The 57,671-nt window shown below is 52.2% G+C and carries 42 protein-coding genes, 1 pseudogene and 1 riboswitch (2 of these 44 cut by a window edge); of the genes and pseudogenes, 37 read left to right on the forward strand and 6 right to left on the reverse strand.

Annotation, left to right across the window (positions count from 1 at the left end):
- The 5 genes in view from A7K91_RS07445 to A7K91_RS07465 are tightly spaced (at most 17 nt apart) and all read left to right on the forward strand, a layout consistent with a single transcriptional unit that may run on beyond the window.
- Positions 1-1,049 carry the 3' portion of a coiled-coil domain-containing protein gene (locus A7K91_RS07445; protein ID WP_156739392.1) on the forward strand. It extends 757 nt beyond the left edge of the window, so 1,049 of the gene's 1,806 nt are visible here — the last part of the coding sequence; the start codon falls outside the window, past its left edge; it ends in the stop codon at positions 1,047-1,049.
- 17 nt (positions 1,050-1,066) lie between these two features.
- Positions 1,067-2,056, forward strand: a complete 990-nt coding sequence (locus A7K91_RS07450) for an AAA family ATPase (protein ID WP_068681237.1) — start codon at positions 1,067-1,069, stop codon at positions 2,054-2,056.
- Positions 2,053-3,081, forward strand: coding sequence for a DUF58 domain-containing protein (locus A7K91_RS07455; protein ID WP_068681239.1), 1,029 nt, complete (start codon positions 2,053-2,055; stop codon positions 3,079-3,081). The genes A7K91_RS07450 and A7K91_RS07455 overlap by 4 nt, the downstream gene beginning before the upstream one ends.
- Positions 3,082-3,097: 16 nt before the next feature.
- Positions 3,098-5,098 carry a vWA domain-containing protein gene (locus A7K91_RS07460; protein WP_068681242.1) on the forward strand — a complete coding sequence of 667 codons (2,001 nt, stop codon included), beginning with the start codon at positions 3,098-3,100 and terminating at the stop codon, positions 5,096-5,098.
- Positions 5,082-7,964 (forward strand): VWA domain-containing protein, encoded by a 2,883-nt coding sequence (locus A7K91_RS07465; protein ID WP_068681244.1) that lies wholly within the window; start codon positions 5,082-5,084, stop codon positions 7,962-7,964. Before A7K91_RS07460 ends, A7K91_RS07465 begins: the two co-directional genes overlap by 17 nt.
- Positions 7,965-8,013: 49 nt before the next feature.
- Here A7K91_RS07465 and A7K91_RS07470 read toward each other — a convergent pair whose 3' ends face one another.
- Positions 8,014-10,683, reverse strand: a complete 2,670-nt coding sequence (locus tag A7K91_RS07470; RefSeq protein ID WP_068681246.1) for a glycoside hydrolase family 78 protein — start codon at positions 10,681-10,683, stop codon at positions 8,014-8,016.
- Between the two features lie 196 nt (positions 10,684-10,879).
- Here A7K91_RS07470 and A7K91_RS07475 point away from each other — a divergent pair, with 196 nt between their 5' ends.
- The 5 genes from A7K91_RS07475 to A7K91_RS07495 all read left to right on the forward strand — a co-directional run bounded on the left by A7K91_RS07475 (position 10,880) and on the right by A7K91_RS07495 (position 16,445).
- Positions 10,880-11,764: a helix-turn-helix domain-containing protein gene (locus A7K91_RS07475; RefSeq protein ID WP_068681247.1), complete on the forward strand. Its 885-nt coding sequence runs from the start codon at positions 10,880-10,882 to the stop codon at positions 11,762-11,764.
- A 111-nt stretch (positions 11,765-11,875) separates the two neighbouring features.
- A complete protein-coding gene (locus A7K91_RS07480) occupies positions 11,876-12,808 on the forward strand; it encodes a carbohydrate ABC transporter permease (protein ID WP_082967289.1) in 933 nt (310 codons plus the stop codon).
- Between the two features lie 10 nt (positions 12,809-12,818).
- On the forward strand, positions 12,819-13,703 hold the full coding sequence (locus A7K91_RS07485; RefSeq protein ID WP_068681249.1) for a carbohydrate ABC transporter permease: 885 nt from the start codon (positions 12,819-12,821) through the stop codon (positions 13,701-13,703).
- Between the two features lie 144 nt (positions 13,704-13,847).
- Positions 13,848-15,302 (forward strand): ABC transporter substrate-binding protein, encoded by a 1,455-nt coding sequence (locus tag A7K91_RS07490; RefSeq protein WP_068681252.1) that lies wholly within the window; start codon positions 13,848-13,850, stop codon positions 15,300-15,302.
- A 162-nt stretch (positions 15,303-15,464) separates the two neighbouring features.
- Positions 15,465-16,445: a cache domain-containing protein gene (locus A7K91_RS07495; protein ID WP_068681254.1), complete on the forward strand. Its 981-nt coding sequence runs from the start codon at positions 15,465-15,467 to the stop codon at positions 16,443-16,445.
- On the opposite strand, the gene A7K91_RS07500 is transcribed toward A7K91_RS07495, so the two are convergent.
- On the reverse strand, positions 16,433-18,211 hold the full coding sequence (locus tag A7K91_RS07500; protein WP_068681256.1) for a cache domain-containing sensor histidine kinase: 1,779 nt from the start codon (positions 18,209-18,211) through the stop codon (positions 16,433-16,435). The genes A7K91_RS07495 and A7K91_RS07500 overlap by 13 nt on opposite strands.
- A complete protein-coding gene (locus A7K91_RS07505) occupies positions 18,198-19,448 on the reverse strand; it encodes a response regulator transcription factor (RefSeq protein WP_068681257.1) in 1,251 nt (416 codons plus the stop codon). Before A7K91_RS07505 ends, A7K91_RS07500 begins: the two co-directional genes overlap by 14 nt.
- 181 nt (positions 19,449-19,629) lie before the next feature.
- Between A7K91_RS07505 and A7K91_RS07510 the strand changes: the two genes are divergently transcribed.
- The 5 genes from A7K91_RS07510 (at position 19,630) to A7K91_RS07530 (ending at position 29,186) form a co-directional block, all read left to right on the forward strand.
- Positions 19,630-22,272 (forward strand): glycoside hydrolase family 2 protein, encoded by a 2,643-nt coding sequence (locus A7K91_RS07510; RefSeq protein WP_068681259.1) that lies wholly within the window; start codon positions 19,630-19,632, stop codon positions 22,270-22,272.
- 32 nt (positions 22,273-22,304) lie between these two features.
- Complete coding sequence (locus tag A7K91_RS07515; protein WP_068681261.1) at positions 22,305-24,473, forward strand: beta-galactosidase; 2,169 nt, start codon at positions 22,305-22,307, stop codon at positions 24,471-24,473.
- Positions 24,473-26,686 (forward strand): GH92 family glycosyl hydrolase, encoded by a 2,214-nt coding sequence (locus A7K91_RS07520; protein WP_068681263.1) that lies wholly within the window; start codon positions 24,473-24,475, stop codon positions 26,684-26,686. The genes A7K91_RS07515 and A7K91_RS07520 overlap by 1 nt, the downstream gene beginning before the upstream one ends.
- Positions 26,679-28,709 carry a hypothetical protein gene (locus A7K91_RS07525; RefSeq protein ID WP_068681265.1) on the forward strand — a complete coding sequence of 677 codons (2,031 nt, stop codon included), beginning with the start codon at positions 26,679-26,681 and terminating at the stop codon, positions 28,707-28,709. The genes A7K91_RS07520 and A7K91_RS07525 overlap by 8 nt, the downstream gene beginning before the upstream one ends.
- Before the next feature lie 165 nt (positions 28,710-28,874).
- Positions 28,875-29,186 (forward strand): rhodanese-like domain-containing protein, encoded by a 312-nt coding sequence (locus tag A7K91_RS07530; RefSeq protein ID WP_068681267.1) that lies wholly within the window; start codon positions 28,875-28,877, stop codon positions 29,184-29,186.
- Positions 29,187-29,322: 136 nt separating this feature from the next.
- Here the strand turns inward: A7K91_RS07530 and A7K91_RS07535 are convergent, their stop codons facing one another.
- Complete coding sequence (locus tag A7K91_RS07535; protein ID WP_068681269.1) at positions 29,323-30,195, reverse strand: hypothetical protein; 873 nt, start codon at positions 30,193-30,195, stop codon at positions 29,323-29,325.
- Between the two features lie 173 nt (positions 30,196-30,368).
- Here A7K91_RS07535 and add point away from each other — a divergent pair, with 173 nt between their 5' ends.
- The gene (add, locus tag A7K91_RS07540) at positions 30,369-31,484 is read left to right on the forward strand and encodes an adenosine deaminase (protein WP_245697312.1); all 1,116 of its coding nucleotides are present in this window, start codon (positions 30,369-30,371) and stop codon (positions 31,482-31,484) included.
- Here add and A7K91_RS07545 read toward each other — a convergent pair.
- On the reverse strand, positions 31,465-33,117 hold the full coding sequence (locus A7K91_RS07545) for a PucR family transcriptional regulator (RefSeq protein WP_068681271.1): 1,653 nt from the start codon (positions 33,115-33,117) through the stop codon (positions 31,465-31,467). The genes add and A7K91_RS07545 overlap by 20 nt on opposite strands.
- A 231-nt stretch (positions 33,118-33,348) precedes the next feature.
- Between A7K91_RS07545 and A7K91_RS07550 the strand changes: the two genes are divergently transcribed.
- The 17 genes and pseudogenes from A7K91_RS07550 (at position 33,349) to A7K91_RS07625 (ending at position 52,098) form a co-directional block, all read left to right on the forward strand.
- Positions 33,349-34,500, forward strand: coding sequence for a pyridoxal-phosphate-dependent aminotransferase family protein (locus A7K91_RS07550; protein WP_068681272.1), 1,152 nt, complete (start codon positions 33,349-33,351; stop codon positions 34,498-34,500).
- 143 nt (positions 34,501-34,643) lie between these two features.
- Positions 34,644-35,171 carry a 2-oxo-4-hydroxy-4-carboxy-5-ureidoimidazoline decarboxylase gene (gene uraD, locus A7K91_RS07555; RefSeq protein WP_068681274.1) on the forward strand — a complete coding sequence of 176 codons (528 nt, stop codon included), beginning with the start codon at positions 34,644-34,646 and terminating at the stop codon, positions 35,169-35,171.
- Positions 35,168-35,527 carry a hydroxyisourate hydrolase gene (gene uraH, locus A7K91_RS07560; RefSeq protein ID WP_068681276.1) on the forward strand — a complete coding sequence of 120 codons (360 nt, stop codon included), beginning with the start codon at positions 35,168-35,170 and terminating at the stop codon, positions 35,525-35,527. Before uraD ends, uraH begins: the two co-directional genes overlap by 4 nt.
- Positions 35,528-35,691: 164 nt before the next feature.
- Positions 35,692-37,047: a 5'-deoxyadenosine deaminase gene (locus tag A7K91_RS07565; protein ID WP_068681278.1), complete on the forward strand. Its 1,356-nt coding sequence runs from the start codon at positions 35,692-35,694 to the stop codon at positions 37,045-37,047.
- 1,308 nt (positions 37,048-38,355) lie between these two features.
- Positions 38,356-39,471 carry an XdhC family protein gene (locus A7K91_RS07570; protein ID WP_068681281.1) on the forward strand — a complete coding sequence of 372 codons (1,116 nt, stop codon included), beginning with the start codon at positions 38,356-38,358 and terminating at the stop codon, positions 39,469-39,471.
- Positions 39,446-40,042, forward strand: coding sequence for a nucleotidyltransferase family protein (locus tag A7K91_RS07575; protein WP_068681283.1), 597 nt, complete (start codon positions 39,446-39,448; stop codon positions 40,040-40,042). The genes A7K91_RS07570 and A7K91_RS07575 overlap by 26 nt, the downstream gene beginning before the upstream one ends.
- A 262-nt stretch (positions 40,043-40,304) precedes the next feature.
- Positions 40,305-40,736: pseudogene (locus A7K91_RS26990) on the forward strand (ATP-binding cassette domain-containing protein); the annotation flags it as partial.
- Positions 40,737-40,799: 63 nt separating this feature from the next.
- Positions 40,800-41,882, forward strand: a complete 1,083-nt coding sequence (locus tag A7K91_RS07580; RefSeq protein ID WP_245697316.1) for an ABC transporter ATP-binding protein — start codon at positions 40,800-40,802, stop codon at positions 41,880-41,882.
- Positions 41,879-42,991, forward strand: a complete 1,113-nt coding sequence (locus A7K91_RS07585) for an ABC transporter permease (RefSeq protein ID WP_068681285.1) — start codon at positions 41,879-41,881, stop codon at positions 42,989-42,991. Before A7K91_RS07580 ends, A7K91_RS07585 begins: the two co-directional genes overlap by 4 nt.
- Positions 42,992-43,113: 122 nt before the next feature.
- Entirely contained in the window at positions 43,114-44,043 is a 930-nt protein-coding gene (locus A7K91_RS07590) for an ABC transporter permease (protein ID WP_068681287.1), read from the forward strand.
- Positions 44,044-44,062: 19 nt separating this feature from the next.
- Complete coding sequence (locus A7K91_RS07595; RefSeq protein WP_068681289.1) at positions 44,063-45,043, forward strand: FAD binding domain-containing protein; 981 nt, start codon at positions 44,063-44,065, stop codon at positions 45,041-45,043.
- Positions 45,044-45,137: 94 nt separating this feature from the next.
- Positions 45,138-47,465 (forward strand): xanthine dehydrogenase subunit D, encoded by a 2,328-nt coding sequence (gene pucD, locus A7K91_RS07600; RefSeq protein ID WP_068681291.1) that lies wholly within the window; start codon positions 45,138-45,140, stop codon positions 47,463-47,465.
- Positions 47,462-47,935: a (2Fe-2S)-binding protein gene (locus A7K91_RS07605; protein ID WP_068681293.1), complete on the forward strand. Its 474-nt coding sequence runs from the start codon at positions 47,462-47,464 to the stop codon at positions 47,933-47,935. Before pucD ends, A7K91_RS07605 begins: the two co-directional genes overlap by 4 nt.
- An 87-nt stretch (positions 47,936-48,022) precedes the next feature.
- Complete coding sequence (locus A7K91_RS07610) at positions 48,023-49,183, forward strand: BMP family ABC transporter substrate-binding protein (protein ID WP_068681295.1); 1,161 nt, start codon at positions 48,023-48,025, stop codon at positions 49,181-49,183.
- A gap of 24 nt (positions 49,184-49,207) precedes the next feature.
- The gene (locus A7K91_RS07615; protein WP_068681298.1) at positions 49,208-50,197 is read left to right on the forward strand and encodes an aromatic ring-hydroxylating oxygenase subunit alpha; all 990 of its coding nucleotides are present in this window, start codon (positions 49,208-49,210) and stop codon (positions 50,195-50,197) included.
- Between the two features lie 88 nt (positions 50,198-50,285).
- A complete protein-coding gene (locus tag A7K91_RS07620) occupies positions 50,286-51,605 on the forward strand; it encodes a deoxyguanosinetriphosphate triphosphohydrolase family protein (protein ID WP_068681334.1) in 1,320 nt (439 codons plus the stop codon).
- 10 nt (positions 51,606-51,615) lie between these two features.
- Positions 51,616-52,098, forward strand: coding sequence for a tetratricopeptide repeat protein (locus A7K91_RS07625; RefSeq protein ID WP_068681300.1), 483 nt, complete (start codon positions 51,616-51,618; stop codon positions 52,096-52,098).
- A gap of 270 nt (positions 52,099-52,368) precedes the next feature.
- Here the strand turns inward: A7K91_RS07625 and A7K91_RS07630 are convergent, their stop codons facing one another.
- On the reverse strand, positions 52,369-53,292 hold the full coding sequence (locus A7K91_RS07630) for a helix-turn-helix domain-containing protein (protein WP_068681302.1): 924 nt from the start codon (positions 53,290-53,292) through the stop codon (positions 52,369-52,371).
- Between the two features lie 478 nt (positions 53,293-53,770).
- A riboswitch (cobalamin riboswitch) is annotated at positions 53,771-53,968 on the forward strand.
- Between the two features lie 171 nt (positions 53,969-54,139).
- Here A7K91_RS07630 and A7K91_RS07635 point away from each other — a divergent pair.
- The 4 genes in view from A7K91_RS07635 to cobT are tightly spaced (at most 37 nt apart) and all read left to right on the forward strand, a layout consistent with a single transcriptional unit that may run on beyond the window.
- Positions 54,140-55,144: an ABC transporter substrate-binding protein gene (locus A7K91_RS07635; protein ID WP_068681304.1), complete on the forward strand. Its 1,005-nt coding sequence runs from the start codon at positions 54,140-54,142 to the stop codon at positions 55,142-55,144.
- Positions 55,145-55,181: 37 nt separating this feature from the next.
- Entirely contained in the window at positions 55,182-56,186 is a 1,005-nt protein-coding gene (locus tag A7K91_RS07640; protein WP_245697318.1) for a FecCD family ABC transporter permease, read from the forward strand.
- Entirely contained in the window at positions 56,183-56,962 is a 780-nt protein-coding gene (locus tag A7K91_RS07645; RefSeq protein ID WP_245697319.1) for an ABC transporter ATP-binding protein, read from the forward strand. Before A7K91_RS07640 ends, A7K91_RS07645 begins: the two co-directional genes overlap by 4 nt.
- A gap of 20 nt (positions 56,963-56,982) precedes the next feature.
- A protein-coding gene (gene cobT / locus A7K91_RS07650) for a nicotinate-nucleotide--dimethylbenzimidazole phosphoribosyltransferase (RefSeq protein WP_245697328.1) crosses the window boundary here: on the forward strand, positions 56,983-57,671 show its 5' portion. Its footprint extends 403 nt past the window's final position; 689 of the gene's 1,092 nt are visible here — the first part of the coding sequence; its start codon is at positions 56,983-56,985; its stop codon lies off the right edge, out of view.

Here is a 57,671-nt window from a genome sequence, read left to right on the forward strand (position 1 = left end):
AGCTGGGTGAAATGGCCGAGGAGACTAAACAAGCCATGCAGTCTCTGCAAGACATATCCAGAGAGATGAGCAAAACGCGAGGTTTGGAGGAACTCGGGCAGGCATTGGAGAAAATGGATGCTTCCGCAGTTGAGCAAGCGGTAGACAGGCTTCGCAATGAAATGAAAGAGCTGTCGGAGGAGGAAAGGGCTCAGCTTGCCGACTTGCTGGAGGAGCTGGCTTCGATGCAGGAATCCAAAGGGGCCGAGGATCTTCAAGAGGCATTGCAGGAGGCTGCCGAGCAAATGCGAAATGGTGAAGCGGCCGCTTCGGCTGGAGAAAGCGATGGATTAAGCACGTTGCAGGATGCGCTTGGCGAAGGATTGTCCAAGGCAGCCCTTGAGCAGCTGGCCCGTTCTATGGCTGATCGCATAAGCGAAGGGGGCTCCCGATTGGCGGAAGGATTATCGCAGCAGGGAGGCGAAGTTCCTTCAAGCTGGACCGAAGCAATTGGCAAATCCGGTACAAGCGGGTCGAATAGCGGATCGGGAGAAAATTCCGGCAGCCAAAGCGGCGCAAACGGCAATGACGGCTCGGGTCAACCTACTGGAGAGACACAAGGCAATGGAGGTCAAACCCCGGGCGGAAGTCAGGGGAATGGCGGTCAAAGTCCCGGTCAAGGCCAGGGAGGCGCTTCCGGCAGTGGTGGACAAGGAGCGGGTTCCGGTAACGGCGGACAGGGAACTGGAAACGGTTCAGGAACCGGTGGGCATGGAGCTGGCAGCGGAGGACAAGGAGCCGGGCTTGGCGCAGGCGACCGCAATCTGGTTACCACTCCGCGTAGCTTGGAAGGAGAAGGAAATGTGGAGGTTGACGGCGGCCCGGCAACTGGCGGTGAGACGCAAACCGGCGGGCAATCACCTGTTATTGACGGCACAACGCGACCATACGAGGATGTATACAACGAATATGCCGCCGAAGCCAAAAAGTCATTGGGACGTACTAAGCTGCCAGCCAGTCTTCAGGATAAGGTAAAACAATATTTCGACGAAATTCAGCCGGATCGCTAGAGGGGAGCAGAACAGCAATGATAGAAACCAAAGAGCAATTGGAGGCTGCGGCAAGCCGGATAACGGCAGTTAAGGCCGAAATCGGCCGGGTCATCGTAGGCCAAAACGAAGTGGTGGAGCAACTGCTCTGGTGCCTGCTAGCAGGCGGACACGCTCTGCTTGAGGGAATTCCCGGCTTGGGCAAAACGATGCTGGTTCGTACGATTGCGGATGTTGTTGCGTTAAAATTTTCACGGATTCAGTTTACCCCCGATCTGATGCCATCCGATATAACCGGAACCAATCTGATCGATTTTTCTACGCAGGGCGCAGCGGTTTCCCGTTTTCAACCCGGTCCGTTGTTCGGAAATCTGGTGCTTGCGGATGAGATCAACCGGGCAACGCCGAAGACGCAGAGCGCTTTGCTGGAAGCGATGCAGGAGGGAACGGTAACCGCAGGCGGAGAAACTCATATTTTGCCCAAGCCGTTTTTTGTACTGGCTACGCAAAATCCGATCGAGCAGGAAGGCACCTATCCGCTGCCCGAAGCTCAGCTTGACCGTTTTCTTCTTAAAATAGGGGTGCGGTACCCTACGCGCGAGGAACTGAAAGAAATTGTGGTGCGCACGACTTCTCCTGTTGCGGTGCAAGCTCAAACGGCATTAGACGGAGAAGAGCTGGTTGCCTTGCAGCTTGCAGCGAAGGAGCTGCTGGTTAGTGAGGAAATGCTGGATACGGCAGTGCGCATCGTTATGATGACGCATCCTGGGGAGGCTGACGCGCCGGAGGCGATTAAACGGCATGTGAGGTTTGGAGCCGGCCCGCGTGCACTACAGGCGCTAATTGCAATAAGCAAGGTGCGTGCGCTTTGTAGCGGCAGGCTGCATGTATCCTGGAACGATATCCGCGAGGCGGCTCCTCCCGTGCTGAGGCATCGGATTGTGCTGGGTTATGAAGCGCAGGCGATGGGTATTACAAGCGATGAGATGAGCGCCGCCATTTTAGGAGAAATAGAGGCAAGCCGATGAGCGATATCCGGCTTGATTCTGCACGCTCGCAAGCCGATAGCGACTACAGCCTGCTTTTTCCGGATAAAGGGCTGCTGCCCGGTTTGGAGAGACTGAGATTGGCTGCAGGCGGAAGAATCCGCGGAACGCTTGCCGGCAAGCGCCGTTCCTTTACATTAGGCGGCTCTCAAGAGTTTGCCGACTACAGGCCGTATGCTCCTGGCGATGACGTTCGGAGGATTGACTGGAATGTTTATGGCAGGACGGGCAAGGCATTTCTGCGCCAATACTGGGATGAGCAGGAGCTTCATGTGCAACTCTATCTGGATGTGTCTCGTTCCATGTTGGGGGCAACCCGCGTTGCCGAAGGCAAGCTGCTGTATATGCTGCGTCTTGCGGCGTGCGTCGGGTATGTGGCATTGTGCGGAGACGATAGGCTTGTTATTCGCCAATTCGATGAACAGGATGTCAAGAACGAGCTTGGTCCGTTGCGGGGACGCGTATCCGTATCCAAGCTGTTCCGTTATTTGGCGGAGAAGGCAAGGGAGAGCGAAAGTGAAGCCGGAAGGGATGCGGCGGCGGACAAAGTGCTGGCGACAGAAGGGAACCTGAGCCTGGCGCATGGCTCCTCCTCGCATCTGGATATGTCCATTCCTTTCCGAAAGCCGGGGGCGCTGCCTCGCCGTTCCGGGGTGTGCTGGATATTTACGGATGCGCTATACGAAAGCGGCATTCAGGAAACGCTGCTGTCGCTTGTTGCTGCCGGACAAAGCGTTGTGCTTGTGCAGGTATTCAATCCCGAAGAGCTAAACCCTGAATTAAGCGGAGAATTAAGGTTGATCGACAGTGAGCTTGGGACGGGCAAGGAAGTGGCCATATCTCCCCGTATATTGGCGCGTTACCGCGAGGAAGCCGCTGCTTATCAGCAAGAGCTGAAGGCCGTCTGTGGAGAAAAGGGCGCTGTTTTTGTTCCGCTGGACACAAGCATCCCGATCAAAACCGCGCTTCAGCGGCTTGCCGCTGTTCCTGGGGCCATTCAAGCTTGAGAAAGGAGGGGGCTGCTTGCAGTTTTTATCAGCTACATCGGCCTGGTTTGCACTAGCTTGCTTGGCTATTATTGGTATGTACATTTTGAAGAAGCAGTATCAAAATACAGAGGTGCCAAGTCATCTGCTATGGCGGCGCGTCCTTCAGGAGCAGGAAGCCAATTCGCCCTGGCAAAGGCTGCGGAGCAGGCTGCTTCTTTTTATGCAGCTGATGGCTGCTCTCCTGATTGTTTTGGCGTTGATGCAGCCGGTTTTGATGCGGTCAGTCACCCATAGCGGACATGCGGTGATCCTTATTGACCGTTCCGGCAGCATGGGTGCGAAGGCAGCGCCTGGCGGCACTAATGGAAAAGAGACGGGTGTTCAAGGGCAATCCGGCTCATCGGATACGAAGCTGAGCGTTGCGCTAAGCGCCGCAGAGCAATGGCTTGATGAGCAGTCGCATAAGCGGCAGGTATCCATTGTTGTTAACGGCTCGCAGCCCGAGGTGCTGGCATCGCGCGAAACCGATCATCAAGTACTCAAGGAAATTCTGCGGGGCATTAGTCCGGTTTATGGCTATTCGGATAATACGGCAGCGTTGTCGCTTGCGGATTCGATTCACCAGCAAGGCGATGATGGGGTCACCATTATTTTTACGGATGGAATCTGGCATGACTTCGCAGATAGCAACAGCCTTCCGTTGCAAACCCAAAGCGTCGTTTCGTTAATAGAAGGCGAAAGCGGAAATGTCGGCATTTTGAGCTTTGGAATGAAGGAGGATCTATTGCGGCCCGGCTTCAATCATGCGGTTGTAACGGTCCGCAATGATGGCACAACAGCACAGAAGCTGACCGTAAGTCTCTATGCGTACGGGAAGGATGGAGAGCGCGAAGCGGTTGCGGAGCTTGAGATCGCGGCCGAAGCGGAGGGCTGGAGCAGCGGAGAAGCCCGCGGATTGCCTCCTGCCGATTATTATAAAGCCGAGCTGAAAGCACTGGATGCGTGGACCGGAGATAATTTTGCATATGCATTCCCAGCTGTTCAGACAACGCCGAAGGTTTTGCTCGTTACCGAAGGCAATCTGTTTTTGGAGAAGGCACTGCTGCTTTCCGGCATCAAGCCGGTCAAAACGCTGCCGGCAACGGAGCCGCCTTCAGGAGCGCAGGCTGAAGAGATTTCATGGGTGTTGCTAGATGGCGCGCTGGATAAGATTGAAAGCAATGCGGCTTGGAAGAAGCTGCTTGAGGATAAGCCGCTGTGGATAATCGACCGCCCTGGAAGCGATGGAGGAGAAACAGCCCAGCCGGCCAGCATGGACGTTGATATCGCTCAGCATGAGGTAACCAATTACTTGTCGTTCCAGGATACACACATTTCCCGACTCGCCAAACCGGCTGCAGAGGAGGTAGCCTGGGGGCGTGCGGTGCTTGCCTATGGCGGAGTTCCGGCGATTTACGCCGGAAACTATAACGGCAAGCCTCAGCTAAGATTTACGTTCAGGCTTCAGGATAGCGATTTGCCGTTGCGCCCCGAATTCCCCGTGTTAATTATGCAAGCGGCTGGCTGGATGAACGGGGGACAAGGACAGCTGGGTTATGCAATTGCCGGGCAAGCGGTTGAGCTATCTCTACATCCCGAATCGGTGAAAGCCGATTGGGTTGCGGCAGAGCCGTGGAAAACCGGATTTTCTACAGATGATGAGGCGTTAAGGCAGCCCATGCGGTTAATGGAGCTGGGAGCGGGCATTTATGAAGCTCCAGCCATTCCGGGCTTGTACAAGCTGACCGAAAAGGATAATTCGGGCTTGCTGCTGCAGGAGCGTTACTTGGCTGTATCCGCTAGCCGCGAGGAGCTGACCCCGCTGGAGGATGGACGGCTGGAGCTTAAGCTGGCTGCTCGCGAGGATGGGCAAGAAGCTCCTCGGCAAGAGGAGGAACCTATGGCAAAGCTGCCCCTCACGGCGGCTATAATGGGCTTGCTGCTTATATTGCTGGTTGCGGAATGGGAGGTGTACCGGCGTGGGCATACAGGTTAACAACCCGTGGTTTCTGCTGCTTTTGCTTCCTTGGGGAGCCTATCTGTGGTGGATGGCCGCTGCCGTCCCAAGGTTAACGGGTTTACGCAAAATAGCGTCAATTGGCACGCGAAGCCTGATTTTGCTGCTTATTATTGCACTGATAGCAGGTATACAGCCATACCGAAAGCTTCAACACGTCAATATCGCCATCGTTGCGGATCGTTCAGCCAGCGTAAATCAGGAAGCTGCAATAGGAGAATGGATTGGCGAAGCGTGGAGTGGCAAAGAGAGCAACGATGCTGGAGGAATCATTTCGGTTGGCGCTAATCCCATCATCGACAAAGCGTTGTCGGCAGATGCTCTGCCCAACGATAGCGGCTATACGTTTCATACCGGACTCAACAACGGCTTCAGCGATTTGGCCAAAGGGATGCAGCTGGCAGGCGCCATGCTGCGGGATAACGGCGGGGGAAGAATCGTATTGTTGTCCGATGGCGAAGAAAATGCAGGCGACGCCAGAAGAAACGCAAGGCTTTTATCGGATGCGGGAATTCCGGTTGATGTTGTGCATGTGTCGTCTCCACAGACAAAGGATGTATCTGTAGAGGAGCTTCAAGTTCCTCAAAACCTGGGTCAAGGCGAAACCTTTGCGTTGGAGGTGGCGCTTCAAAGCACATTTACAGGAGAAGCAATGATCCGTTTGTATCAGGATAATGCGGAAATCGGCACATCAAAGGTACAGCTGGAACGGGGCAGCAACCGTTTTGTGATGCAAAGCTTGGCGCTGGAGGCAGGCTTTCACCGCTTCCGCGCGGAAGTGTTTGCGGATGGAGACGAACAGCCGCTTAACAATGAAGCGTATGCGTTCAGCCGGATAAGCGGCCCGCCAACGGTGCTGATCGTTGAAGGAACAGCGGGTTCGTCCGCCAATCTGGAGGCTGCTCTCAAGTCATCCGCTATCGCTTACAGGACGATTGCTCCGGAGCAGCTGTCGCTGGAGCTGGCGGAATATGCCGCATACGACAGCATTATTTTGAACAATGTACCCGCGACGCGTATCGCAGAGAAGCCGATGGAATGGCTCGGCAAAGCGACATCCCAGTATGGGGTCGGTCTGATTATGCTTGGCGGAGATCAAAGCTTCGGGCTGGGCGGCTATTTCCAAACGCCTATTGAACGCGCTCTTCCCGTCTATATGGAATTGAAGGGCAAAAAGCAAATGCCAAGTCTTGGCCTTGTGCTGGTCATAGACCGTTCAGGCAGTATGGATGGAGGGCCATTGGAGCTGGCTAAAGAGGCTGCAATGCGTACCATCGAGCTGCTGCGCGATCAGGACACGGTTGGCGTTGTGGCGTTTGATACCTCGCCGTGGTGGGTCGTTGAGCCAACTAAGCTGGATAAGCGCGAGGAGGTTATTGAAAAGATCAAGGGCATTCAGGCAGACGGCGGCACCGAAATTTATACCGCCCTGAATGAGGGATTCAATGCGCTCAGCAAAATGGATGCCCAGCGCAAGCACATGATTTTGTTAACGGATGGACAATCCGCAACGAATATGAGCTATAGCATCATTACGGACGCCATGAATGAACAATTGATGACTCTCTCCACCGTTGCGATAGGAGAAGGCTCTGACCAGGCATTGCTGGAGAGTCTGGCCCGGAGTGCCAACGGGCGTTATTACTACACTAACGATCAAAGCACGCTTCCGGCCATATTTAGCCGCGAAACGGTGCTTATGTCACGCACATACATCGTGGATGGCGTTTTTACGCCAAAGATCGGCGAAGCCGGAGATTGGTCCAGACTATGGCAAAATGGGGCTCCGCCCCTGCAGGCATATATTGCGACGACGGCAAAAGAGCTGGCCGAGGTTGCGTTATGGTCTCCAGACGGCGATCCCGTTCTGGCGCGCTGGACCTATGGATCTGGACGAAGTCTTGCCTGGACCAGCGATGCAGCCGGCAAGTGGTCCTCGGACTGGGTGCAATGGGACCGGTTTCCAAGTGTATTCGCAGAGTGGATCAAATGGACTTTTCCGCAGTTTGAAAGCCAGCCTTACCAAATTTCCCTTCAGCGCGAAGGCGGGACGGCTACCGTAGTGGTTGAAAGCGATGAGGCGACTGGGCTGACCAATGCTTCCTCGGACAAGCTTGCAGCCTTGCTTGAAAGCGGAGAAGGCGATTCAACCATAGTGGATTTACTGCCGGTTGCGCCCGGCCGGTATGAAGGAAAAACGGCATCGCCTCCACCCGGGGCTTATTTGGCGCAAATTGGAGCCCGGACAGGGAATGCCGACAGCTTGAGCGTGGCGGGAGGCGCCACGGTTGGTTTTGTGGTTCCTTACGCTCCAGAATACCGCATAGGCGGAGAAGACGGCCTTGAGCTGCTGAATCAGCTTGCAGACCTGACGGGCGGCCGGGTATTAACGATGGACAATGCCGCCGAAGCGTTTCGGACAGAGCCTATAAAGGCGAAGCTTCCATATGATTGGAGCAGGCTTTTGCTTCTAGCTGCGCTTTTCTTATGGCTCATGGATATCGCCTTGAGGAGATTATCCGTGCCTTGGAGCAAATGGCTGACCGCATTAAAGCTTGTTCGAGGCGCTTCTGTCCGAAAAGGCGCCGGAACTGCTACAGCTACCCCGGCAGAAAGTTCTCTTCTGAAGCTGCGTGAACGGGCGGAGCAGAAGCGCAAGTTTCTGGCGTCGGATGCGCAGCCACAAGAGACGGGAGGCAAGCAGCAGACAAAACCTCGGGCTGAGTTCATTTCTTCATCCCAGCCTCCCGCAGCAGAAAGAAAAGGGACTGAAGCAGAGCCTCCTACTCCTAAGTCCCAAACGATTAACCGCCTGCTTGCTGCGAAGCAAAAAAATAAACGTTAACCTTGTTAAGCCAGTATGCAAAATTATGGAAGGGAACGGGATGGTTAGTTTACCCGTTCCTTCCTTCAAGAGTAAAAGAATAGGTACCGGAACCCACTAGTAGCTTTTGGCCAACCGGGCTTTGTTCAATGCCCAATAACCCGGTCATCTGATCTAATGGCACTCCGTTTTCTTTGACAGACCGATAGTTTATGGCCGGTAGAATGATTTCTGCCGTTGTGTTGGCGGGTATGACGATATGCATAGACAAGGCTCCATCCTTCTCTTTTTTCCAGTTTACCCCAATCATGCCGTAGACGGAATGAAAGGATGCATCTACCCAGGTCAGATGTTCTCCGATTTGCGGCTGAATCCGTATTTTTTTGTAGCCTGGCTCCAGCAATTCAATGCCTGCTGCCGTGCGATACAGCCAATCTCCAATCGCTCCGTATGCATAATGATTGAAGGAGTTCATGTCATCGCTCCAAAATGAGCCGTCCTGCTTGATTCCATCCCAGTGCTCCCAAATCGTGGTTGCGCCTTGAAGGACTGAAAAGAGCCATGACGGGTATTCCTTCTGAAGCACCAGCTTATAAGCTAAGTCCGTATACCCGAACCGAGACAGAACCAGGCACAAATAAGGTGTGCCTACAAAGCCGGTTGTTAAATGTATTCCGTTTTCTTCAATGTGCTCGGCCAGCATGTTGGCTGTTCTAGACCTGTCCGCTTCCTCCAGCAAATCAAACATAAGCGCCAATACATATGCAGTTTGCGTCGGGGAGGCGACACGGCCGCTCGGCGTGACGAATTCCTTGCGGAATGCCTGAATAATCTGCTTATGCAGTGTGTCGTATGTTATGGCATCCTCGTTTTTTCCGATGACTTCAGCCGTTTTGGCGAGCAGCTCCGTGGAGTAAGCGTAAAAGGCGGTAGCTATCAAATCTTTAGGAGTTGCCCCCGTATAACTGTTCTCCTTGCTATCCAGACCAAGCCAATCCCCAAAGTGAAAGCCTGTATTCCACAAATATTCGTTTTCGCCCTGTGCTTTGATGAATTCTACCCATGCCTTCATGCTGGGATATTGCGTTTCCAAGACGCGAACGTCTCCGTAGCATTGATAGAGAACCCATGGACATATCACTGCAGCGTCGCCCCAGGCTGAAGAGCCGTAGCCCGCGGTAGGCACATCAGGAATAACATGAGGTACTTTTCCGTCCTCCTGCTGATCGGCAGCCAGATCCTTCAGCCACTTCTCAAAAAAGGGCGCTACATTCATGTTGTAGGCTGCCGTGCGGATAAAAACCTGGGCATCTCCCGTCCAGCCCAATCGTTCGTCGCGTTGAGGGCAGTCGGTCGGCACCTCCAGAAAATTGCCCTTTTGTCCCCAAAGAATGTTTTGCTGGAGCTGAGTCAGAAGCTCGTCCGAACAGCTGAAGCTGCCGGTTTGCTCCAGGTCTGTATGAAGGACACATGCCATAAATTGCTCCATTAATTGCTCTTCAGGCACTCCGGTGACTTTGACATAACGAAAGCCCTGAAAGGAAAACGTCGGCTCGTAGGTTTCTGGTTCATCGCCTTTGCAAATATAGGTTACGGTCTGCTTGGCCGAGCGCAAATTGCCAGTGTAGAAATTGCCTTCGCGGTCCAGCACCTCTGCATGTTCCAGAGAAACCACCGTTCCGGCTTCGGCCTGCACCGTAAATCTCACCCAACCCACCATGTTTTGTCCCATATCCAGCACAAGCTCCCCTTTGGGAGTATGGACGATACGAGCAGGCTTGAAGGTTTGGATTATTCGGGTTGGCTCGTTCTCCTGCGCCACCAAAGTCGACAAAGGAGCATGGAAAGAGGCAGCCTGTTCCCAATGGCCATCCTCGTAGCCGGAAAAAAACCATCCATCCAGTTCCAGCCTCGCATCATAAATTTCCCCATGATACAGCTCAGACATAAGAAGAGGTCCGGTTGACGTTCTCCAGCTTTCATCCGAAACGATGATTTGCTCCGAGCCGTCGCTATATGAAATATGGAGCTGTATAAGCACTGCACGCTTGCCGCCAAACAGCTCTTTTTCCCCTTGCCAACCCAGATACCCTTTATACCAGCCGTTTCCCGTCATGCAGCCAAGAGCGTTGTCTCCTTCAGCCAACAAGGAGGTTACGTCATAGGTCTGATATTGCAGCCGCTTGTTGTAGCTGGTCCAGCCCGGGTTGAATAATGTGTTGTCTGCCGGGATGCCGTTGACATACAGCTGGTAGACGCCCAGCGAGGTTGCGTAGATGCGAGCCGAAGCGATTTTACCGGTCACAGAAACCGGTTTGCGGAAATAATGACAAGGCTCGTCGCCGCCTTCATCATTTTGAAGAGGGGCTGTTATCCATTTGGCCTGCCACTCCCCGACGGATAAAAACGCCGTTTCCCAATAAGCAGGCTCGCTCCAATCCGATGCCTGGCCCTGCGAGCCCCACACCTTAACTCGAAAATAATACCTTTTGCGCGACGTCAAGCCAGGACCCATGTATTCGATGTGCACATTGCAATTCGACTCTTCTTTGCCAGAATCCCAGATGATATCCTCTAATGCAAAGCCGGGACTTGATGCCACCTGTACGCAAAAGGCGGCTTGTGTGAAGGCACGGGCCTCGGAGGAAATCTCCCAGCTTAGTCTTGGGCGGGGATCATCTATCCCCATTGGATTCCTTCTATAGTTTACTTTTAGATTCAAAACGTCTAGCTTAGCCATGTCTTCGCCTCCTGTGTATCATGTTTCGTCTGCTCTGCGAGCCTGCTGCTTATTTCAGTGGCTCTATCACTATTATACGGAGTGCTAGACGTTTAAAGTGGGGGGATTCTGACATTCTTATAGGTGTATATGGACATTTATACATCGGTTTTGTACGATAAAATCAAAGCTGAGAAACACGAGAGGAGTTGTTATTTTGACTGTTGGCCATCGCACGACTATTCTGACCAGGGACAGCTTCTTTGAGCCCGATGTGCTGATTTATGTGAACAGAGCCTATGAAACGTTTGAAATGAATGCCCACTCTCATGAATTTATTGAAATTTCTTATATCAGTGAAGGGGCAGGGATGCATTATATTAACGATGAAGCCATTCCTGTGGAACGCGGAACCATTTTTTTTATTCCCATAGGCTATAGTCATGTCTTTCGCCCCAAGACAACGGCTAAGGGCAGTCCTCTCATTGTTTACAACTGCTTGTTCCCGGTCGAGTATCTGATTCAGCTTCAAGCCGGCTTTCCTGCAGCGTCCGAAGCTTTATCTTCTTTTACAGCTGCGGATTTGCCTTGGTTTTCCATGAAGGATGTGGATGGAGCCTATCATTTCCTTTTTCGTGAGCTATATCGTGAGTTTTATGCCAAACCTCCGGGCTATATGGCTGTGCTCTCGGCTCTAGTTTTGCAAATCCTGATGGGCTTTTACCGAAATCTCCAGCAAGTGAATACCCCTGCAGGAGACAAGCCTCAATGGATGGCTATTGACGATGCAATCGCCAATATGCATTACCACTTTGCCAGCGAGCTCAAGCTAGGGGCTCTTGCCGCTGCGGCCAATCTCAGTGAGCGGCAATTCAGCCGCCTGTTCAGGAAACAGACGGGAATGAGCTTTATCCAATACCTGCAAAATATTCGTATGGAGGCTGCGTGCCGTTTATTGACCGAGGGGCGCAGCAGCATAGGTGAAATTGCTTCGGCGGTTGGTTATGCCGACATGAAATTTTTTTATCAGTTATTCAGGAAAAAAATCGGTATGACGCCTTGTGAGTACCGCAATACTGCCCGCCCCTCGCCGGATCTATAACGCCAGGTTAACAGGATCGCAAACGATTTCGCAGGTATGGCTCATTATCGCTTGCCAGGGAAAGCGTTAACATGGAGCTACTATATCTGAGAACAGGGGAAGGAAGCGGACATGAGTGTAAAAGCAGAGCTTCGAGCGCGTTCCGGGCAGATAAGGAAACGCAAACAATTCATACTATATTGGCTGAAAGAATGGTCTTCATGGCTGTTGATTGTACCAACGGTGCTGTTTTTCTTTTTCTTTTCCTGGCAGCCGCTGTTTCAGGGCGTCGTATTGTCTTTTTTTCGAACCGAGGGTTTTAAAGGCGTAGAATGGATCGGTCTGCAGAACTATATAGATGTTATGCAAAATACGGTGTTCCAGCAAACGCTTATCAATACGTTTATTTATGTGTTATGGTCGCTGGCGATTGGCTTTGTTGTCCCTATCGTCGTCGCCATTGCGATCAACGAAATGAGGCATTGGGGATCGTTGTTCCGTTTTTCGGTCTACTTCCCGAACATGGTGCCGGGCATTGCGGCCGCTATGATGTGGATGTTTCTGTTCAACCCCGGGGAAGGGGGATTGCTGAATATGCTAATGGGCTTGTTCGGCCTTCCTTCGCAAGAATGGCTGCAAAATCCCAACATGACGATCCTTTTAATCATTCTGACGATTACGTGGCGTAATTTCGGAGCTACAACTTTGCTATATCTCGCCAGCTTGCAGGGGATTAACAATGAGCTGTATGAAGCAGCTTCCATTGACGGCGCCGGCATTTGGCGAAAATTCCGCAGCATTACGCTGCCGCAAATTGCGCCGATGATCAGCTTGATGCTGATCCTGCAGGTAAGCGGCGTATTCCAGGTATTCAATGAACCGCTGGTGATGACAGAGGGCGGACCAAGCAATGCGTCGATGTCGATGATGCTGCAGAGCTATTTTTATGCGTTCCGCTATTTCGAGGCCGGCCACTCGCTTGCGCTTGGCGTGGTCACCTTCGTCATCCTCATGCTGCTGACCATCGTTTATTTCAAGCTTGAGAAGAAATGGGAAAGGGAGTAGTGAGACAGCTATGAACAAAAGCAAAGGCTCCGGTATAATCGGGGATTTGGAGTACAGACAACCAAGAGTCAAGCTGATCTATTGGCTCATATTTGCCGGCTTGATTATCGTTGCGGCAGTGTGCACTCTTCCTCCGCTATGGGTCATTTTATCCAGCTTTAAAGATATTAAGGAGTTTTATGCCATTCCGCCAACCTTGATACCTCGCACATTCCATATTGAGAAGGTGTGGAATACGTGGAATCAGTTCAACTTTATGAAATATTATGTCAATACAGGCTACCTGACGCTTGGCTCGCTTGTGTTCTGTCTATTGTTTAATGGTTTGGCGGGTTTTTTCTTTTCCAAGCTGAAGCCCAGAGGCAGCGGGTTTATATTTTTGCTCATATTATGGACGGTGCTTCTGCCCAATACGGTTGGCATGGTGCCGTTGTTCAGCAATATTGTTGATTTTCCTTTGCTTCATCTGAATTTGACAAACACTTATTGGCCCATGTGGTTTATGGCAGCGGTAAATCCGGTGACGATTCTTATATTCAAAAGCTTTTTTGATACGATTCCAGTTTCCCTGATCGAGGCAGCGCGAATCGACGGATCTTCGAAGCTGGGTATCTTTTTCCGCATTATGCTGCCTCTTAGTATGCCAGTCATCATTACGATAACGATATTAACGATTAATGGCGTATGGATGGACTTTTTTTGGCCATATATGGTGTTAAAGGATCAATCGCAATGGACCGTTATGGTGGCCATTTACAACTTGAAAGCAACCCTGCCCATGGATATCCAGTTTGTTGCATTAACATTTGCCATTGTTCCCCCGGTGCTGCTGTTCCTTATTTTTCAACGATACATTATGCAGGGTTATTCCATCAGCGGAGGCGTTAAGGGATAACGAATCACACAGATTGACAAACGGTTTCGCAGGTTTACCGTCTATTGGCTCTCTATAATGGCGTGGTAGGATAGAGATGCCGGCAAAAAGAAAGCGCTTTATAAAGAGTGGCAACAAACTACGACAAGAAGGTTGGGGGATCACATGAAGCTGGGAAAAAGAAATGGTTGGCAAGCGGTATTTGTTCTTCTGGTCAGTATCGCCCTGATAGCAGCTGGCTGCGGTAAAGGCAGCAACGGGGGGAGCGATTCGCCAAGCTCCGCACCCACTGACGGAAATTCTTCGGCTCCAAATGAAACGGATCAGCCGGTTACGATCAAAATCAGCAACTGGCCAAAGCCAAATGAAGAAGCGCTTGTCAAAATTTACGACGAGTATGTTGCTCAAATGAAAGAGAAATACCCCTTAATCACGCTGGAGAAGGATGAGTGGGGCTATGATGTCAGCTCCTTCCTGCCGAAGGCGGCCAGCGGCCAGCTTCCGACGATTTATGAGACCTATTTCACCGAAGCAGACAAAATCATTAAAGCCAGCTATTCGGGGGACATTACTGAGCTGCTGAACAAGAACAAATGGACGGAAGCATTAAATCCGGAATTGCTCGAGCTGGTTAAAAAGGACGGGAAATATTATGGCATTCCTAAGGATGGCTATGTCATTGGTTTGATGTATAACGTCAATTTGTTCAAAGAAGCAGGGCTGGTTGATGACAACGGAGTGCCTGTTTTCCCGAAAACCTATGAGGAATTGGCAGAAACAGCCAAAGCAATCAAGGACAAAACAGGCAAGGCGGGCTTTTTCTTCCCGACCAAAAATAATCAGGGCGGCTGGATGTTCATGAATATTGGCTGGGCCTATGGTGCGGAATTTGAAAAACAAGTGGACGGCAAATGGCAAGCGGTGTTCAACTCGCCGGAGGCGGTTGCCGCGCTTCAATACATTAAGGATTTGAAGTGGAAGTATGATGTGCTGCCAGCCAACAACCTGGTAGATATCAACAGCGATATGGCCCAAATGTTCGGGACAGATCAAGTAGCTATGAGCTTCGGCATGCCCGAATGGGGCAACGGGATCGTTCAGGGCTTGGGAATGTCCAAGGACAATCTGGCGATGTCGGCGCTGCCTGCGGGACCAAAAGGCAATGTAACCTTGCTTGGCGGCGGCTTGTATATGTTCTCGCCGCAAGCGACTCCGGACCAATTGCAGGCAACCTTTAAATGGCTGGAGGTTAAAGGCTTTTCTCCGCAGGCTACGCCGGAATCGCTGGCAGGGCTAGAGACACAATCAAAAACCTCTAATGAGCAGGGCCTGATTGTGGGGCCGCATGGCTTGCGTGTATGGATTAACGAAGACCGCATTGCCGCGGAGCAAGAAATTATTGAAAAATATACAAACGTCAACATGGCGATGTTCCAGGATTATATGGACAACGGCGGCAACGGACTTCGGCCAGAAGAGCCGGTCAACGCACAGGAGCTGTACAAAACGCTTGATGTTGTTATTCAAACGGTTCTGACAAACAAAAATGCCGATCCGCAATCGCTATTGGATAAAGCGGTAGCCGAGTTCCAAAAGGACTATCTCGACAAGGCGCAATAATGAGGAACGAGCGCTTCAAGGAATCGGCCTTGAGGCGCTTTGCATTATGCTCAAAAAGGAGAATGCGGAACCGAGGACAGGTAGAGGGTAGGCGTCAGATCAAGGGATTTATGCTATGATGGCTATACGATTGAAAGCCTTCTCAAGAATAGGGGTGAGCTCATGTTCAGTTCCCTGGACAAGCGGATGCAGATCATTTTGCAGGTCGTCATTGTCCTGTATGTGATAGTGTCGAGCGCGTTCGTGCTGAGGACGATCAAAAGCCAGAGTCTGGACATGCAGCATACACTTGCACTGCAATATACAGGACAACAGCATCAGAATGCACAGTTGTTTATGAAGTGGATGGAGGAGATGGCCGGCATTGTTGCAAGCGATAGAAACGTGCAGCATGCTATAGCCGGAGGGCCTTACGACAAGACAATTACGCCGCTGCTGGATGGCTTGGGGGCGTCCAATCTCTATATTCTTGATCTTGTGCTGTACGGAAGCGAAGATAGCATGTATGCCTCTAGTCGCGTTTCCGGCATTCGCTCGTACAATGAGGTGAGGACAATTCCGGAATATCGGGATTTTCTCGAATCGGAATTGTCCTCCCAATGGTTGATTATGGATCATGAATCTCTGGTGTATCGTCAGACGGATCCGCGTTACCGCCTTCTTTATCTGGAAAAGCTGACGTTACCGGACAGCACCGGAGACGGGCTGCTGGTTATGGATGTAGATTTGCGCAAGATGATCGGCTTTTATGCCTTTCCCGATCCAAAGTCTTATCCCGGTTCTCAGGCTGTTCTGTATACCCATGATCGGACTGTGGTCGATACGAGCGGTCGGCTCCACGAGCTGCCTGAGGATTTGAAATTCCGACTCTCCAATATGCCGCCGCAGGCAGATGTCCAGACACTCGAGCTTGATAACGGAACAATATATGTGTACCGCATGCTCCGATCCGGCGATTACGTGCTTCTGAATATCCCCAACGCTCCTGTATTCTCTGAGCTGGCGGGATTATGGAGCATTGTCGTTGCGGGTACAGTTGCAATCGTTATTATTTCCTTTATACTTATTCGCCGATTGTCGGCAAGCATTTTTGATCCGCTGCGGGAGCTTTACAGGAATATGCGTCGTCATTACAACAAATAACGGGTCAAATTAATCGTTATTAAAGCGGTTGTGCCCTCCCCGGGCACACTGCTTATTCTCAAGCTGGAGTCTTGACCATACTCCAGCTTAATGCGTTCATCCACATTTCGCAGACCGTATCCGCTTTGGAAAAACGGATTTTTGTTAATCGTATGCAAATCCTCCTTTTGAGCAAACCCCACGCCATCGTCCTTGACCTGTAAATACAAATAATGGTCTTCCTCCCAGCAGCTTACCTCTATCAAGCCTTTTCCTTCCTTTTCGCTAAGGCCATGCTTGATTGCATTTTCAACAAGCGGCTGCAGGATCAGCTTCAGAATACGCAAATTGCGCAGATGCTCCGGAATATCGTAAGTGACTTCAAACTTGTCCGGGAAGCGGAACTGCTCTACCGTTACGAAGCTTTGCACCAGCTTAATTTCGTCGGCTATCGGAATGTGCTTGTCTCCCTTGTGCAGACTGATCCGGAAAAAGGTAGATAATGCGCTGATCATCTGCTCGATTTCCGGCTGCTTCTTCAAACGGGCCGTCCATTTGATGGCATCCAGCGTATTATAGAGAAAATGGGGGTTAATTTGTGATTGTAAGGCCGTCAGCTCCATGACGCGCTGCTTTTCTTTTTCCTCGCTGTTTTCTTCAATCAGATGATTAATGCGTTCAATCATGGAGTAATAGCTCTGCTCCAGCTCGCTGATTTCATCGCGCGCCGGGTTGGCGTCAGGCGGCGGCTCCAAACCGTCGCGGCCAAAGCTGCGGATTTTCGAGGTCAGCTTGGCGATGGGGCGCGTTATCCGACCAGCGATATAGAACGAAAGTGCCAGTAACCCGATAAAAGTCGCCGCAGTGAAGATTAACGCATTAGTATTGCCCTGGCTGATGGCTTCAAACAGCTTGGGATAGGATATGACCGATACAATTCGCCAGTTGACGCCAAAGCCTTTCAGCCGGGCATCCAGCGGGTGAACGCTTAGTACATATTTCTCGTCGCGGTAGGTCATATCCATGTAGCCTTCCGATTGAAGCGGCTGAAAGGCGTCATGCTCCGAAAGCACATTGCCCAGGAGCGCTTTATCGGGATGAGAGATGATTTCGTTGGCGTCTGTCGCGATATAGGAATAGCCCAGGCCGTGGAAGGAGGCCTCGTACAGCTTGAATAGATAGCTTTCCTTCACATAGAGCAGCAGGACGCCTATATTCTGTCCGGTGTTGAAGTTGCGATATTGCTGGCCAAAAACGACGTAGGCGTCGCCGTTTTCGTCACGCTTCATATGTCCGGTAACGGGAATTTGCGATTTTTTCACCCGGGAAATCAACAGGTCATCGGGATCCTCAAAAATCAGGCTGTCTTCCCGAAACCGGTAACGTTTATTTTGATCCGTTATAATAACGACATCGCCAATCATCTCCGCGCTGGAGATGGTATCGGCAATTAGCCGCTGCAGTTCTGTCTGTTTCGCGTTTTCACTCAAGCTGTCGTCACTGATAGCCCGGTAGATAGAGCTGTTCAGCAAAAAGCGGAGGCCAACCATCTGGATATCATCGACAGTCAATTCGATGCTTGTGCCGATCTCCTTCTGGAGATTTCCAGCATGATCGTAAAGACGGTTTTTGAGATAATTCGAGCCATAGATATTGAATACGCTAAGCATCAGAACCAGATGAAGCGATAGCCCAGCCACAACAATAAAGACGATTCTTCCCCTTACCTTGAACATGCGAAGCAGGGAGGTAAGGAAGGCGCTCCGGCTGGATTCAGTTTTTTGCATAATCGCTTGGTGAAAGGCCGGTCATTTTTTTGAAAATCTGGCTGAAGTATTTGGCGTCGCCAAATCCGACCTGGCTCCCTACCTCATAAACCCGATAGCTGGAATAGCGCAGCAGCCGCTTTGCTTCTTGTATACGAAACTCGGTCAAGCATTCATAAAAGGTTTTGTTCAACTCCTTGCGGAATAGATGCATCAAATGCGTTGGGCTGATATGCACGGATTCAGCGACCATGTCAATTGTAATATTGCGTGCATAGGAGACACGGATATAATCCAGTGCCCGCTGCACCTCCTTGCGTATACCGGGGAGCGAATTGCCCTCGCCATATTGGACCCGCTGCTGCCGCAGCGGGGCTGCCGATGCCGCCTCTCGCGCTGTGAGGAAAACGGCATGGAGATTGTCGTAGATGGAAGCGGCTGTGGCATAGCCGATGGCAACCGTTAATTGCAGCTGCTCCTGCAAAACCTGGACAATGGAACCGCCAGTTTCATGAAAGATGGCAACGGCATCAACGCTAGGTCGGCTATCCGCGGCAATGACAGTCCACTCCGAAGGAGAGCTGCGGACGATTTTTACATAATCGTAGGAACAAGACTGCAGGGCGTTATCCAGACAACGCTCGATATTCGTCGCCGGAGGCAGACTGGCTGCGGCGGCCTCGGGAAGCGATGCTGAAGATCCCGTTGAAATGACGCCAATAATCAGCTTTGTTTCCGACGCAATATTAATGTTAAGCAGAGCGAGCTTGGCTGAAATGTCGTTTGCTCCCAAACCTTCGCCAAACAGCAGCTTCAGCCAAAAGTGCGACGACAAAGCAGGCGTTTCCTCCCTAAGCCGATTGTACGCAAGCTTCTCCTCCCGCAGCCTTTCAAAGTCTTGTCCTGCACGCTGGAGCGTCTCCAGCAGCTCGTCTATATTGACCGGCTTTAGCAAGTAGTGTGAGGCTCCGAGCCGCAGAGCCTCTTGTACATATTGGAACTCGTCATAGCCGCTAAGCACGACTTTTACACAATCCAGCTGATGCTCGCGGATGGCCTGAAGCAATTCAAGTCCATTCATATGAGGCATACGAATATCTGTCACTATAATTTCGGGCTTCAATTGCAGCGCCATCTCCAGCCCTTCCTTGCCATTGCAGGCCTCGCCGATAATCTGGATGCCATAATCCTCCCAATCGACGGTTTGACTCAACCCGGCTCTGACCAGGTACTCGTCGTCAACAATAAGCGCTTTCAATATGACGACCACCTTCCTCCTGTTGAATGACTCTATTATAAGATAAACGGTCCCCGGAGTCAGCTTCTTGCGCGTAGTTGCTCGTATCTCCTACCATTTCGCAGGATCGCGCCATATGGAGGTGAATGAGCGTATGCTAAGATCAATTTTAAACGATAGAACAGGGGAGGGATTGTGGGAGATGAAGGAAATTACATTATGTGACTCACCCTGGCAAGTAAAGGGATTTTGGCCATGGGTACCAATCAAAACAGTTAGCATGGAGCTGGGCCAGGAACTGCTTGGAATCTGTGAATGGCTGCCAGCTACAGTGCCGGGCGGCGTACATGAGGATTTATATCGCGCAGGGCTTATTCCTCATCCTTACAAGGATTTGAACAGCTTGCAGTGCGAGTGGGTTGAAAACCGATGGTGGATGTATCGGACCATAATCAAGCCGGTAAACAATACAGGCAGTAAGGTGGAGCTCGTCTTTAAGGGGCTGGACTATGAAGCGATTGTTTATCTGGACGGTCAGCGAGTGGGCGAGCATAAGGGGATGTTTACGGAGGCCGTGTTTGACGTGACGGACCGGATGAGGGAAGAGCCTATGGAGCTGGCCGTCTTGCTTCTTCACGCCCCTGATGAGATGGGACAAATCGGAAAAACCTCAGAAACCTTTACACAAAAAAGCAGATTTAATTATAAATGGGATTTTTCAACTCGCTTGGTCAATATCGGCATATGGGACGACGTTCTGCTTCGTATCCGTCAGCACATCAAGCTGGACGATATAAGAATCGCAGCCGATGTGGAGGAGGCAGACCTTATTGAGGAGGGACGGCATACTGGCATCATTACGGTTGAGGCAACGATTGCGGCGACTATTGAAGGTGCGTTTGACAGCGTTATCATTTCGGCGCATTGCTTCAATCCGTCCGGGCAGCTCCTGTATACGGAGCGTCTTCGCGCCAGCTGCGGAGAGAGGGTTTATCTGGAATTCAGAGTGCAGGGAGCTCAGCTCTGGTATCCCAACGGCTACGGGGAGCAGCCGCTGTATAGCATCAAGCTTGAACTGTGCTCAGGCGAAGGGGAGATTCTGGAGGCGCGAAGCTTTATGAGCGGCATTCGCAAGCTGGCCTTTGCGGCGAACGATGACAGTCCCGCGGATGCATTGCCATATACAATTCAAATCAATAATCGCCGCATTTATATTAGGGGAGCCAACCTGGCGCCGCTTGATCATCTTTATGGCACCGTGCTGGATAGCCAATATGACCGGATGATTTATATGATGAAGCGCGCCAATATGAATCTGGTGCGGATATGGGGCGGGGGACTTATTGAAAAGGAGCGGCTGTATGAGCAGTGCGACCGTCAAGGTATCCTCGTTTGGCAGGAATTTATCCAATCCAGCTCGGGCGTCGATAATTTACCTTCCCAAAAGCCGGAATTTCTTTCCTTGCTGCGGGAATCGGCGAAGGCGGCGCTGAAAAGCCGCCGCAATTATGTCTCGCTGACGGTTTGGAGCGGCGGTAATGAATTGATGAGCGCGCCAAACAAGCCTTCAACGTTTCAGGACCCTAATCTGGCCATGCTGCGTGAGCTGACTAAGCGGCATGATCCGCAGCGGCTCTGCCTGCCTACCTCGGCGTCAGGGCCGGTGCAATATATAACGGAGGAAAAGGGGCAGGGGCATGATGTTCACGGACATTGGAAATATCTCGATAATCCGAAGCATTACATTTTCTATGGCGAAAATGACAATCTGTTCCATAGCGAATTTGGCGTGGATGGAGTGAGCGGGGTCAAAAGTCTTCGGAAGTTTTTGAGCGAGCCGCATCTAACGCCGGTTTCAATGAAAGAAAATCTTGTATGGCGGCATCACGGCGAATGGTGGGACACACTGGAGCGGGATCAGCGCTTGTTCGGGAAGCTTGAAGAGCTGGAGCGTTTTGCAGCGGCCAGTCAATGGGTGCAGGCAGAAGGATTGCGCTTTGTGCTAGAGGCTAATCGCAGACGCAAATTCCGTAACAGCGGCAGCATCATCTGGCAGATGAGCGAGCCATGGCCCAATGTGTCGTGTACCAATCTGCTGGATTATTATGGCGAAACAAAAATGAGCTATTATTGGACGAAGCAGGCCTTTGCTCCTCTGCATGTCTCGCTGGATTACCATTCGCTGCAGGTGAAGCGGGGCGAGGAAGTGAAGCACGGAATCTGGCTGCATAGTCACGTAGCGGGAATTCCTCTGGACATGAATGTGGAAGTGGTCGATGCAAGAGGCCTTGTCATTGCCGTCAGCCGTTATCACGCGGTCAGCGCGCGGGATCAGGCTGTGTTTGTTGGCAGCTTGACCTGGACGGCGCCGGATGAAGCGCATGAGCTCCTGCTGGTCAGGATTTCCTATAGCAGGGATGGAGAAAGCGTTGTTTGTTATCCTTATTTCTTCTCTGCCGCAGCAGATGAGCACCTCTACCGATCATCGCTGTCTCTCGAGCCTCCCCGGCTTGATATCAGCTTTATCGAAGGGTGGCGCGTCACAGGCTATGAGGAGCTGACGGAGCTAATGGAGTGCCGCCTGTTGGTACGCAATCTCGGGGCAGTAGCCGCACTCCATGTATTTGCAGAGGAGGCTACCGATCAATACGATCTTGATTGCGATGAGCTGTACTTTACACTGCTGCCTGGTGAAAGCCGGATGGTCGCTGCACGCTGCGCGCGCAAAGCGGCCGGAGGCTTGCTGAGGCAGGAGGCCTGCGAAACTGGGAATCAGCCGCCGCAATTGCGCATTCGCAGCTTTAATGGGCATAACATCCTGGCGGTGGACCGGTACGATCACTAATAAATAATGACCAAAGGAAGGTGCTTGCCGTGATGCAACAAGAGTTTATCCCGTTTGGCTTTCAATATTATCGTTCTCCGACGCCATGCCGAGACCAGTGGGAGAAGGATTTAAGGCAAATCGCCAAGATGGGCTTTAATTGCGTGAAATATTGGGTGCAATGGCGCAGCAGTTCGCCCGAGGAGGGCGTGCACAGCTTCGAGGATATCCGGGAACTAATGGATCTTGCGCATGATTGCGGCCTCCGGGTTATTCTGAATGTCATCTTTGATGTGGCCCCGGCCTGGTTCGATCAGGCCTATCCCGATTCCAGAATGGTGACGGCGGATGGCAGGACTATTGCGCCGCAGGCTCTCAGCTACAGGCAAATAGGCGGAGCTCCTGGGCCATGCTACCATCATCTTCCGGCACAGCAGGCCAAGGATGTATTTCTTCAGGCCGTTGTACGGGAGTTTAAGGATCATCCTGCTCTTTGGGTGTGGGATCTGTGGAATGAGCCGGAGCTGACTACAGGCATAAAGCGGGAGCTCCATTTTGAAAATCAGGTCTGTTATTGCAATCATTCCATACAAGCCTTTCATGTCTGGCTGGAGGAGAAATACAATACGCTGGAAAATCTTAATGTCCGCTGGCAGCGCAGCTACCGGCAATGGTCGCAAATCGAAGCGCCTCGGGGACAAGCGATTTTTAACGATATGGTGGATTGGCGGCTGTTTATGTCGGATGCGCTTACGGACGATCTCAAGCGAAGAGTTGCGCTAGTCAAGCGGTACGATACCCGCCATCGCGTGATGGTGCATACGGTTCCCGCGCCGATTTTTAATTTGATCACGGCCGGTTCGGACGATTTCAAGCTGGCGGAGCCATGCGATATGTTTGGCAATAGTCTTGGCTCATCCGCCTGGTCTGCGGATTTGCTGATCTCGGCGGCAAAGGGCAAGCCGATCATAAATTCCGAAATTCATGCGCTGCCGGGACATATGGCGCTTAAGCCGAAAAAGCTGGAGCTAAAGGAGCTCAAGCGTCATATCCTGATCCCTTTGGCAAGAGGGATAACCGGATTTCTGTTCTGGCAATACCGGCCCGAAATATTGGGGCATGAAGCCCCGGCCTGGGGGAGCACTTACCTCGACGGCAGCGTGACGCCGTGGCTGGAGGATATGGCAGCTCTGAACGAAACCATTCAGACCCGCAGCGAGCAACTGGTTACTTCGGGGAGGCCGTCGGATCGAATTGCCATCTGGTACAGCTCTACCAATCAGATCGCCAGCTTTGCTGTATATGCGCATCTGGATGCCTACCATGATTCTGTACAGGGCATGCATAAGCTGCTGCATGATCTTAACTACAAGGTGGAGTTTATCGCCGACCAGGATATGACCCGCGACATGCTGTCGAATTACGATCTGCTTATTATGCCGTCCCCCATGTATCTGAATGAAGGAATGTGCAGCATGCTGGAGCAATGGATTTTGGAAGGCGGTGTGCTGATATCGGAATGCTCCTTCGGCGCGTTGACGGCAGAGGACGGATACCACAGCTACCAGGTGCCCGGCTATGGCTTTGACCGTGTGTTCGGCGTCAAGGAGAGCTGGCTGCACTCCCTGGAGAATTTGGACCACAGCTACCATCAGGTGACCTTGAAATCCAGCCAAACCATTCCATTGTCAATGGATTCGCTAACCGGCAGCAAGCTGGAGCTGAAAGCGTCGGGCAGCTATTATAAAAGCGAAATTGAGCTTGCCGGGCAAACCCGGGTAATTGCCCGTTTCGATGAGGACGGGAGCCCGGCAATTACGATGTCTCCTTACGGCAAGGGCAAGGCGGTATGGATCGGAACATTGCTTGCGGCAGCTTATTGGCGAGAAGGCGGAGAACATGCGAGAGAGCTGTTTCGACAGCTGCTGGAGGGGCATCTGGGTCTTCCCCCGGCCGTGACGGTAACGCCCGGGACGATTCGTGCGGACTGGCTGGCGCATAATTCAGGCAATGTAAAAACATGCTTTTTGTTTGTTCACAACTGGGGCGAGAAGCCGGCTGCCGCCGTTATCGGTTTGCCGACGGCGGTAGCCTGCGTAAAGGCGTGGCTGCCAGAGGGGGAGCCCATGCTTGCCATCCATGCACACAATCCTTCACGCGTTGAGGTCGAGTTGCCTGCGGGAGATATTCAGGTATATGAGTTTACAGAGGTGATCAGCTGATGGGCTATTTGCACTACGTTCAACCGCTGCAGGGCACAGCCTCCGGGTACCACTTCTCCGAGGGAAATACATTACCGCTCATTGCTAGGCCTTGGGGCCATGCCGCCTGGAGCCCGCAATCGGACGAGTCTGGCGGCGGCTGGTTTTTTCATCCCCGGCATCGGCGTTTTCAGGGCGTCCGAATGACGCATCAGCCAAGTCCGTGGATTCGTGACTACGCCCCTCTGATTTTAATGCCGCAAACTGGCGAGCTGGCAGTAACAGCCGAAGCGCGTTCTGCCTCGTATCGTCCAGAGGAGCTGGAGCTGCATCCGCATCGTTTCCAGCTGGAGCTGCCGCGTTATCAGACGAAGCTGGAGCTAGCGCCAGCGATGCACAGTGCCATTCTGCGGGCTTCCTTTCGGCGCGTCGAAGGCGCGAGATGGCTCATCGCGCCGCTTCAGGGCGCTTCTAGCATTGCCATTGATCCCCATGGCCGCTGCATAACGGGCAGCACTTCATCCCACTATGGCGAGGTGCATCCTTCGTTCGCAATGCACTATGTCATTATGCTGGATTGCGAGATAAACACGGAGCAATGCGGAGTGTTCTTGCCGGACGGTGAAACACGCCAGCAGCTGACCGCCTCGGGAGACGGGGTGGGAGCTTATGTCGGTGTAACGCCGCCCGAAAGCGGAGAGGTGACGGTTCGAGTCTCTACATCGTTAATAAGCGCCGAGCAGGCGCTATTAAATATGAAGCGCGAGCTGGGGGGACACAGCTTGAACAGCTTGCAGGCGGAGGCTGCTGCCGAATGGGAGGATGTGCTGGGAAGAATCGGGATTGAAGCCTCTACAGAGGAGAAGATTACCTTTTACAGCTGCATGTACCGGCTATGCCTGTTTCCCCGAACTATGCATGAACACGGAGAAGACGGGGGGCTTATCCACTACAGCCCCTATGATGGCCGCGTGCACGAAGGGCCGATGTATGCCGATGTTGGCTTCTGGGACATCTATCGCACCTCGCTTCCCCTTTATAGCTTGCTGTTCCCCGAAAAGCTAGCCGAGATGTCGCAGGCTTGGGTGAATATTGGCAAGGAAAGCGGCTGGATGCCGAAATGGATATCTCCGGCTGAGCGGAGCGCGATGCCGGGCACGCTTATCGATGCGGCAATAGCGGATGCCTGGATGAAGGGGATTCGCGGTTTTGATATTGAAGCCGCTTACCAGAGCCTGCGCAAGCATGCTATGGAGCATGCGGAGGACGGGAGATACGGCCGTCCGGGGCTGGCTGATTATGCGGCGTTTGGTTATCTTCCTTATGAGCGCCACCATGAAAGCGTCAGCAATTCGCTGGATTATTATTATGGCGACTTCTGCATCGCGCAGCTGGCGCAAGCGCTTAACAAGCAAGAAGACTATGAGCGGTTTATTGAGCGGGCGGGCAACTATGCCCTCCTGTTTGATTCCGAGAGCGGATTTATGAGACCGCGCAATGCCCAAGGCGAATTTCAGCCGGCTTTCGACGAGCTCGCTTGGGGAGGAGCCTATTGCGAGGGCGGTCCCTGGCAATGCAGCTGGGCTGTTCCGCATGATATAGCCGGACTGGCACAGCTTATGGGAGGACGCGAAAAGATATTCGCCAAGCTCGACCATCTATTTTCGATGCCGCCGCAATTTAAGGTAGGGGCCTACGGATCGGAGATTCATGAGATGTCCGAAATGGCGGCAGTCGATTTTGGACAATTTGCTATAAGCAATCAGCCCAGCTTCCACCTGCCTTATATCTATGCGGCTCTAGGGGAGCGGAGCAAGACACAGCTTTGGATCAACCGTGCAACATGGGAGCTGTTTTCGGCAGAGCGATTCCCGGGCGATGAGGACAATGGCAGCATGAGCGCCTGGTACATTTGGAGCATGCTGGGTTTATATCCTTTTACCCCAGGCATCCCGCAATATCTGCTAATCGCTCCGCAGGTCCGAAGTGCAACAATTAAGCTGGAGAACGGCGAAGCGGTCGAACTTGTTGCGCCAGGCAGTTCTGTAAAGGAGCCATACCTGGGCAGCGTGAGCCTTAACGGTCAGCCTTATCCGGCGTTGTACATTACTCATGAAAAGCTGCTGTGCGGAGCGAAAATCGAATACGAGCGCTCTGAGTTTCCGGAGCAAAAAGGGGCAGCAGCGGAGCATTTGCCCTATTCGTTATCAAGTGAGGTGGATACGCGTGAGTGATGAATTCGTGCCTGACAGCTATGTTCCAATCAGCGTTACTATCAACCATACAGGGGAGAACGCGATAGAATGTCTGAATGTCAATCGGCGGCTGCTGCTGGCGCTCAAGGAAAAAGGACATCGTATATATGCGGCTTGGAGCGATGCCGGACGAATCCGTTACACCGATGAGGTAACCGTTGATTATGAGCAAGGCGAGGTGTCATTCCGTTCCTTTGGTCGAGGGCCTTGTACAATTATTGCTGAAACGATGGTTAACGCCTATCCGGTGACTACGAATTGGTCATCCGACTTGAACGGTGGGAGAGGCGGGGTGCAGCCTGGCGCCGCCGGCGAGCTTGGCCGTATTCATTGGAATGCCAGCGAAGGGCAGCGGACCGTACAAGGGCATTTTCGCAATACCGACGACAGCCATCCCTTTTATTTTAATAGCGAGGAATATGCGCTATGGGATAACGAGGATCCGGCAGTGCAAACTCCGGCTTATGAGCGCTATATCGGTGAGACCTACAGCCTTTACGGAGTAAGTGAAGCCGCAGCGCTCCAGCTGTCCGCAGAAGCTTTGCAGCATTGCGGATTTCCCGTTCTTATTCGCCGCAGTGATACACTGCCTGCCGAGCTGGAGAATGTGCCCGCCTTTCAACTGGTTCATAATGTCATCATTGGCAGGAGCAAGCACCGCAGTCTGGCAACCTTTGTGCTGCCCCCGTTCTGGAGGCGTGCCGCGGAGAGCTATCCTGCCTTGTTCAGCGGCTTTTATGATCAGAATGAAAATGTGTTTTCCACCGTTGGTCCAGAGATGCTCAAAGTTCTCGGGCAGTTGTTTAACGAGCAAGACACTGGTGTTGTCGGCATCATCTGGAACGGGGGCGGCTCCATCGGGTCCAGGACGCTGCAACAGTCCATTTATGCCAATCTGGACGATTTGTTCATGAAAGCAAAAAGCGTCTATGGCGTCCGTGAGGACGGTATTGTGGCTGCGGGCGGCTCCAGGGGCGGCTTTGCAAGCTTGCTCGCGGCAGCCAACCCCAATCAGGATTGCTACCGGATTCGCTATGCCGTCTGTCATAATGTGCCTTTTCTATTGGGCACTCCGCTGCTAACCATGTTGAATTCCAGTCATAGCATTCTGGATCAGGCGTTGTGCGAGGATACGGGGTATAAGGACGCATGGAGGAAGACCTGGCGCAACGAACAGGGGCAGTCCGGCATGGAGCTGTTTCTGGAAACGGTATTGGGTACTAGCGACCTTGCGGAGATTGATGCTTTGCGCTCGCCTTCATCAGAGGCAGTTATGCGGCGGATTGCCGCCAATGGAACAGAGGTTCTTCAGAATCATGGCACGCATGATCCCTTTACGGCGAGCTGGCTTACTTACCGCTGGGTGGATCGGGCTCGTTCGCTCGGCATCAGGGTCCGGCATGAAATCGGCTACCGGTTCGGCCACAATAACTGTGTCCCGCCTTTTGAGAGCGCCAAGCGATGTCTGGAAAGCATTTTGAAAGACGAGCCGTTGATGATGAATGGAAATTTCCATTATGTAAGAGCCTCGTCCGATCCGGCAGACTGGAGCCGTGCCGAGCAGCTCGAGGTAAAGCGTCAGCCTGTATTTCTGGAGGCGCCGAAGGTTGTTATTCGAGGGTTGGCTAATGATTACATCCTCTATGGAGTTCCAGGAATGGAATATCGCCTGGTGCTGGAGGCAGCGCAGCAGGACGATGACAAGGAGCGGCTTGTCTTAATGGAAGGAAGACTGCAGCAAATTTCGGGAATGCGTTCCGATTTCTCATATGCCGCCATCTATCGGAAATTGGATGAGCTGAGAGGGGAATTGTACCGTTACCGTCTGTATTATAGGCTGCCGGGCGATGATGAATGGACAGTTGATTTGCCGTATACTCCTCAGCCCGACCATCCCGATCCGACTTTGAAAATAATGAAGGAGCAGCCGAATCCTCTTCAGCCCGACTGGCTGCAAATGACGCTTCAGCACTTTATCGGCTGGGGCTTGAGCGAAATATAGCATGCGGCCGATAGGGGAATTAGCCAGCGGAATGGACAGTCGGGCTTCCAGCGGTTACAATGCTGTCTAGGGCGCGAGGCGCTGATGATGCCGGATGGATGACTTAAAGTAATCTTGCATAAGCGTCTTGCGCAAGGTATCCCAAGAAGATTGGAGGATTTTACTATGCATGCCGAAATGACGTCTCAAGAGCTTTTTGAACAGCTGTCAAATGGCGGGAAGCTGAATCTGATTGATGTTCGTGAACCCGATGAATGGGAGGAGGGGCATATCAAGGAGGCGCGCAGTATACCGCTGTCCCAATTTCAAGCCCGCGCTCATGAAGTGCATGATGTCGAAGGAGACGTTGTGTTTATATGCCGCAGCGGCGCCAGAAGCGGCAGAGTATGCGAATTTTTGACGCTGCAGGGTTTCGATGTGGCTAATGTGGTTGGCGGCATGCTGGCTTGGCCGGGAGAAGTTGTTACCGGACCTTAAAGCAGAGCCGCGCTGATGGGTGGCAGTCCGTCAAAATAGGCGAAAGGCCTTGTCAATAGAAGAGCCGCGCTCCGCTATGGGGATGCGCGACTCTTTTTTTGCAGCTTTCGAAGCCGGTAGTGACTACAGGCACGCCTTAAGGCCGGGAATATCCGAACAAGGCGGCAAAGGACTGGAGATTTGCCTCAAGCGACTTGGCATCAGTTGGCCGGATACGAGCGAACATGTCCGAAACAAATGCAGAAATGGAAGAGGTGTCGGCATCCTTGAATCGACTTCCTGTATCAGTTTCAACAAGCTTCTGTTTAAGCGCTTTGGCTTCTTCCAGATATTCGGTGCGCCACTCCTGATTTTTTCCTGATGTTTTGGCGAATTTGATCAAGATGGATAATTTCTCGGTAACGTCCGTTGCGTTATTGTACTTCTCAAAGGACGTTGGATCGTACCGTTCCATCAGATCGATTGGTTTAATATAGTCCTCTGGCGCTCCTATGGGACGGCTCGGGAGGCTTGCGTATTTCATCCCGCCGGTTGCTGTGTCAACCGTTCCCGTTTTTGATAAAGCCGCGATCTGATGCATGGTGCTCAGAAACAAATCCTTTTTGCCGGGGTCCATTATGTAGTTGTCGGCAACAAAGCGCGCTTGCGCCATTCCGGCATCCAACAGGGCATCCCGCTCATCCTGGCTGAGCGCCGCAGCGTCCGCCGGATAAAAATGATTCTGAATGATGCTGGAAACGCCATCCCTAACATTTTCCGGCTGATCCTGAAGACTTTTGTCCAACGCGGAACGGATCTCGGCGCTGCCCCAATAAACGGCCGGCTTGTGCTGGACGTCTCCCGCAGCCAGCTCTCTTCCCTCGTTGCTGATGCTCAGCAGATCCGGCATATCGCCCCGAGGGGTATTGTCTAACGCCTCTTTAAAGGGTTCCCCTTTTCCCGATGATAGAGTGGCGGCTCGCTTCAAGTGCTCGGGAATCCCATTTGCCGCAGCAGCTGGTATTTTCATCTCTTTTTCCTCCTTTCCAACATACAGGGATACTAACAATATCGGCATCGCACGCCAAGAAATGAAGGGATTGGGAAATTTGGGATATGCCCATTCGCGTTAAATATATTTACATAATATATGGCTTTGTTATATAGTAAAAGATAAAAATCTGGAGGCAGGGAGGAATGGCAATGAAAACAACGTCTGGTTTAAACATCGAGCCCCATTCTGACGTCATGTCAATGTCACAGAATATATCGCAAGATAGGTTGAAGATGATGCCCAAGGTTGATTTGCATTTGCATTTGGATGGGAGCATCAAGCCGGAAACGATTATGGCATTGGCTAGAAAAAGCGGCGTAAGCCTGCCCGCCAACTCAGTAGAAGAGCTGCTTCCGTATATGAAGGCGGATAAAGGCTGCTTGTCGCTGACGCAATATCTTGAAAAATTTGATTTTGTTAGCCCGTTTTTGCAGACGGCGGAAGCGCTGGAGCTGGCAGCCTTTGAGGTTGTGGAGCAAGCGGCGGAGCATCACTGCCTTTATATTGAAGTCCGGTTTGCGCCACAGCTCCATACGCGTTCGGGGCTTAATGCGGATGAGGTCATTGCGGCTGTCATTGCAGGCTTGAACAGAGGAGAAGCGAGCTTTGGCGTAAAAGCCCGCTGCATTGCCATCTGTCTGCGGGGCCATACCGGCGAGATGAATCTGGAGGTGGTCAAGGCAGCGGCGCGTTATATGGGGCATGGGCTGGTCGCGATTGATCTGGCAGGGGCGGAAGCTGCTTATCCGGCTGAGCTGTATTCCGAGGAATTCAGGCTAGCACGGGAATTGGGGCTTCCGGCTACCATCCACGCAGGCGAAGCGGCCGGGGCGGAAAGCGTACGGGAAGCTGTTCTTGGACTGAACGCCAGGCGAATCGGACATGGGATCAGAATGAGGGACAACAGCGAGGTTATGTCCTTGATCGCTGAGCTGAATATTCCGCTTGAGCTTTGCCCCGTAAGCAATCTCCAGACTAAAGCGGTGGAAAGCTGGGAGGACTATCCCCTTCGTTATTATATGGATAGAGGAATTACCGTAACGGTGAATACCGATAACCTGACCGTCTCCGACACAACGATTACTAAGGAGTATAGCGAACTTTGCGAGCATTTCAGACTGTCTGCGGAGGAGCTATGCGGGCTTGTTATGAATGGTGTAAAGTCGGCCTTTTTGCCGGAGGGCGAAAAAGAAGAGCTGATGAAAAAAATGGCTGCAAGCCAAGCAGCCTGGCTTGCAGCGGCCTCTACATCAACATCTCCTTGATTTGCAGCGCCATTCGGATCCGCAAGCTGTCGGCGGGGTTGCGCACCTGCGCCCCCGTCAACTGCTCAATCCGGTTCAGGCGGTACAGCACGGTATTGCGATGAATGTACAGCTGCTTTGCTGTTTCCCCGATATGGCAATGATTGTCGTAAAAAACGCTGAGGGTGCGCCGCCACTCCAGTTGCTCGCTTTCCTCGATACTGCTCCAATCCTCGAAAGTATCCCGTACAAACTCCTGAAGATCGTCAACGGGAATCAGCTTCAGTAAATCAACCAGCTCCTTTGTATGATAGAACTGAACAAACCCTGCCTTATTATGGCTGTGTCCCAACTTATAGGCGTCACTTGCTTGCTTAAACGCTTTTGGAATATCCAGCAGCTTGGAAAAAGGGCTGCTAATCCCGAAATTCAGCTGGGCTCCGTTTGCAGCGGAAATGGCTTCCGCCATATTCGTCATTTGTGCCGCCAGCCGCAGCTTGCCTTCGGCCTCTGCGCCAATCCATTGCTTTGCGTGCAGCAGCAATACAAATTTGTCTTTCAAGGTAAACAGGACATAATCGGTTTTTAATGATTGAAGCTGCTTGTTCAAATCGCGGTATAAGTCGTCGATTTCGCGGGCTTTTTTTTCCATGGCTCCTTGGTCATTTCTGCCTTGTGTTTGCCGTTCATCTCCTTCTCTGCCGCACAACATACACAACATGGACTCTCCTGGAAACAACCCGTATTGCTTGCCCCGGTGGATAATTTCCTGCTCCGAATGTATTTCACCCTGAACCAGCTCCGTAAAAAACTGTATTTTGAATTGGCGCGTCCGGTCCTTGACAGCTTGCGTTTTCAGCATTTCAAAACCAAGCACATTGGCTGCCTGCTCCAGCGCCAGCGTCTGCAGCCTTTGGCGGCTTTCGTCGCTTGGGAAAGCGGCGATATAGCCTTGCCGCTGGTAGGTGGGAATGGGCTGTAGCATAATGATGACGTCGTTCCCGGAGCCCTCGCTTGACGAAACGCGATGCAAGCCGCCGACGAGCGGCAGCTTGCCCGCTTGCTTGCCCGCCAAAAAATGATTCAGCCTTTTTAAATCCGGCTTATTGGACAAGGACAAGCCGGCCAGCTCCAGCTTGGGGCCCAAAATAACGACGGGGGCGGCTATAAGCTGCGACAGCTTCTCTACAATTTCGCTCAAGCCTTCACCGTTTAAGATCAAGTTAAAAAAGGTATGATGCGTCTCCATAGCATAGGTCAGCTCAGCGGTTTTATTTTGGAGAATGCTGCTTAAAGCGTCGTTTATTATTTCGCCCAGTGAATAATCCATGGAAAGCTCCAAAAGCGGAAATTGGAGAGCGTTTGCCGTTTCAATGACGGCCTCCGGAATTTCCTCCAGAAAACGTTTCGTTTTGATGGCGAGACCGGAGCAACCCGCGTCAGCCATCTGGATTACCAGCTCTTTAAGCAATTCAGGCTGGTCCTTGACAGCGTAAGCAGTAGTCAACAATAGCTCTTGGGGACGAAGATACTGGGCGATATCAGGGGCGTCCATCATGTTGACCGAATGAACATTACGGTTTAAACCGCTAAACCCGGCTGCAATTCTGGAATGGCGCAGGGCTGGAATCTGCAATAAATCTTTTAGCAGCATATCGTTCGCCTCGCTTTTGTGTTAGTTTATATAACACATAATAACGAATTTTCGGAATGCGGGAAAGGGATATGTCAGCTATATTTAGATAGCTTGCATGAAAAAGCGGGCAAACACTAGTGAAAATGTACAATGACAAATGTTCGCTCCCGCCTTATGATAAGTTCAAAACCTTTCGTTGCGTAAGAAAATATGACATAAAAAGAGGTGAGGGCGATAAGTTCACCTGAAATGCCGCCTGCTCCTTGCCTGCTGATGACGCCAGATGTTGTAGATATTCATCCCGCTATTTATCAGGCCATGTATGCGATGGAGCCATCTCCTGCTGAATTGGATGCTGTTACGGATGAAACCACAGCTATGCTGAAGGTGCTTTTGCAAACAGCTAACGGTTTTTCCTTTACGGGAAACGGTATGACAAGATCGGGAACGGAGCTGTTGGCCGAAAAGCTGCTGCGTCATAGCGAGACGGTGCTTGTGCCCATTTATGGCGGTGACGGGCAACGCCTTGCCAGACGGCTGGAGCGCTGCGGGGCGGATGTTATGACAATGGAGCGGCAGTGGGGAGAGGTTTTTGAGCCTGATGAAATAGTGAGCGAGATGAAAAGGAGACGTCCGGCTTTAGTTGGTCTGGTTCATGGTGATTTGACAACAGGCCAGATGCAAAAGCTTGAGGAGATCGGAAGAGCCTGTCAGGAGATGGACATTTTGCTGCTGGCCGATGTTGGCGCAACAGCAGGTTGTGTTCCGCTCCGTATTGACGACTGGCAGGTTGACGCTGTGGCGGGAAGTCCCGGCAAATGCCTCTGCATTCCCGATGTGATCGAACAGGTCAGCTATAACGAAAGAGTTGAAGCGCGTCTTGCCGGCAGGCGTTGGAGATTTAGAAGTCATGAGGCAAGCAGGCGCGAGGACAATAACCGGGAAATGCCGCGTTATGGTGGCGAGTTGGAAAGCATTCGCGGACTAAGGGGATTGCGGCAAGGGTTGTCGATGATTCTTCGTGAAGGAATTGAAGCCAGATTCGCAAGACAGCAATTGCATGCGGGAGCGCTGGAAGCGGGGCTTCAAGCTATGGGACTTCAGCCCTTTGGCTCCAGCACGGGTAAGCTCCCAATGATGGCGGCTTTTTCGGTACCAGAGGGCGTTTCGGGAGTTGCGACAATAAAACGGCTATGGCACCGGGGCATCGCTATCGCGGGCACTCCGGCGGGATTGGATGCTGATATTTGGAGAATAGCGACAATCGGCCCGGGAGCGAGCCGCCAGTCTGTCACAAAAACGATTCAGGAAATGGAGCTTGCCTTGATTGAGGAAGGTTTTGGCTTGCCGGAGGGGCTGGCGCTTGCCGCAACTGAAGCCTTTTATAAGCAGTATGAATGATTAGAGATAGATTCTTAAGCATTCAGTATGGATGAATCATGATGGAACATTTCAGTAAGGATGAATCATGATGGAACATTTCAGTATGGATGATTCAAGAGTGATCATTTCAACATGGTTGATGCAGCAGGGAGGCGGCCAAGATGGAGGATTGGGTGAAGGAATGCAACGGCATGAATAAAGGCGAGTTCGTAGAGCGGTTTGGCTTTTTGTTCGAAAAGTCTCCGTGGGTAGCGGAGCGTGCATGGGAAAAGCTTCCTTTTGGAGGGAGAGGTGATTTTCTTAGTAAAATGGCTGAGGTTGTGCTTAGTGCCAGTGACGAGGAGCAACTGATGCTGCTGAATGCCCACCCTGAGCTGGGAGCGCCAATACCGATGACGGAAGCTTCGGTCAAGGAGCAGAGCGGGGCTGGTCTGGATCGCCTTGCTCGCGACGAGGCTTACATTTTTAGCGAGCTGAACCGCAAATACCGGGATAAATACGGCTTCCCTTTTATAATAGCGGTGCGGGGGCTAACAGCTGATATGATAGCCGATTCCATGCTGCTGCGCATGCAAAGCCATGTAGAGGAGGAGAAGCGTAAGGCGCTGGAGGAAGTGTTCAAAATTGCGTTGTTCAGGCTTCAGCATCTGGAAATGGACCGGGCAGTTGTTGGGGGTGGCAAAGGATGAAAAGAGGGCTTTCCACTCATGTGCTGGATACCGCTGCAGGGCTGCCTGCTAGAGACGTCAGAATTGAGCTTTACCGTCTGCATGAGGAAAAAGGGGCCGTTTTGGCTTCAAGCGGCTTAACGGACAGTGACGGCCGCGTTAAAGGAGCGCTTTTGGCGGGGGATGACTTGCATCCGGGAAGGTACGAAATTCGCTTTTATATTGGCGAATATTTCAGAAATGCGTCCCATACCCGGTTTATGCCAACAATCTGGGAGGTTATCCCTGTTCGGTTTGCCGTGGAAGAAGACGGAGGCCATTACCATATCCCGCTGTTGGCATCCCCTGGAAGCTATACCACCTACCGGGGGAGCTGATCTGGAGGGAGAGCGGCATAGTGTTTGGAAATAGGCCATGTGAAAAGGTAGCGCAGCCTCTTGCGTAGCAGGCCTTGGTAGAGATTAGCGCAGTCGCATGGAAAGCTGGCCTCTAAAAATAGCGGCTGCCGTTTGAGTCCTATAGGCCGGGAGGAGAAATCAACATGTCGTCAATATTGATAAAAAATGCGCAGATTGTTGCGATGGACGAAAAAGGGACGGTGGATACCGGAGATGTTTTGATTGAAGGAGGCGTCATTTCAAGGGTGGGAGGCACAATAGATACCGAAGCAGATAAGGTAATCCATGCTGCAGGTAAAGTGCTTCTGCCCGGATTTGTTCAAACCCATATTCATCTATGTCAGACGCTATTTCGAGGGCGCGCCGACGATCTGGAGCTGCTGGATTGGCTCAAGCAGCGGATATGGCCGCTGGAGGCGGCGCATGACGAGGAGTCGATTTATTATTCCGCTATGCTTGGTATCGGCGAATTACTGCGCAGCGGTACAACGACCATTCTTGATATGGAGACGGTGCATCACACCGATGCAGCGTTCCGCGCCATAGAAGAAAGCGGCATTCGGGCATTGTCGGGCAAAGTCATGATGGATTACGGAGACGAGGTGCCGCTTCCGCTGCGGGAAAACACAGAGCAATCCCTGCGGGACAGCGTCGAGCTGCTTGAAAAATGGCATGGAAGAGACAATGGACGGATTTCTTACGTTTTTTGTCCACGCTTCGTTGTATCCTGCACGGAGGAGTTGTTAGTTGGCGTCCGGAATTTATCGCAGAGATACGGCGTTAAGGTGCATACCCATGCTTCTGAAAATATCGGTGAAATCGCTTTGGTTGAGAGGGAGCGCGGGATGCGGAATGTTGCCTATCTGGACCATATCGGGCTTGCTTCGCCGGATTTGATTTTGGTGCATTGCGTATGGCTGGACGAAGCGGAAAAGAGAATTATCCGTGAACGCGGCGTCAAGGTGACGCATTGTCCCGGCTCCAATATGAAGCTGGCGTCGGGCGTTGCAGAGGTTCCCGATTTACTTGGCAGACATATCCATGTGGGCCTCGGCTCTGACGGCGCGCCTTGCAACAACACGCTGGATATGTTTTCGGAAATGCGATTGGCTGCGCTTGCGCAGAAGACGCTGCATGGCCCTACCGTTATGAATGCGCGTCAAGTGCTGCGTATGGCGACAATGGGCGGCGCGGAGGTGCTGGGGCTGGAGAAGGAAATCGGGAGTATCGAAGAGGGCAAAAAAGGCGATTTGATTTTGCTGGAGCTGGATGAATTCCATGCCTACCCCTCGTTCCAGGCAGATCCATACTCGCGCATTGTCTATTCCGCAGGCTATAGCGATGTAGATACCGTTATGGTCAACGGCAAGCTGCTGATGGAGAACAAATCTCTGCTGACCATAAATAAGCGGAATGTGCTAAGAGAGGCGGACCGCTCCATTGAACGGCTGCTGAAAAGGCTGCCTAATATTGTCGGCGCTGTTGGAAGCAAAGCTTGAATCACAGAATTTTAATTACAGAGTTTTAATTACAGAGCTTGAATTACAGAGAATTACAGAGCTTGAATTACAGATCTAAAATTATTAGGACTATACTGGCTAAAATGGAGGGTGACTTCTCACTTTTAAGCAACTGCGCTGGAGAAACTCGTTAAACGAGCATGGAAGCGCAAATTGTATGATTAGTCGTACAAAATGACGCCCGCCAGAGTGAATCCCAGTGAGTTTGTACGATGTATCGTACAAACTGACGCCCGCCGGAGTGAATTCCTGTGCATTTGTACGATTCATCGTACAAAATGACGCCCGTCTGAGCGAATCTCAGTGCATTTGTACGATTCATCGTACAAAATGACGCTCGTCTGAGCGAATCTCAGTGCATTTGTACGATTCATCGTACAAAATGACGCCCGCCAGAGTGAATCCTAGTGCATTTGTACGATTCATCGTACAAAATGACGCCCGCCGGAGTGAATTCCTGTACATTTGTACGATTCATCGTACAAAATGACGCTCGTCTGAGCGAATCTCAGTGCATTTGTACGATTCATCGTACAAAATGACGCCCGCCAGAGTGAATCCTAGTGCATTTGTACGATTCATCGTACAAAATGACGCCCGCCGGAGTGAATTCCTGTACATTTGTACGATTCATCGTACAAAATGACGCTCGTCTGAGCGAATCTCAGTGCATTTGTACGATTCATCGTACAAAATGACGCTCGCCGGAGTGAATTCCAGTGCATTTGTACGATTCATCGTACAAAATGACGCCCGCCGGAGTGAATCCCAGTGCACTTGTATGATTCATCGTACAAAATGGCGCCCGCCGGAGTGAATTCCAGTGCATTTGTACGATTCATCGTACAAAATGACGCCCGCCGGAGTGAATCCCAGTGCATTTGTACGATTCATCGTACAAAATGACGCTCGTCTGAGCGAATCCCAGTGCATTTGTACGATTCATCGTACAAAATGACGCTCGTCAGAGCGAATCTCAGTGCATTTGTACGATTTATCGTACAAAATGACGCCCGCCGGAGTGAATTCCAGTGCATTTGTACGATTCATCGTACAAAATGGCGCCCGCCGGGGTGAATCCCAACTCGTTTGTACGATTAATCGCACAAACACTTTCTGCCTAACGGCCATCATGATTCATGCAAATGCAGGAGCCGCACTATTTTGATTAAATAAATGTCTTCACATCCTATCGGTCGCTGATTGTAGTGTTGATCCATAAAGCCATCATGGTAACTGTTCAGGAAACGGTGGCTTTTCATTGTTACCAAAACGGGAGGTGGGGATATGGATGCCGCGGATGTGGTCAAGGGGGCATTAAGGATGCCGGGTCATTGTGTGTTAGCTAGTATAGTTAATGTCGCCGGCCATGCGTATCGCAAGGCGGGCTCCATGATGGTGCTGGCCGAGGGAGGCGGCAAGGAGGGCAGCTTAAGCCCCGGTTGCCTGGAAGCCGATCTGGCGGAATATGTTTCCGCCGTACTCGACGGGGGGAAACCGCAGCAGGTGCTGTATGATATGACATTCGCCGACGATTTCGCTTGGGGAGAGGCAATAGGGTGCGGCGGAAAAATAACCATTTTGCTGGAGCCGGTAGCAGGCCCCCTGCTAATTGCTCTTACCAAAGCGGATGAGCTTTTACAGAAGGGCTATTCTGTTCTATTTACCCGCCATATGGATGACTGCTTGCTGCCCTCCAGGTATTCGGCTTTGCCAGCAACCTTGTCGGCAGCCCGCCCATCCCGCTCGCCGAACAATGAACAAAACCTTCACGTTGTCTCATCCCCTCATTGTATCTCTTTCGGTCAAAAGGATTTACAGCCTGTCATTGCGGAGGGCAATTACATTGCAGAGGGCAGCTACATTGCGATGTTGTGGCATCCCAAACCAAGACTTGTACTGTTTGGTGCAGGCGACGATGCAAGGCCGGTATGCGATTTGGCGTTGCGAGTCGGATTTCGGGTGCTCGTAGCGGACTTTCGGGAAGGCGTCTGCACGCCTGAACGGTTTCCCGGCGCAGAGATGGCTTGCGGCTTTCCTTCTGAATTGGAGAGCAAGCTGAAGATCGGGAACGGCGATTATGTGGTCATAATGAGTCATCAATTTCAGCGGGATGGGGAGTTTCTGGAGCTCGCGCTTGCTGCTTCTCCCCACTATATCGGAATAATGGGCTCAACCTCGAGGACGGAACGGATGTTAGGCGGCAAACCGCTTCCCCCGATGCTCCATTATCCCGTAGGGCTCCCTATTGCAGGAGACGGGCCAGAGGAAATCGCAATCAGCATTGTTGCGGAGCTGATAAGCGTTAAACGAGGGAGGACTAAGTATGGGGTGCGGGATAGCGGGGGTGTACCTCGCAGCCGGGAGCGGAAGCCGGATGGGGCGAAGCAAGCTCGGTATTGAGCTTGCATGTGCCGGCTTTGAAACATTAGGAGGCTTGGGGCTTGCCGCCGCGATGGAATCGTGCCTCGACATTGTTTATGTCGTTGTCCGTAAGGGTAGCGACAAACGCTGGCTGGAGCCTTATTCACAGAGGGCAAGCCGAATTGGGAAACCATGTATTATTTTGGAGGCGGAGGATGCGGAGCAGGGTATGTCTTTTTCCATCAGGAGCGGCGTCAATGCCATGCTGGACTCCCTGAAAATACCCCGTGGCTTGGTCATAATGCTCGGCGATCAGCCGCTGGTTACCGGAGAAATGATTAATAGGCTGATTGGCCATTTTTATGAGCATACGGGCCTTGATTACGTCGTCAGTAGCGACGGCATTACGAGGCAACCTCCCATATTGCTGGCTAGCACCATGTATGATCAGCTTATGAAGCTGGAGGGCGATGCAGGCGCAAGAAGGTTGCTGGGAGACAGCAGATGGCGAGGCAGCGATATTTTTGCCGAAGATTCCAGACGTTTGCTGGATGTTGATACAGAGGAAGACATGGAAGTATTGAATCGTTACTGTATTGCCTTGAAATAGTTGAGAGAAGAAATGAGCGAGGTCGGCGAGAATCGAGAATAGAGAGAAAGAGAATAGAGAATAGAAAGTAAGAGAAGGGAAAATAGAAAGTAAGAGAAGGGAAAATAGAGAGTAAGAGAAGGGAAAATAGAGAGTAAGAGAAAAGAGAATAGAGAGTGGAGAATAGACAATTGAGAATTGTGAACTAGGCATTGAGAAATGAAAACGGCTGGGTGTGCATGCGGGAAAAGGAGGGGAAGCGGTGAGCCGATACGCCATTCAAATGAAAGGAATTGTGAAGCGCTTTGGCGGAGTGCTGGCAAACGACCATGTTGATTTTGCAGTTAAGCGTGGGGAAATTCATGCGCTTTTGGGCGAAAACGGCGCTGGAAAAAGCACGGTTATGAGTTTGCTGACAGGCATTTACAGAGCCGACGGCGGAGAAACCCTGATTCATGGAAGCACTGTCCGAATTGCATCGCCACGAGACGCGATGGCCCTTGGTATCGGCATGGTGCACCAGAGCTTCCGGCTGGTTCCCGCTTTGACCGCACTTGAAAATATTATTTTGGGTGAACGGGGCCAGGTTTGGCGGGGAAGCTCATGGCGCAAACAAAAGCTTGAAGTGATCGATGCGATATGCAGCGCATACGGACTGCAAGTGGAGCTGCTGAAGCCGGTTTAGTCTCTATCTGTCGGCGAGCAGCAGAGAGTCGAAATTGTCAAAACGCTTTATCGGGGAGCTGATATCATCCTGCTGGATGAGCCGACCTCGGTATTGACGCCTGGCGAAGCGGAGGTTTTATTCGAAACGCTTCGGGACTTGAAAAAAAGCGGCAAAACAATGGTCATTACGACACACAAGCTAAAGGAAGTTATGGCTGTGGCGGATGCCATTACGATTATGCGCCGAGGGAAAACGGTGGTTGAATGCAGCCCGGAGAGCACCAGCGCCGCTCGGCTTGCAGAATTAATGGTCGGGCGTGAAAGGAAGGAGAGCTTGCCCCTCCAACACCGCCAAGCACTCCAGCCCTTGCAACAACTACAGCCACTTCAGCCGCACCAACGCCCTCAGCCCCGAAAACCCGGCGATATTGTGCTGTCGGTGGATGGGATGACAGTGGCGAATGAGCATGGCGGCCGCTCCCTGGATGGAGTCAGCCTTCAGGTGCGCGAGGGCGAAATCGTAGGTATCGCGGGCGTAGCCGGCAACGGCCAGCTGGAGCTGGCGGAGGCGCTCACGGGACTAAAAGAATGGGCGGGCGGTCAAATGCTCTATCTTGGCAAACGAATGGAACGCAGCTCCGTCCGGGAGCGCATTCGAGAAGGTATTGCTCATGTGCCGGAAAACCGGATGAAAAGCGGGCTTGCCGGCAGTCTTGGCATCGTCGACAATTTGCTGCTGAAATCCTATGACCGCACCGAACGCTCCCGCTTTGGTTTGCTCAGGAAAAAAAATAACCTCAACTGGGCTCAAGAGCTTGTTGCCCGATTCGACGTACGTGCGCCAGACCTGGAAAGCCCTGTCGGGCAGCTGTCCGGGGGGAATCAGCAGAAGCTGCTCCTGGCGAGAGAAATCAGCCAGCGGCCTAAGCTGATGGTGGCGGTACATCCCACGCAGGGGCTGGATGTCGGGGCTGCGGAAGCGGTTCACGCCATGCTGAAGAAGCTGCGCAGCGATTCGGCGGGCGTTTTGCTTATCTCTGAGGATTTGGACGAGGTGATGAGCTTGTCCGACCGTATTTTCGTTATGTATAACGGCATGATCGTAGGAGAAGCCGATGGAGCGAAGCCGGACAGGGAGCAAATTGGCCGCATGATGGCGGGACTGAATCAGTCGGAGGAGGAGGCCGTTGTATGAAGCGGGAATCGGCTGCTGAGGTCATCGGCAAAGCGGACAGACGCAAATTAGTCCGGCTACAGCTGCCGTTTGAGCTGCATTACGATCACCTGAAAAAGGGTGGAGCCTGGTGGATGCCGCTGGCCTGGGTGCTTGCTGCTCTGGCTATCTGCGGAATTTTTATCTGGCTGAACGGAATGAATCCTCTAACGGTTTACGCCAAAATGGCCCAAGGCGCATTCGGCAGCTCCTTCGGAATTAGCGAAACGCTGGTCAAAAGCATCCCGCTTCTGCTCTGCGGGCTTGGCGTGGCAGCGGCATACCGGATATCCATCTGGAATATCGGAGCCGAGGGCCAACTGGTGGCCGGCGCTATAGCCGCAACAGCTGTCACCATCTATATGCCATCGCTGCCGGGAGGACTTTACATTCCCGTTATGGCCGCAGCCGGGATAGCGGCAGGCGCGGCATGGGGGTTGTTGACGGCATTGCCCCGCGCTTGGTTCGGCGTGAATGAGCTCATTACGTCTCTCATGCTGAATTATGTTGCGTTGCTGCTGCTTGACTATTTTGTTTTTGGGCCATGGAGAGATCCCGCCGGCTTTAATTTTCCGGGCACGCCGATGTTGCTTCCAGAGCAGCAATTGATGACCTTTCAAGGGACGCGGCTGCACTATGGCTTGCTGTTTGCGCTCATCGCGGCTGTGGCGTTTGCTTTTTTCCTGGGCAAAACAAGGTGGGGCTACGAGATGAAGGTGCTGGGAGCAAATCCGAGCGCGACCAAATACGGCGGCATATCCATTAACCGCCACATCCTGATCGTTATGATAATAAGCGGTGGATTGGCTGGACTTGCGGGTATGAGCGAGGTGTCCGGCGTTGCCCATCGGCTTATGTATGGCCTATCGCCAGGATACGGCTACACCGCCATCATCGTGGCATGGCTGGCCAAGCTGAATCCTTGGGCCATGATCCCGGCCTCGCTGTTTGTCGGCGGTTTAATTGTGGGAGGCTACAGCGTTCAGACGATCGGCTTGCCCTCCTCCATGTCGATGATGCTGCAAGGCGCCATTCTTATTACGCTTATTGGCGGCGAAATGCTGGGAAAATACCGTTTCGTCCGCCGCTAACATTCGGCTGAGCAATTTTCCCAAGGCAGCCTGCACCGCCTTCTTAAGCGGGCTGTCTGATGCGGACTGCCCTATGGGCTAGCCTGCCGCAATCCCTTCATGCAATAGAAGGAGGTTAGGGGATGGATTTTTACAGTTATCTGATTATTGCGTCAATTTCATCCGGCACGCCTCTTCTGTTCGCCGTGCTGGGCGGTATTTTAAGCGAACGCTCGGGCGTCATTTTCCTGGGGACGGAAGGCACCATGCTGATTGGCGCGGTTGTTTCGTGCCTTACCTTTGCCGGGACCGGCAGTATGCTGCTGTCTGTGCTAGCCTCGCTGGCAGCTGCGGGCGGAATCGGGCTTGCCCATGCTTTCCTTTGCGTGACGCTGAGGGCCAATCAAATTGTCAGCGGCCTGGCTCTGACTCTGTTCGGAACCGGACTTAGCGCCTATCTGGGAAAGCCGGTTGCGGGCGCGGCGCTTGCGGTGACTGTCCCAAGGCTGTCCATGCCCTGGCTGGAAAAGATTCCTTTTGCAGGCGCTATTTTTTCCAATCTGGATGTTTTTATCTGGATCAGCTTTGGCCTGGTTGCGGTCCTTTATCTCTATATATACAAAACATCGTGGGGCCTCCATCTCCGGGCAATCGGCGATAGTCCCGCCACCTCCGATGCGATGGGGCTGAGGGTTGGCTTGACGCGCTATCTTCATGTCATTGGAGGCGCTATGCTGATGGGACTTGCCGGCTGTTACCTGATCATGGTGTATTCACCCAATTGGATGGAAGGCATGACCTCGGGAAGAGGGTGGATTGCCATTGCGCTGATCATTCTGGCGGCCTGGAATCCGTTGTATGCTTTGGGCGGAGCCTATCTGTTCGGCGGTTTGGACGCTTTGGGCTTCCGCCTGCAATTAATGGAAATCGGAATACCGTCCTATTTTCTGAAAATGCTTCCTTATCTCGTGACGATTGTGGTGCTGATGATTGTGGGCTGGCGGGGCCGGCACGTGCCGTCTCCGGAGCCAAAGTCGCTTGGTTCAGCATATGTGCGCGAGCAGAGGTCTTGAGGAAGGAGACCGGACCTTTATGGCTGTTCACTATGGTAAGCGTACGGTGAAGGTTGCCGAACCGTCCACACTCTATGAAGCCTGGCGTTTGAAGCAGGAAGGCGGAGCTGGCGCCGTTTATGTAGCCGGGGGCACATTGCTTAGAACGCAATGGGAAAATGGCGCAGCTACTGCGCCTTCGCTCATCATCGGTCTGGACGGCGTTATGGAATACCGCAGCATTGTATTAAATGCAAACAAGGGTGCAATTGTAATCGGCGCGTTGACCAGCCTGGAAGAGATTAGACGCAGCCCTGTTGTTGCAGCGCATGTCCCGATTTTGATTAAGGCGGTATCCGCTATTGCCGCTCCTTCTATTAGAAGGCTTGCCACGCTGGGAGGGAATATTGCCAGCTTGTCGGGAGATGCCGTAACCGCCTTGCTGGTTCTGGACGCCGAGCTGACACTGTTCAGGGGTGGTCCCGGGCTGGAGAAAGTCCTGCTAAAGGATTGGCTGGAAGGGGGAGAATGTGTCCGGGGAAGCGGTGCTTTAGTTCTTGAAGTTGTGATACCAATAGTTCAAGACATTCCAGCGTTTTCGGCAATTCCAGCAAGTCAGGGGGCAGACGATATTGGAGCCGGAAGCGACAGTGCAAATGGTATGGCCAGTGCTGTGCAAGATGAGTTTCGCAGCTTCGGCTTTTTTGAAAAGCTGGGCAGGCGGGAAGCATTCACCCCCTCTGTCGTAACCGTTGCGGCAATGGGGAGGCTGGGTGAGAAGGGCAGCTTCGCGAAGGTCAAAATGACGGCGGGAGGAGGGGCGGCGCTGCCGCATCGGCTCTATGAAGCGGAGCGTTTTCTGAACGGCCGGCGTGTTGGTCCATCCTCCTTGGCTGAATTGCACACTCTCATCATGGAGGGCTGCGCTTCCGCGGGGGACCTCTTTGCAAGTACGGATTACCGCAAGGAGGTTGCGGCTAATCTTTTAACGGCGCGGCTATGGGAGCTATTGAAGGGGTGATGCTCACTGTGGGAGCTTTTGAAGGAATGAATGTAAATGAGGGATGGAGCTAAAGAAGGCTCGACGAAGCTTTTGAGGGAGGAGTGTGACGTGAATGCTGCTTAATCGGGAATCAGCGGGAAAACGCTGGAAAACCAGGCCGGACGGTCCTGCGAAGGTAACGGGAAGCCTGAGCTATTTAACGGATTTGTCCGTGCCGGGCATGCTGCATGGCAAGGTGCTGAGAAGTTTGTATCCGCATGCCAGAATTATGGCGATTTCCATTGACGAAGCGCTTAAAGCGCCCGGAGTTGCAGCGGTACTGACTCACAGGGATGTCCCAGGGTTAAACGGGTTTGGCATCGTCACCCCCGACCAGCCGGTGTTTTGCAGCGAGGTCGTGCGATATACCGGGGATGCGATTGCCGCCATTGCGGCTGAAACCGTAGAGCAGGCGTTATACGCGCTGTCGCTCATTCAAGTGGATTACGAACCGCTGCCCGTCGTGACCGATCCCGAAAAAGCGCTGCTTGAGGATGCTCCGCAGCTGCATCCCGGCGGCAATATGCTGCATAGGACGGATTACAGCCGGGGAGAGCCGGAGCAGGCTTTTGAGGACTGCGCGTATGTAACGGAAGGCATTTATTATACGCCGCGCCAGATGCATGCCTATATGGAGACGGAAGGCGGGCTTTTTGTACCGGAGGAGAGCGGACGGCTGACTGTATACGCCGCTACTCAACACGGCTTCAAGGACCGGATGCAGCTGTCCCGCATTTTGGCTATGCCGGAGGAACAAATACGGATTGTTTCCAGCCCGATTGGCGGCTCCTTTGGCGGAAAGGATGAACTAAACGTTCAGCCATACGGCGCGCTTCTGGCGCTGGCGACGGGCAAGCCGGTCAAAATCCACAATTCCCGCCGCGAATCGGTAACGGCAGGCCTCAAGCGCCACCCGATGAAGCTGACCATGAAAACGGGCATGGACCGGGACGGGAAGCTGCTTGCTCATGAGGTTAAGATCGTGGCGGATACAGGAGCTTACAGCACGCTTGGAGGTCCGGTCCTGAATTTTGCAACAGAGCACAGCATCGGCCCGTACCGCATCCCCCATGTTTCGGTTAAAGGCGTATCTGTGTTTACCAATAACGGAGTATCCGGCGAGTTTCGCGGTTTTGGAGGAAACCAGTCCATCTTCGCGCTTGAGAGCCAGCTTGACCGGCTTGCCGCTGCGGCAGGCATGGACCCCTGGGTATTGCGCCGGATCAATCTGCGGGAGCGGGACGATCCCGGACCGCTTGGCCAAACGGTGCTGCCGAGCGAAGGGCCGGAACAAGTCTGGCGGTCTGTGGCAGCTTCGCCCATTTGGTTAAGGAAGGAGCAGATGGATAGGGGGGAGATAAAAACGCCGCCATCGCCATGGCTGAAACGGGGAGTCGGCGCAGCCATGACCATGCATGGCTCCGGTCTTGGCTATGGCATTCCGGACCCCGGGGGCGGCAGGCTGGGGTTAAGCGCGGACGGCAAGCTGGAGGCGGCATTCAGCTTTGAAGAGTTCGGGCAAGGCATTACGGCGACGCTTGAAATAATGCTGACGGAGATGCTGGGCTGTCACCGCGACGACTTGCGCATCGTCATCGGAGACACCGACCGCACGCCGCATAATGGCTCCAGCACAGCCTCCCGCTCCACAACGGTTGCGTATATGGCGCTGAAGGATTTAGTTCCCCGAATATCGGAGATTTTATGCCGGATAGCCTCGTTAGCCGCCGGACTGCCAGCTTCGGAGCTTCAGACGGGGCCGGGAGGGGTTTGGCATAAAGTGGCGGCTGGCGGCTATAAAAAAAGGGATAAAAAAACGGCCTCTCCGCTAATTACGTATGCCGAGCTGGCTGCCGCTGCGGGAGAAGCGATTCAGCTGGAAGCGGATTTTCATTTTCCAGTAACGCCCGATCCGGTTGTTGGCGGTCATTATCTGTACACGGCAACGGCGGCGGCCGTGGAGGTTGAGGTTAACCTGCTGACCGGAGCGGTGTCCGTTTTGGATCAATATCATGCCGTGGCGGCGGGACCGGTCGTCAATCCTATGGGATATGTCGGGCAAATCGAGGGAGGAAGCGTTATGGCGCAAGGCTTTGCATTGTTTGAGGATGTATGCTTTAGCGAAGGCGTCCCGCGTACGATGAATTTCGACACCTACCTGATACCCGGCATCTGCGATATATCGCCGGGATTCCACATTGATGCCATCCAGGAGCTGCCGCAGGATGATCCATACGGGCCGCGCGGCATTGGCGAGGTTGGCTCCGTTGTGCTTGCCCCGGCTATTACGGCAGCCGTTCATCACGCTGTAGGGATATCCATCGGCAAGCTTCCCATTTCCAGGGAGGAGCTGAGCGGTATTTTGCCGGATTTGCTGGCCGAAAAGGTGGGAACGCCATGAGCGAATACATTTGGAGAGCAACCGTAAATGGCCGGAAGGCGGAAATTGCAGCGGATCCGTCGGATAAACTGGCTGCTCTGCTGAGGGATGACCTGGGCCTTACTGGAACGAAGATTTCCTGCGAGCTTGGCCGTTGCGGCGCATGTATGGTGCTGCTGGATGGCAAAGCCGTCAATTCCTGTCTGGTTATGGCCTATCAGTGCAGCGGCAAAGCCATTACAACGATTGAGGGCTTGGCAGAGGGCGAGGGGCTGCACCCGGTTCAGCAAGCATTTTTGGAGGAAGGAGGGTTTCAATGCGGTTATTGCACATCGGGCATGATCGTAGCCGTCAAGGCGTTGCTGGATGAACATCCCAGCCCGTCAGCCGAACAGATTAAAGAAGGCTTGTCGGGCAATTTATGCCGCTGCACGGGTTATGGCGGCATCCTGCGAGCAGTGAACTCTTGCGCCAAAATCTATACAAGCTGAACCATGCAGGTCGCTGTATTTAAGTTGAACAATAGATATAACCGGCAGACCGGTGTGAGCATGGATATGGAGAGAGGGGAAATTTTAATGAAAAATGTTTCTAAAAAGATAGCTGCTGTCGCATTGTCCCTGATGATGCTTTTTATTGCCGCCTGCTCGCAGGCATCGGCGCCCGCTGCAAGCACAAGTCCATCTTCATCCCCGTCTCCGTCAGAGGAAGCGGGTGTCGGCGAAGCGTCTCCAGAGGCTGGCAAGGAGCTGCCCAAGGTTGCTTTTGTTTATATAGGAGTGCCTGGGGACGGCGGCTGGACCTATGAGCATGACAAGGGCCGTCAGATGGTCGAGGATACCTTTGGAATCAAAGCGACTGTCGTTGAAAATGTTCCTGAGGGGCCGGATGCGGAGCGCGTGTTTGAGGAGCTTGCGAGGGAGAACGACATTATTTTTGGCACCAGCTTTGGCTACATGGATGCCATGGTGAATGTGGCGGGCAAATACCCCGATGTCAAATTCATGCATGCCACCGGCTACAAAACGTTGCCCAATCTGGCTACCTATCAAGGGAAGGGCTACCAGCCCGGCTATCTTGCTGGATTAGCTGCAGGCAAGCTGACCAAAAACAATAAAATCGGCTATGTCGGCGCTTTTCCGATTCCAGAGGTTATCTATACGATAAATGCGTTTACGCTGGCCGCTCAAAGCGTCAATCCCGACGTCGAGGTGTCGGTTATTTGGAGCAATACGTGGTTTGACCCTGCAACGGAGCGCCAGGCGGCTATTACGCTGCTGGATCAAGGCGTCGACGTGCTGGCCAACTATCAGGATTCGCCCGCCGGGATTCAGGCAGCCCAGGAGCGCGGCGTATGGGGCATGGGCAATGACTCCGACATGAACCGTTACGCGCCGGAAACCTATGTAACCAATCCCGTCCTGAACTGGGGGCCGTATTACGTGGAGGTTATACAGGATCTGATCGACGGCGTTTGGGAAAGCCATTCCTATTATGGCGGGTTAAAAGAAAGCATGGTCGACCTCGCTCCGTTTGGCAAAAATGTGCCTCAAGAAGTTCAAGAGCTTGTGAACAGCGCTAAAACCGATATTTTGGAGGAAAAGCTTCAGGTCTTCGCCGGACCCGTTTACGATCAAGCAGGAGAATTGAAGGTCGCAGAGGGCGATTACCTGAAGCAGGAGGATATTTTGATGATGGACTATTTTGTAAAGGGCATTAAAGGCACTATTCCGAAATAACAGCCAGAGAGGAGAGACAACGAAATGACAGCTCACATCTTGCAAGATCCGGTACTGCTTCATCTGTGGCATCCCGTTCTGCTGTCATCTCGGCTGGGCGAAGCTCCGGCGGCTGTAGAGGTGCTGAATGAACGGCTTGTCGTATTCCGCACCTCGCGCGGCGTTCACGCCTTGAAGGATTTGTGCATCCATCGCGGAGTGCCGCTGTCGCTTGGCAGGGTGAGCGGCGATGAAATCGTATGTCCTTATCACGGCTGGACGTACGATGCCTGCGGTAAATGCACCCGTATCCCGTCCTTGCCCAAAGGAGCGGCGATTCCTCTAAAAGCGGCAACCGCCGCCTTTCGCTGCAGGGAAGCTTATGGTATCATATGGGTGTGTCTGGGGAGTCCGTCAACCGAGGAGCCTGTTATCGGACATAGCGGCTTGCGCGAGGATTTTGTCCAGGTATATATGGGCCCTTACGAAATCGCTGCGGCTGGCCCGCGCGTTGTAGAAAATTTTCTGGATGTTTCGCATCTCATGTTTGTGCATGCAGGCCTGCTTGGCGATAGCGAGTTTTCGGAAATTAACGATTATCGCGTGCATGAAGCCGGCGGGATGCTTGAAACCGATGAAATTGAAGTGTATCAGCCCGATCCCGATGGTCGCGGCGTTGGGGTCAACACCTTTTATACCTATACCATTTATCATCCCTTGAGCGTTTCGTTGACCAAGCGAATAGAGGGGTGCGAGGACCGGTTTCAACTATACTTGTTTGTGCTGCCGCGCAACTTGGGCTGCAGCACCGCATATATGATAATGGAGCGTAATTATGCGCTGGACGAACCGGAGGAAACCTTTATTGCCTTCCAGGATTTGCTGCTGGAGCAGGATCGCGTCATTGTTGAAAGTCAGAAGCCGGAGCTGCTGCCGCTGGATTTGCAGACAGAGCTGCATCTCAGATGCGACAGATTGAGCATTGCCTACCGCAAAATGCTGCAAAGCGCCGGAGTGACCTTCGGAACGGAATAGGCTTGACAAAGCGTGCGCATCGCCGATTATATCGGGTTGCGCCGCTTTTTTCATATTGAACAACCTCTATGGAGAAATGGTGATGAAGATGAACATTCGCAAGCTTAGATTGCATGATACAGATAATACATTGTCCAGCGAGGACCGGGACGAATACGAAAAGGATTATGCGCGTCTGATCCAATCGCCCGCTTTTCGCCGGCTGCAAGGAAAATCTCAAGTGTTTGGAGCAGGCTCGGGCGACTACTACCGGACCAGGCTGACCCATTCCATCGAGGTGTCGCAAATCGCGCGTGAGGTGGCAAGACGCCTCTCCAAAACGTACAGCTTTCTGGCGAACAACGAACACCCCGGCTTGATGCTGCTGCCCGAGGTTGTGGAATGCGCCTCGCTCGCCCATGATTTGGGGCATCCTCCTTTTGGCCATAAGGGCGAAGAGGTGCTGGACCATATTTTGCGCGAACGCCACGGCATATCTTATGAAGGAAATGCGCAAAACTTCAGAATTTTGATGTTTCTGGAAAAGCGCGCGGGCAGTGAAAGAGGGCTCGATCTGTCGGCGGCTGTTCTTTTGGCGATCAACAAATATCCCTATTGCCTCAACCATCCCTCCAAGATGAAGGGTGTCTATCCTATGGAGTGGGCCGGCATCAGCTACCTCAGAGATTTATGGGGCATGCCGGATGGATGCAGCACGCTGGAGGCGCAGCTGATGGACCTGTGCGACGATATTGCATATTCCACCCATGATATCGAAGATGGCATTCGCGCCGGAAAAATTTTGCTGTCGGAGGATTTTTTCCAGGATGATTGGCTGGTTGACGGCGTTGTTGGTGAAATCATGAATGATCCCGCCAGCATGGAATCGGTGCAATGGGCAAAAACCGATCTGAAGGCCATGGTGACAAGGGTGCTGGAGGACTATTACCGGCAGTGGCATTCCGTGTTTGTTCAGTATGGGCGAGAGTCCTCGCGCACGAGACGGGAGATGAAGGCGCGTTGGGTTAGCCGTTTTGCTAGCGCTGTGGGCATTATTGACGACCCCAAAAGCGGCTGGAAGCGCGTAACGTTTGTAAAGGACGGCGCAGAGGATTTAGAGATGCTGCGCATCATGGAAATATTGAAAAAGGTCGCTTGGGTGACGATGATCAAGGATTTTCGGGTGCAAAGGCTGCAGAAGCGCAGTGAAAATATGCTGAAGCGTCTGTGGGATAGCCTCCAGCATATTGAGACGGGCCGGCTGATTCTGCCGCCGGATTGGGTGCAAAGCTATGAACGCCAGAAGGAAGAGTGGCCATGGGAGCGGCTTGTGGCCGATTATATCGCGGGCATGACGGACGCTTACGCGGAGAAGGTGTATACCGAGCTTTTCGCCAGCCGGATTGGGTCTATTTACGAACGGGATTAGGTGGGAAAACATGAACGATCTTGAAAGAGCCATTCGTTTAAGAGAGTCCGGCCAATTAGAGGAAGCAAAAACGGTATTGCTTGAATTGCTAACTCAAGAACCGCTGAATCCTTCGGCTTGGTATCAATGCGCATGGGTTCACGATGTAATGGAACTAGAACGAGAAGCAATCCCCTATTACAAACGAGCCCTTGAAATGGATTTGCGTCATGAAGAAAGACAAGGCGCCTATTTAGGGCTCGGCAGCACGCTTCGAACCTTGGGAAGGTACGAAGAAGCCAAGCTCATATTCGAGGAAGCCATCAGCAAATACCCTGATCGCAGAGAATACCAGGTATTTTATGCGATGGTGCGATTCAATCAGAATGCGTACAATGAAGCAATGGAAATAGTATTGAAGCAATTAGCAGATACAAGTAGTGATAAAGGCATTCAAGAGTATAAGAATGCAATCCATTTTTATTCGGACAAGTTGAATAAGGTGTGGGATTAAGAAGGGCAAGCCGTTGGAATAGTGCTCCAACATGGCATGCCCTTGTTTGTTTTTTGCCTTATTTAAGCGGCAGTTGATTATGAACTGATGCAGAAAGCATATCAGAAAAATCTCCTTATCGGAGTCGATGGTTGTACAAATTGAAATTAATGATTGGGGCTGCGCAGTAGTCACTTGACTACTCTCTGGACAGCCCCACTATAGAACAATAGTTACTTTTTAATTTAGCTCATAGTCTTACATACTGTACGGTCACTTGTTAATTTCACATCATATTTTTGTCTCCAGTTTACTTAACTCAGCGTTTATCCATCTGTTCTCAATAATGTAGCCTCTTTCATTATTCCACTCTTTAATTTGGATCAACGTTTCCTTAGCCTCTTCATATTGAGCCGTCTCAATGAAGTGGAAAGCTAACGAATAAAGGGCATCAATCATCTCAGGATCGATTTGAAACGCGTTGTTCCAATGCATTAAAGCTTTATCGAACTGACCAAGATGTTTGTAGGCTTCTCCTGCATAGACGTGCAATATGGCATCATTCGGGAAAATCGAAAGTCCTTTTTTTACGGTGATTATTGCATTTTCATAATCGCCGGCATATTTGTATGCTGTCACTAACGATGAATAATTCATAGTAATATCCGGAGTTTCCTCCACCAATGCAATATGCCGATTTATACTCTCGTCATGCCGGCCCAACCGGGAAAGAAAAAGTATATATTGTCGATGATTTTTATAATAGGATTCATCTTTTTGTTTATTGCCCTCATCCATTGCTTGCAGGTAAAGGGATTCAGCTAATTTCAGGTAATACTGTGAACGTAAATCATTTAGGTAAGCATAGCTGCTTATATCCGCTGCTGTTGCGCTCTTCTCTGAAATAAGGTTCATATATTCCCTGTTTGCTAATTCGAACGCTTCCGAATTAGTAATGTCGCTTTCGTATTTCGATATAAGCCGCTCTGCTTTATTACGATACGGTGTCATCCCCGGCTTAAAAAGCTCATCAATTGTTATACCAAAATAATCTGCAATTTCCGGCAGCGCTGCAACATCTGGAACCGTAGTGCCGCGCTCCCACTTACTTACTGCCTGAAAGGATACCCCGAGTGAATCCGCAAGCTGCTGTTGTGTTAAATTTCTTTCATCACGAAGCTTTTTTATATTTTGACCAACCGATAGCATCTTCATCTTTTCAACCCCTAATCAAGAGTAGTGAAACAGCGCTGTTTCCTCTTCATTATAGTAAGGTTCCAATCTGAAAACTATAACTGCATAGGCTAGCCTAACTCGCTTAAGAGTTGAGTTTTAATGCCATACTCGACGTCAATCATGCCGCCAGGCATGCTGTGTAATGCGAAGTGGCTTTTTTGAACATCCTCCTAAAATGAAAGTTCAAAAAGAGCGGTTTCCAGTACCAAGAAGATGGCTTGAAGCTAGAATTTGAGTAACGGAGCGTAGTGGCAGCTACGTGAGTAACGGAAAATTCGGCTGAATGTCATATTCGATGCTGACCATGCCGCCAGGCATGTCTCGTAGTGGGAAGCGGTCTTTTTGAACAACCTCTTAAAAGGATAGACAAACTGGGGATTGACGTGTATAGTTACTACTGAATCAAGCATATGTATCGCAATTGGGTGTCAAAGCCAACAACGGCTAGCCGGAGGGAACAAACCTTCAGCGTCGCCGCTTGGCCGAGACTTAATAGGGAAGCCGGTGCAATTCCGGCGCGGACCCGCCACTGTAAGGACGATGCCGTATTTAGAATGCGGCGGGAAAACAGCATTGGTCACTGAAGCGTAATGCTTCGGGAAGACGCCGTTTTTTTAGTCCAAGTCAGGAGACCTGCCCCATTGTATAACGCTGAAACCTACGTGGACTTAGGGAGGTGTTGGAGAAGCAGTTGGCTTTGCGGCTAGCGAGGGTTGCAGACACAACCAAGGTACCGCAGGCTTCACTTTGGCATTTCCGGCACAAGGGGGTCGGGGTTGCCTTTTTTTGCGTTGGAAATAAATAGACATAGGAGTGGATGATTACAATGAAATGGTTGAACAGATTGAACATGAAATCGGCAATGGCGGTGATGCTGGTTCTGATGCTGGCATTGATCGCAGCATGCGGAGGCAAAGCGGAGGTTAGCCCATCGCCTAGCCCGTCAAGTGCAGTAGAGCAAACAGCAAGTGCAGAGCCAACAGCAACGCCGGAAGCGCCGGCCGCAGCCCAAACGGAATATCCGCTGACGATAACGGACGAGACGGGAACGGAGCTGACGTTTGAAAAAGCGCCTGGCGCAGTCGTTACTCTGGTGCCGAGCGAGACAGAAACGATTTTTGCCATTGGCGGCGGCTCAACGGTTGTTGGCGTGGACCAGTGGAGCAACTATCCGGAGGAAGCCAATTCCATTGCCAAAATCGGCGATATGAAAACAAACATTGAAGCAGTTGCCGCGCTTAATCCAGAGCTGATTCTGGCCAATTCCAGCATGAACGGCGATGCGATTACTCAGCTTCGCGAGCTGGGGTATGCGGTTTATGCCACTAACCCTAAAACGTATGACGCAGTGGTTGCCAAGGTGGAAGAGCTGGGCAAAATCATGAACCTGCAGGAAAAAGCAGGCGAAGTTGCAAAACATATGACTGATGTCAAGCAGCAAGTGACGGATGCAGTAAAGGGCGCGGAGGCCAAAAAGGTATTTCTTGAATTTTCGCCAGGCTACACCGTTGGTTCGGGCGAGTTCCTGGATGAGCTGATTACCCTTGCCGGAGGCGTTAACATCGCATCCTCCGTTGCCGGCTGGCATGAAGTGAATGCTGAGGAAGTCATTACGCAAAATCCGGAAATTATCATTTACCCTGATTTCGGCGAAGAAAAAAGCTCCATTCTGACGGCGATCGAAAGCCGTCCGGGCTGGGAAACCATTGATGCTGTCAAAAACAAAAACATGCATATGGTGACGAATGATCCGCTTGTGCGCGTAGGCCCTCGTTTGGCTGACGGCTTGCTGGAAGTAGCCAAGGTCATTCATCCCGATCTTGTGAAGTAAGATGAAACTTAAAGTGATAGGCTATGGAGGAGCAGCTATGCTCCTTCTTGCTGTTTCAATAGTAGCTAGCCTGTCGATCGGCTCGGCGGGCATTTCCTTCGCCGATGTATGGGGCATTCTGCTTCACCAGCTGCCTTGGCTATCCGATCAGGGTCATGGCTGGAGCCAGGGCGAGGTGGCGGTTGTTACGCAGGTCCGGTTGTCCAGAGTGCTGCTGGCGGTGCTGGTAGGCGCTTGCCTCGCGCTTGCTGGAGCCGGCTTTCAGGGCGTGCTGCGCAATCCTCTCGCTGATCCCTATACACTTGGCGTCGCCTCCGGCAGCTCTGTCGGGGCGGCTTTTATTATTTTATTCGGCCTGCAATTTGCAATTGGCATCTGGACGATTCCGTTGGTTGCCTTCCTGACAGGCATTACTGCGCTGCTGGCGGTTATTGCGTTATCGCGCTCCAGGGGCGTTATGGGCATTGAAACGCTTATTTTATCAGGCGTCATTATACAAGCCTTTCTTGGCGCGTTTGTTTCGTTGATGGTGTCGATGTCGCAAGGCGTTATTAATCAGATTTTGTTCTGGATTATGGGCTCGCTTGCGCTTCGCAGCTGGAGCCATGTATATATGGTGCTGCCGTTTCTTGCAATTGGTCTTCCCGTGTTGTTTTTTTACAGCCAGTCGCTTAATTTGCTGGTGCTTGGCGAGCGTCATGCAGCTAATCTCGGCGTCCGGGTGGAGAAAACAAAGCTGGTGGTGCTCATTTTTTCCACTCTCCTGACAGCGGCGGCCGTTTCTGTATCCGGCGTTATCGGGTTTGTTGGTCTTGTTATCCCGCATTTGATTCGGCTGCTGCTGGGACCGGATTACCGATTGCTGATTCCTTTGTCGGCTATCGGGGGCGGTATTTTTATGCTGTGGGCGGATACGCTTGCGCGTACGGCCTTGTCTCCGAAGGAGCTGCCGCTCGGCGTTATTACCGCTCTTGTTGGCGCACCAGTATTTGCATGGATGCTGAACCGCCGCATGAGAGGGGAGAGGGGGGACGGTCAGTGAGTATAGAGCTTGTTAAAGTTAGCCAGCAGATACAGGGCAATGAGGTATTAAGCGGAATTAATCTATCTTTTCAACGGGGCGGCTTTTATGGCATTATTGGTCCAAACGGCGTTGGCAAGTCCACCTTGCTTCAGCTGCTGGCGGGCACAGCACAACCCGTCAGCGGATCGGTGATGCTAAATGGCGGCGAGATGAGTGAAATCCCTCGCAAGCATTTGGCCCGTAAGCTTGCTGTGCTTCAGCAGGGAGGTCTTCCTCCCGCTGGTTTTACGGTGAGGGAAGTGGTTGGCATGGGCCGTTTTCCCTACCAGAGCTGGCTGGGGGGCGAGGAGGATGATCCTTCCTCCATCATCGACGAAGCGCTTGAAGCAATGGGGCTGTCTGGACTGCAGCAGAGACGGCTGGTTCAATTAAGCGGCGGTGAACGCCAGCGGGTTGCGCTGGCAAAGCTGATGGTGCAGCAGCCGAGCATTCTTTTGCTGGATGAACCTACGACCTATCTGGATATTGGCTATCAGATTGCGCTGCTGGATATCGTCAAAAGCTGGCAGCGGCAAAAAAATCTGCTCGTTATAGCCGTTCTGCACGACCTTAATCTGGCGGCCCTTTATTGTGACGAATTGATTGCCTTGCATGACGGCAAGGTTGCATCGAAGGGGGAGCCGGCTGAAGTATTAACGGAGCAATTGATCAGGGAGCTGTATGGCACCGGAGCGCTCATTGTCAGTCACCCGCTCACCGGAGCGCCGCAAATTATGCTGCAGCCAGGGTTATAATGGATATGGAGGCGTGAGTAATGGAGGATAAAAGAATGGATGAGCCGCTGCTTAGGAGAGAAAATCTGCTTGCGGCAATAAAGGCAATTCCTTCCTTTGACGAAGCTGCCGCTGCTAGAGCCAGGCTGCATTCCGACAGGTTGACCAAGCCGCCGGGAAGCCTGGGCAAGCTGGAGGAAATGGCGGCGCAGCTGGCAGGAATGACGGGAGAGCTATGGCCTGATTTGTCGCGCCGGGCCGTTGTTGTAATGGCTGGAGATCATGGCGTTTGCGAGGAAGGAATCAGCGCGTTCCCGCAGGGGGTCACCCTGCAAATGGTGCTGAACTTCCTGAATGGAGGCGCTGCGGTTAATGTGTTGGCTCGGGCGGCCGGCGCAGAGGTGGTGTGCGTGGACGTAGGAGTCGCCTCGCCTTTAGCGCATGCCGGGCTGGTGAGCCGCAAGGCGGTTTGGGGTACGGCGAATATGACAAAAGGCCCCGCTATGAGTCTGGCTGAAACGTTGTCTGCTTTGCTGACTGGTGTGGAAACGGCGCACGAGCTTGCCAATAAAGGCGTTGCCTTGTTTGCTACAGGAGAAATGGGAATTGGAAACACGACGGCAAGCGCGGCTATTGTTTCGGCTTTGACGGGCCTTTCGCCAGAAGATACGGTGGGCAGGGGAACCGGAATTTCGGATGAAGGCTTGTTGCGCAAGCGTACCGTTGTCGA

This window comes from Paenibacillus oryzae (genome assembly GCF_001675045.1).
In the GTDB taxonomy this organism is placed as follows: domain Bacteria; phylum Bacillota; class Bacilli; order Paenibacillales; family Paenibacillaceae; genus Pristimantibacillus; species Pristimantibacillus oryzae.

What these genes read in the sequence shown, in the direction of transcription:
- A7K91_RS07625 (WP_068681300.1), top strand. Translation starts at nt 51,616, where the DNA reads ATGAACGATCTTGAAAGAGCCATTCGTTTAAGAGAGTCCGGCCAATTA.
- A7K91_RS07495 (WP_068681254.1), top strand. Translation starts at nt 15,465, where the DNA reads ATGTTCAGTTCCCTGGACAAGCGGATGCAGATCATTTTGCAGGTCGTC.
- A7K91_RS07595 (WP_068681289.1), top strand. Translation starts at nt 44,063, where the DNA reads ATGGCTGTTCACTATGGTAAGCGTACGGTGAAGGTTGCCGAACCGTCC.
- A7K91_RS07620 (WP_068681334.1), top strand. Translation starts at nt 50,286, where the DNA reads ATGAACATTCGCAAGCTTAGATTGCATGATACAGATAATACATTGTCC.
- A7K91_RS07490 (WP_068681252.1), top strand. Translation starts at nt 13,848, where the DNA reads ATGAAGCTGGGAAAAAGAAATGGTTGGCAAGCGGTATTTGTTCTTCTG.
- A7K91_RS07485 (WP_068681249.1), top strand. Translation starts at nt 12,819, where the DNA reads ATGAACAAAAGCAAAGGCTCCGGTATAATCGGGGATTTGGAGTACAGA.
- A7K91_RS07570 (WP_068681281.1), top strand. Translation starts at nt 38,356, where the DNA reads ATGGATGCCGCGGATGTGGTCAAGGGGGCATTAAGGATGCCGGGTCAT.
- A7K91_RS07615 (WP_068681298.1), top strand. Translation starts at nt 49,208, where the DNA reads ATGACAGCTCACATCTTGCAAGATCCGGTACTGCTTCATCTGTGGCAT.
- A7K91_RS07575 (WP_068681283.1), top strand. Translation starts at nt 39,446, where the DNA reads ATGGGGCGAAGCAAGCTCGGTATTGAGCTTGCATGTGCCGGCTTTGAA.
- A7K91_RS07500 (WP_068681256.1), bottom strand. Translation starts at nt 18,211, where the DNA reads ATGCAAAAAACTGAATCCAGCCGGAGCGCCTTCCTTACCTCCCTGCTT.
- A7K91_RS07565 (WP_068681278.1), top strand. Translation starts at nt 35,692, where the DNA reads ATGTCGTCAATATTGATAAAAAATGCGCAGATTGTTGCGATGGACGAA.
- A7K91_RS07585 (WP_068681285.1), top strand. Translation starts at nt 41,879, where the DNA reads ATGAAGCGGGAATCGGCTGCTGAGGTCATCGGCAAAGCGGACAGACGC.
- A7K91_RS07535 (WP_068681269.1), bottom strand. Translation starts at nt 30,195, where the DNA reads ATGAAAATACCAGCTGCTGCGGCAAATGGGATTCCCGAGCACTTGAAG.
- pucD (WP_068681291.1), top strand. Translation starts at nt 45,138, where the DNA reads ATGCTGCTTAATCGGGAATCAGCGGGAAAACGCTGGAAAACCAGGCCG.
- A7K91_RS07480 (WP_082967289.1), top strand. Translation starts at nt 11,876, where the DNA reads ATGAGTGTAAAAGCAGAGCTTCGAGCGCGTTCCGGGCAGATAAGGAAA.
- A7K91_RS07605 (WP_068681293.1), top strand. Translation starts at nt 47,462, where the DNA reads ATGAGCGAATACATTTGGAGAGCAACCGTAAATGGCCGGAAGGCGGAA.
- uraH (WP_068681276.1), top strand. Translation starts at nt 35,168, where the DNA reads ATGAAAAGAGGGCTTTCCACTCATGTGCTGGATACCGCTGCAGGGCTG.
- add (WP_245697312.1), top strand. Translation starts at nt 30,369, where the DNA reads ATGAAAACAACGTCTGGTTTAAACATCGAGCCCCATTCTGACGTCATG.
- A7K91_RS07470 (WP_068681246.1), bottom strand. Translation starts at nt 10,683, where the DNA reads ATGGCTAAGCTAGACGTTTTGAATCTAAAAGTAAACTATAGAAGGAAT.
- A7K91_RS07515 (WP_068681261.1), top strand. Translation starts at nt 22,305, where the DNA reads ATGCAACAAGAGTTTATCCCGTTTGGCTTTCAATATTATCGTTCTCCG.
- A7K91_RS07610 (WP_068681295.1), top strand. Translation starts at nt 48,023, where the DNA reads ATGAAAAATGTTTCTAAAAAGATAGCTGCTGTCGCATTGTCCCTGATG.
- A7K91_RS07590 (WP_068681287.1), top strand. Translation starts at nt 43,114, where the DNA reads ATGGATTTTTACAGTTATCTGATTATTGCGTCAATTTCATCCGGCACG.
- A7K91_RS07635 (WP_068681304.1), top strand. Translation starts at nt 54,140, where the DNA reads ATGAAATGGTTGAACAGATTGAACATGAAATCGGCAATGGCGGTGATG.
- A7K91_RS07520 (WP_068681263.1), top strand. Translation starts at nt 24,473, where the DNA reads ATGGGCTATTTGCACTACGTTCAACCGCTGCAGGGCACAGCCTCCGGG.
- A7K91_RS07630 (WP_068681302.1), bottom strand. Translation starts at nt 53,292, where the DNA reads ATGAAGATGCTATCGGTTGGTCAAAATATAAAAAAGCTTCGTGATGAA.
- A7K91_RS07510 (WP_068681259.1), top strand. Translation starts at nt 19,630, where the DNA reads ATGAAGGAAATTACATTATGTGACTCACCCTGGCAAGTAAAGGGATTT.
- uraD (WP_068681274.1), top strand. Translation starts at nt 34,644, where the DNA reads ATGGAGGATTGGGTGAAGGAATGCAACGGCATGAATAAAGGCGAGTTC.
- A7K91_RS07550 (WP_068681272.1), top strand. Translation starts at nt 33,349, where the DNA reads ATGCCGCCTGCTCCTTGCCTGCTGATGACGCCAGATGTTGTAGATATT.
- A7K91_RS07545 (WP_068681271.1), bottom strand. Translation starts at nt 33,117, where the DNA reads ATGCTGCTAAAAGATTTATTGCAGATTCCAGCCCTGCGCCATTCCAGA.
- A7K91_RS07640 (WP_245697318.1), top strand. Translation starts at nt 55,182, where the DNA reads ATGCTCCTTCTTGCTGTTTCAATAGTAGCTAGCCTGTCGATCGGCTCG.
- A7K91_RS07450 (WP_068681237.1), top strand. Translation starts at nt 1,067, where the DNA reads ATGATAGAAACCAAAGAGCAATTGGAGGCTGCGGCAAGCCGGATAACG.
- A7K91_RS07455 (WP_068681239.1), top strand. Translation starts at nt 2,053, where the DNA reads ATGAGCGATATCCGGCTTGATTCTGCACGCTCGCAAGCCGATAGCGAC.
- A7K91_RS07530 (WP_068681267.1), top strand. Translation starts at nt 28,875, where the DNA reads ATGCATGCCGAAATGACGTCTCAAGAGCTTTTTGAACAGCTGTCAAAT.